The organism is Gimesia sp. (assembly GCF_040219335.1).
Taxonomy (GTDB): Bacteria; Planctomycetota; Planctomycetia; order Planctomycetales; family Planctomycetaceae; genus Gimesia.
The window spans coordinates 575,075-632,745 of the sequence record NZ_JAVJSQ010000031.1; the positions used below are offsets into that span (position 1 = coordinate 575,075).

Here is a 57,671-nt window from a genome sequence, read left to right on the forward strand (position 1 = left end):
GGATCGAAATCCTCAAGGAAATTCCGATTATCAAGCATCGCGCGGTGGAAAAAGCCTGGCTGGCGAACTTGCGGGCTCAGCAGATTCTGTATGTACTCCAGCGTCAGGAACAGACCACAGAGCACGCCCCGGCCAAACCTGCTACCCCCCTGACCTTCTGAGGGCATTCCCCGGTCAGCGGATCTCCAGACGGGGAACAGACTTCCCGTTTCAGGCTCTGTTTCGGGGCAGGAATTCCTGTTTCCCTGAATCCGAAAACGCGATATACTGCCCCACCTTCTGGCCTGAGCAGAGAACAGGCCACAGGGAGCCGGTATAAACCATGTCTCCCTAACGTGATGTAATATCACCACTTGAGACAAATTCAGCGACTCGTTTTTTAAAGAGAAAGAGGGAAGGGACTCCCGATGCGTATCATAGCCATCATGAATCAAAAAGGGGGCGTCGGCAAAACCACATCCAGTGTGAACATGGCTGCCGGCCTGGCAATGCAGGGAAAAAAGGTCTGCCTGGTTGACCTCGATCCGCAGGGTCACGCCTCGTTACACCTGGGTATTGAGCCATACGGAAATGTGCCGACCGCCTATGATGTATTTTCCGGGTTCAAAACGCTGGCTGAAACACGACAGCTGGTCGCGAAAAACTTATGGGTCGTGCCTGCGACACTCGATCTGGCTGCCACGGAACTGGAACTGGTCGATGCCGAAGACCGGGAAATCGTCTTGCGTCGGGCCATTCAGAAAATGGCAGACACCGAGCCGTTCGATTACCTCATCATGGACTGTCCGCCTTCACTGGGCGTACTGACGATCAACGCTTTGACGGCCGCTAATGAAGTGATCATTCCGCTGCAGCCGCACTTCTTCGCGTTGCAGGGTCTTTCCAAGCTGTTCGAGACAACAGCTTTGGTACGACGTCGCCTGAACCGGGACCTGAAGGTCTCGGGTGTGGTCCTGTGTCTGTATGAAACCGGAACCAGACTGGCGGCTGACGTGACCGATGACCTGTGTGCCTTCCTCAACGAAAGCGATCCGGAAGCGCCCTGGGCCAAAGCCAAAGTTTTCCAGAGCCGGATTCGTCGCAACATCAAGCTGGCCGAAGCACCCAGTTATGGACAGTCTGTATTTGACTACTCCAGTTCCTGTCCGGGTGCCAAGGATTACGCCGGCCTGGTCGAAGAGATCATCGCCGACGAACAGGCCGAACAGACGCCGATTCAGCAGGCTGCCTGATTACTCTTCAGCGGCTTTCTGCTTCGCTTCCAGTTTCGCTTTGGCTTCTTTCCAGAGCGGATCGTAAACCTCTTTGTCGAACGGAGGACATCCTGTGGGATACTGTCCCAGTGGATGATCCTTCGTACGCATGAGGTTGGTGCAATAAGAGAAGGTCCGGCAGACCGTTTTGCGTTTGAGCTTGCCTTCTTCCTGCAGCAGCTTCGCAAACTCCGGTTGTGACAGCGTGGCTCGTCCCATGCCGACAATCGAGATCTTGCCCTGCTCCACATTCGCCGCAGCAGCATGCATGGCAAAGTCCTGCAACCAGCTGTAACCACTGCCCACCACCGGAATATCGGGAACGGCCGCCTGAATCTGTGAGGCAATCCGGAAGTGCCGGGCCACACCGATCAGGGGATGTTCGGGAGCGTAATAGCCATCGGTCGGAGGAAATTCTGCGGGCCGTACAATATGTGGATTGGCGTAGGGATTCCCGTTGGAAATATTGATCATGCTGATGCCCCACTCTTTGAGCAGGCGAGCCACTTCGAGTGGTTCAGTCAGATCTTCCTGAAGGTGATCGTCGGGATTGGTGCCGAAGGCAGTCTGCAGTGGTAGTTCATGCGGGCAGGGTTCACCGATGAAATCATCTCCCGCGCCCTGATAGGGAATGCCGTCGTAACCGTTCATGCGGGTGGCGATTACGAGACCGGGGCATTCTTCGCGAATCCGTTGTATCACGTTACGAACCAGGCGGGTCCGGTTTTCGAGCGATCCCCCGTACTCGCCGGGACGGTTCTTCGCAGCCAGCAGCTCTGAGAGCAGGTAGCGATGGCACTGTTTGATATCGACGAAATCGACGCCGATTGATTGTGCCAGCTTCGCGGCGGTCACGTACTGGTCTTCGATGCGTTTCAGATCGTCGTCCGACAACAGCGGATAGCTGTCGTCTACGATCTTACCGGTCGCTTTATCGACGGTGCGTGGATCCAGCACCTGATCGTGGGTGGCCAGCAGAGGTTTTTCGAAGCTGAAGCGACCGGAGTGCGTCAGTTGCAGACCGATGACCTGCCCGGTGTCCGAACCAAAGACTTCTGAATGTGCTTCACGACATCCGGCCAGCATTTTCTCCAGGGCGGGTGCGGTCTGATCGTTGATCATCAACTGGCGGGGATTCATGCGGGCTTCCGGACCGATGGCGGTCGCTTCACCCCAGATGAGCGATGCCCCGCCGGCACCGAAGCGTCGATAGCGACGGTAAGTCAGTTCATCGGGAAAGCCATCGGTGGTGCCGTCACAGCCTTCCATCGGTTGAATTCCGAGTCGGCTTTTCGCCTGCAGATGGCCGATCTGAATCGGTTCATAGAGAACCTTAAAATTGTCTGAAACTTCGATCGGGCAGCCCAGGCGTTCCGAATCAGCAACAACATCTTCCGGTGTCTTATATTTAAAATATTTGGCCATAGCAGGTGACTTGGTACGTATCAGGAGGGTGATCAACGGCTGTTCAAAATAGACGCTCCCCGAGTGTACTCAAAGCGGGGGCGAATTACCATTCAGCCGGGTTGCTGCGGACAGCAGTTAAACGGGCACGGTCAAAGACTGACCATTATCGCGGGCTGAGAGCCCCAACAGATAGGGAACGGCCACGGCGGCCCATTCTTCCGCGGTGGGATAGTGGTCGGCATGCGAGCCGAAACAACTTTGCAGCAGACGCGTGTTGATGATTCCCGGATTCAGCGGGACGGCTGCCATCCCCGGAGGCAGTTCCTGAGCCAGCGACTGGGTCAAACCTTCCACGGCCCACTTGGTGGCACAGTACGAGGCCACTTCACCCGAAGCCGAACGTCCCCAGCCCGAACTGAAATTCACGATCACACCGGATTCTGACTGCAGCATCGCGGGGACGAAGTGACGAATGGTATTAATAGTCCCTTTGATGTTCACATCGATGATACTGTCGATGTCGGCCGCGGGGATTTCCCAAAGCGCCGCATTCTCATTAATGACCGCCGCGTTGTTGAGCAGCAGATCGGGGGGACCCAGTTCCGCGATCACCGAATCGGCCCAGGCCTGCACGGCCTGATCGTCGGCGATATCCAGCGCGGTAAAATGATGGGGCTTGCCGAACTGATCGGACAACTCGGCGAGCGGTTCCGGGGAGCGGCCACAGCCGGCCACTGTGTGACCAGCTGCGATGAACTCCGACACCATTGCCCGTCCCAGTCCCTGGGTGACGCCGGTGATGACGATTACTTTTGACATGACGGTTTCCTGTCCCTGGCCGATGGCACTTATTTCTTTTCAGCAGCCTTCACGGCGGCAGCGGCTTTGGCGTCTTCCTGTTTTGACAGTTCCGGATTGACGGGAACCGCAGCCGGTGCATCGCCGCGAATCCATTTAATCGCGCCGATGACGGAATCCAGAAATGCGGGATTGGTCCAGGTCGAAGGGTTGTGTCCCATGTTGTTCACGAAGACTTTGCCCTGCCCCCAGTCCTTGGCCCAGGCGACCGGGACCTGGTAGGGACGCTTGGGGTTACACTTCTCCATATTCAGGCTCATCAGCACATGCACTTTTTCCGGCTGCCAGTTTTTATACTGATAGATTTCATCTTTGACCTGGAATTCTTTCCCGAAAGGCTTCATGGCAGGGAAATCTGTGTTGTGCACGGTGATTGTCACCGTATTTCCAGCGGTCCAGGGATGGCCGTTGAAGGATCCGCCGATCATATCCCAATAAGGTTCGTAGGACTTGTAGGTATCGGTGGCTGAGTGAAAGCCGATAAAGCCGTGGCCTTTCTGCTTCAGCCAGTCATTCAGAAAATACTGCATGTCTGCTTCTTTAATGGGCAGCATGCCCGTGGTGTAGAACATGACGATGTCGTAGTTCTGTAGATTTTCTTTTGTGAAGTCGGCTGCGGCATCCTGCGTACAATCGACGGTGAACAGGCCCGACTGCTTCCCGAGTTGGATCATCGCGATTTCGGAAGGAGACAGCTGTTCTTTCTCCCGTTTGACGGAGCCGTGGGTATAACCTTTGCTCTGGGTGAGCATCAGGATACGGGTCTTGGCGTCGGCTGCATCGGCAACACCAGTCACGGTCAGCAGGGGGAATATCAGCAGACAGCAGACTGTCAGAAATCGAAAACTCATGGTGGTCGCTCCCAGTTGAGAATGAAGGATACGCGGAAGTCAGATCTCACTATATTAAAAGAGATCAATTCCCGATTGCAAAGCAGCGGGACTAATCGGTCAGTTCCTGGATACGGATATTGCGGAACTCAACCGGGTTTCCCTCGGACTGCAGCCCGAAAAAGCCGTCTTTCAGCTCACTTGGTTTGGAAGTGGCGATCTCCGTTCCGTTCAGAACCGAAGTTAAAGCGCCGTCTTTGCAGACGACTTCAATTGCATTCCACTCGCCTATCGGCCGACGCACTTTTTGCCGGGCTTCCGGATTATCGGTGACTTCGAGGGTGATGTCTTTGCTGTTTGATTTGATGTGTGCCATCTCAGAATACTTACCCTGTACTTCGAGGCACTTGGGCCAGACGCGATTTTCGCCTGTGATATAGAACAGGAATCCTGTGTTCGGATCGGCATTTGTTTCAGCTGATTCGGGGAAGCGATACTCCAAACGAACGGTACAGTTTCCGAGTGCAACGCGTGTATAGATATAACCGCGAGGCTGTCCCTGGCAGGAAATGATTCCGTCCTTCTCAGTCCAGTTTTTACCGGAGACCGGTTCTTTCGATTTTCCGGCGAACTCTTCAAAGTCCTTCAGATGCAACAGGGTAAATCCGTCTTCGACTTCGAATAACGATTCGATTGTTTTTTCAGGTTCATCGATGGCGGGTACTTCATTCAGCGCTTCTTTTTTCTGTTCTTCCGTGGGGCTTCCACAGGCAGACAGCAGACAGGTCAACAACATCAATAGAACAAAGGAAAGCTGAGTTTTCATAGATCAGATTCTTTCATGAAGGTCAGGCATACTTTCTCTGCTCCCGGCCCAGAGCGTAACACTGTGAAGATTTATCGTACCCAATCTGCTTAATGCACTGAAGTCTGGCGTCCCCTGTTCCAGTCAGGATACATATAATCGATACATTTTTCTCGGGCCTGGCAGATTTACTGAATTCGGTAATCAAGAGATGCAGGAGATCCCGCAGATTTTGCCGATAGAGATTATGTACTCTCCCTTAACTGATTCGCCTCACAGGATGACTTAGGCACCATTGGCTGAAGTCGAAATGCTGTGCAGGATCAGGCAGCAATAATTTCAGTATCCTACTGAGATAGAAATGGGCTATCATGCAACAAGTAATGATCTCTCCCCCCGAGGATCAAGCGAGGACGACCAGTCACACCTGTGCCTCGCTGATCAAATCGCAACCGGCCGGCCAGGCTGATAAACAACAGGACCTGAGTATTTCAGTACTGGAATGGCTTAACGCAGAGTTGAGAAAAGAGGTAGAAAAGCAGGAAATCGTATCGTTTCAGCCAAACGAGAAGATGATCGATCGTTTGCAGAACATGCTGACTTCCAAAGCGACCGGCATCACCATTATGGTGGTCGGTTTATTCATCATGTAAGACGCAGCAATCTGAAGGGTAATCCGGATTCGTGTAACAGCTACTGATTCTGCTATGTATGCAGCGCTCAGCCGCATAGCAGGATCAGCAACAGGTGGAATCAGACGATTCCTGAACCGAAAGAGTCTCCCTGCGCACCCGGCTCACGATTCTGCGAAGTAACCCTGTCGGCAGCTGGCTGATCGGCTGGATTATGATGAGGTGGTTTCCCGTCTGAACGGTCCTCAGCAGCATCAATTCGAAATACCTGACCGTTCTTGCGGTGAATGGTCGATTCCGTGCGGGAGGGCTGGACCTGTGGTGTCTCGTCATAGTCCTCTTCGTAGGGTCCAAGCCGCGCGTAATCTTCTTCGCCGAAATCGTCATAGCGGCAGATGTAGCCATCCTGCTGCGCGGAGACGCGCTCTTCCTCATATGCCTTGAGGACCTCTTCCTGAATCAATTCACGGCATTCGGAATTGATGGGATGCGCGATGTCGGCATAGAGACGGGCACGACCGGCGTCATCTTTATCCGCCCGGTTTTCATCCAGACGCACGCCACACTGGTTACAGAAGGAGGCGCGCAGATGGTTCTTGGTATGACACTTGGGACAACGATCCATCAGCTTGCGGCTGGGCATCGCCACGAAGGCACCTTTGGCCCCCTGAATGATTTTCAGATCCCGGATGACGAATGAGACGTCGAAAGTAATTGAGCAGAATGCCAGCAATCTTTCGTGTGGGTCATTCATCAATTTGATGCGTACTTCACTGATCTCCATGGCCTCACTCCATTTGTGCCAAATTTAAAATTGCTCATCTATAGTCGGTTCTGGACAACAAATACATGCCCTTTCACTGTGGATCGCAATCGCGCAGCGACCTGGGAAGCCTGTGCCCGATTCTGGCAGACACCAAAATAGGCCGTTCCGCTTCCACTCATCATATGCCCCAAAACAGATTGTTTTGAGAAGTAATCTTTTAAAATTAATATATCCGAATTCAGCTGTTCCGCAGGCACCTGCAGATCATTCAACATGAAGTGGGAAATTGAATGAAACTGCCCAGAAGCCAGATCACGCGTCAGACGCTCAACCTGATTATTTGAGTGAGTTCCTACTCGACACTGCCGATAAACGTCCGCCGTGGATAAACCCGACTGGGGTCGAGCAATCACAAAGTGGAGACATTGGGGAATGGATACGGGTTCGATCAGTTCACCTCTTCCCCGACAGATGGCTGCATTGCTCTCTGTGAGAAAGAACGGAATGTCACTCCCCAGCTCGGCCGCCAGACCTCGTAATTCTTCAGGCGACAATCCCAAATGCCAGAGTTGATTGGCAGCGAATAAGGCCGCCGCTGCATCGCTTGATCCCCCGCCGAGTCCAGCCTCTGCAGGAATGCGTTTAATCAACTGGATCCGCAATCCCTGCTGTGTTCCCGTTTTTGCCTGAAGTAACCGGACAGCACGCACTACCAGGTTATCTTCACCAGTCGGGATCTGCTGGTCTGTGTCTCGTTGGGGCTGAAGTGAATTCGCTTCGGCAACACTCAACGCAACTTCTGTTGAAGGATCCTCCGTGAAAACCAAAGTGTCGTATATACCAACCGACAGCATCAACGAAGTAATGTCGTGAAAACCGTCGGGGCGCTTATTATCGATGCTTAAGAACAAATTTAATTTGGCAGGAGCATGAACTGTAACGGAACGTGAATGGGGATAAGAAAAGAGCATCCGTCACATTTCCAAAATTCCTGCGGAACGAATTTCTCGTTATATAAAACAGGTCCTCACATCATGAATTGTGAGAGATAAGAGCGGCTTGACCTGATTTCAATTCGATTGCGATACGACGTTATAGTTTAAAGATGACTACAACGCTGATTATCGTATCTGTTTATTGAAATTTCGTCAACATCTTTTCCCCAGCGAGGGGATTTACTGCTGGTATAACAGAGTCCGTTGATGGTTTCTCTCAACCGCTGACTGACTTCAACAGTTGCTGAAATGCCTTCGATTCGACCTGCGCCGACTTCGTAAAGCGAATGCGGGCCTGCTCGTTACCGCGAGAATCGGTTTTGATTTCGCGTTCACTTCCCAGATCAGCAATTTTACCCAGAGTAATTTCTCCGTCGGCGGCCCGAAAAGTGACATCCACCCCTTCCCGCCGCTTCGTATGGATTGTCAGAAACGGTTTGCGTTTGCCGGCCTGAACAAAATTGACCAGTGATTTGCTGTCCCATTGAATCGACGAATCAGCATACGTTTTTTCCAGCACCTCGAAGAGGCTTTCCAGCAGTTCCGGATCCCAGGCAACCCGCTTGTTATTGGGGAAGCCTTTACGGGAGAGATGCCATTTCTTTTTAAGCACCTTCCAAGGCATGATTTCGTCCGGTTTGATCTCCTCGCGATGAATCAGCCCCAGGAACGATTCTGCCGCCGTTTCCAGAAATTCCTGGAAGGCCGGTGTTTCGATTTCTTCCAGCCAGTGGATGGTCAGTGTGACTTCCTGCCAGGGTCCCTTGAGATTTTTGACCCGCACCCGATTAGACCGCCCGTAAATGGGAAGTTCATCCAGATCGTCCAGCGATTTCAACGCGAGTTGCTCCCGCAGCGGTTCCTGCTGGAACGTATTACGTTTGACGCGGAAGCTGAGCCTTAACAGCCATTCATCGCCGGTGTTCGCGTGCAGGAACCAGCCCTGTTTTTTCACTGGACCGTTGACTTCGACAATACTGCGATGGTTCCAGTTGATCTCGCCGAAGCCGTCCTTGTTCTCGATGAAATCAATGATCGATTCGAGTGCGGCACCTTCCCACTGACAGGCGGCCCCGGAAAGCGAAACGTGATCCTGGGTATGCCAGCGACGACCATCCTGCTGCCAGGGCATCTGGGCGTCGCGCCCGATCTGTTTGAGATCGAGGTCCCCTTCCTGTTTTTCGCCGAGGCTCTGTGCATCGAAGACTTCGCGCTCAGTTCGTTGACCGGAAGCGAGAATCGGCTGCAGAATCTCGCCGGTATACGATCGGAGCAGGACCGGCTGTTTTGATTTGCGGGTACTCCGGGACTTCGTCTGCTTCTGATAAGCCTTCGCGTGTTCGACCAGCTTTTCGGGTGTGCCGGCGGCGATGATCTGACCGCCGCCGCTGCCGGCTTCCGGACCGACGTCTACCAGCCAGTCTGCGGTTTTAATCACATCGAGATTGTGTTCGATGACAATCACCGTGTTGCCGAGTTCCACCAGGCTGTTTAAGACTTTGAGCAGCTTGGCGATATCGTCAAAGTGGAGACCGGTCGTCGGTTCATCCAGCAGGTAAAGTGTCTTACCCGTATTGGGACGTGCGAGTTCTGCTGCCAGCTTCACCCGCTGCGATTCACCGCCAGAGAGAGTGGGGGCAGACTGTCCCAAGGTGAGATAATCCAGGCCGATGGCGCACAGGGTTTCCATCGTGCGTCGGATGGCGGGAATGTTGCTGAACAGTTCCGCGACTTCACCGATCGACATCTCCAGCACATCCGCGATGGACTTGCCTTTGTATTTGACCGAGAGTGTTTCCTGATTGTAACGTTTGCCGTTACAGGTCTCACAGGTGACCCAGACATCGGGCAGGAAGTGCATCTCAATGCACCGCTGACCGTTGCCCTCACAGTCTTCACAACGGCCCCCGGATCGGTTAAAGCTGAAGCGGCCAGGCTGATAGCCGCGCACTTTCGCTTCCGGCAGTCGTGAGAAGAGTTCGCGGATCTGATCGAACACGCCGGTATAAGTCGCGGGGTTCGAAGCGGGGGTGTTCCCCAGCGGACGCTGATCGACAATGATCGCTTTATTGATCTGATCCAGTCCCAGCAGATCCTGGTAGGGACCGGGGGCTTCCTTGGCGCGATGCAGTTTTTTCGTCACGGCCCGGGCCAGTGTTTCTTCGATGAGCGAGCTCTTACCCGATCCGGAAACGCCTGTAATACAGGTGAATGAGCCGAGTGGAATCTGAAGATCGACGGACTGCAGATTGTGGTGACGGGCGCCGGTCAGCTCCAGCCAGTGTCCGGTGGGCGAAAGCGGAACATCTGCTTTCCCCTGCTTTTCATAGATCACACGCCGCTCACTGGGGATGGCAATCGTCCTCTGATCGGCCAGATACTGACCGGTCATGGACTTTTTACTCCGCTTCAGCTGCTTCGGGGAACCTTTTCCGACAATCGTGCCGCCAAAGCGGCCGGCACCGGGTCCGAAATCATAGAGACAGTCAGACGCTTCAAGCACTTCGCGGTCATGCTCGACCATCACAATTGTATTGCCGATGTCTCGCAGTTTTTTCAGCGTGTTAATCAGGCGGGTGTTATCACGGGGATGCAGACCGATAGTCGGTTCGTCCAGCACATACAGAACCCCGGTCAGTGAACGTCCGACCTGCCCGGCCAGGCGAATGCGCTGACTCTCTCCGCCGGAGAGGGTCGGCAGCGGACGGCTCAAGGTGAGGTAATCGAGCCCCACATCGACGAGGAACTGCAGACGACTGGTGGCTTCCTTGATCAGGTCGCCGGCGATCTGTTTTTCACGTTTGTTGAGTTTCGCCTGCTTGATGAACTCGAGAGCGGCCTGCAGCGGCAAATCGCAAAACTGGCCAATCGTCTTTCCCTGGAAGCGGACGGCGGCGGCATCCGTGCGGAGTCGGCTGCCATTACAGACCGAACAGGGTACTTCGCCGGTCATCTCGTGCAGACGACTGCGGAACGCGAACGACAATCGCGAGGCTTCCTCAATCGCCGGGTAGAGCCCCTTAAACTGGAACTGGATTTTGCCACCCTCGTCCAGGGGGATCCAGCGTTCTTCATCGCCGTAGAGAATCACGCGTTGCTGTTTGACCGTCAACTGATTGAAGGGCACGTCCAGGGGAATCCGGAACTGCCGGGCGATGGCCTCCAGTGTCTGCGCGAACGCAGCGTTGGTACGTGGATCGGGCCAGGCGGCAACCGCGGCTTCGCCCAGACTCCGGTTCGGATCGGGAATCAGTTCCGAGAGATTCGTCCCCAGTTCGGTTCCGAGGCCTTCGCAGTACTCACACCAGCCGAGCGGACTGTTGAACGAGTAATTGTGGGGCGTCAGCTCTTCGAAGCTCTGACCACACTGTTCGCAGAAGTAATACAGGCTGAACGTTTCGAAATCCCATTCCGGTTCCGGCACATCGTCTTCGCAGTAGCAGGCATACATCAGCCCTTCCCCGAGAGCCAGCGCTGATTCGACAGAGTCTGCGATGCGGGAGCGGTTTTTGGCAGCCACGGTGATGCGGTCGATCACAACTTCGACTTCATGGCGACGCCGACGGTCGATATCGGGAACGTCTTCCAGGCGATACGTGGTGCCGTCAATGCGGACGCGACGGAAACCCTGTATGTTGAGTTTCTCCCAGAGCGTGTCGTATGCCTGCCCGACATTGATATCGACGGGAGCGAGAATCAGCAGTTTCGTCCCCTCTTCCATATCCAGAATTCGCTGGATGACTTCGTCGGTGGTTTGAGTTTCGACGGGAACGTCACAATCGGGGCAGTACATCTTCCCGAGCCGGGCGTAAAGCACGCGAAGATAATCATAAATCTCCGTGACCGTACCAACCGTGGAACGGGGAGAATGGCCGGTGGTTTTCTGCTCGATGGCGATCGCCGGAGAGAGGCCGTGAATGTGTTCGAATTTGGGCTTGGGCATCTGTCCCAGGAACTGCCGGGCATAGGCAGACAGCGATTCCACGTACCGCCGCTGGCCTTCCGCGTAGAGCGTATCCATCGCCAGTGAACTCTTACCGCTTCCGCTGGGACCACAGAAGACGTTCATCTGGTCGCGGGTGATCTGCACATCCAGATTCTGCAGGTTGTGCTGGCCGGCACCACGAATCGTGATCTCCCGGCTGTCTTTGGGAGAGGCGCCGTTGGATTTCGGAACGGCGGACTGCCAGCGATGGTGGGGATTATTGAGCGTGAGTGTCTGTCTGCCTCTGGCTTTCGCAGGTGGTTTGGCAGGGACCAGGTCGGTCTGTTCTTTCAGCGCGAGCCCTGTATAAGACCAGGGACAGGCGGCGACTTCTTCTGGTGTGCCCTCGATCAGGATCCGGCCTCCCCCTTCGCCCCCCTCGGGCCCCAGGTCGATGACCCAGTCTGCGGTTTTAATCACGTCCAGGTGATGTTCGACGACGAGCACCGTATTCCCGGCATCGGCCAGGTGGTGCAGGACCTTGAGCAGCAGTTTGACGTCGGCGAAATGCAGACCGGTGGTCGGCTCGTCCAGTAGATAAAAGGTGTTTCCAGTAGAACGTTTCCCCAGTTCGCGGGCCAGCTTGACCCGTTGGGCTTCACCGCCGGAGAGCGTAGGCGAGGGTTGTCCGAGCTTCAGATAATCGAGGCCGACATCGTGCAGGGATTCGAGCAGCTTCAGAATCTTGGGGACGTTCTGGAAATGTTCGATTGCCTGCTGGATGTCCATGTCCAGGACTTCCGCGATACTCGCGCCTTTGTAGCGGATCTCCAGGGTTTCGTGATGGAAACGACGGCCTTCACAAACCGGACAGGGGACCCAGACATCCGCCAGGAAGTCCATCTCCAGCTTGTTGGCACCGTGGCCTTCGCAGGCTTCACATCGTCCGCCGGGCACGTTGAAACTGAAGCGTCCTGCTTTGTAGCCCCGCATGCGGGAATCGGGCAGTTTGGCATACAGGTCACGAATCAGGTCGAAGACTTTGACATAAGTCGCGGGATTCGAACGCGGGGTTCGTCCGATGGGAGACTGATCGATGTCGATGGCTTTGTCGATCAGTTCCAGGCCGGTGACTTTCTGATGTTCGCCGGGGTTGCCCTTCCCTTTATTGACGTTCTTATTTAAGACTGGCCAGAGAATATCGTTGATCAGAGAGCTCTTGCCCGATCCACTGACGCCGGTCACGCAGATCACCCCTTTCGTGGGAATCCGCACATCGATGTCTTTCAGGTTATGATGTTTGGCGCCCTTGATGTGGAGCGACTCTTTTTTGACCAGCTTGCGACGGGTTTCCGGGATCTCAATTTTCTCTTTGCCCGACAGGAAGGCGGCTGTCACACTCTCTTTGGCTTTGAGGACATTCTGATACGTGCCTTCCGCGACGATGTAACCTCCCCGCACACCGGGGCCGGGACCGAAGTCCACAATATGGTCTGCAGCCCGCATCGTCTCTTCATCATGCTCGACCACGATGACGGTATTGCCCTGATCGCGAAGATCACAGAGACTTTCCAGCAGCATGGTATTGTCGCGGGGATGCAGGCCGATAGAGGGTTCATCGAGAATGTAGACCACGCCGACCAGTCCACAGCCGATCTGACCGGCGAGTCGGATCCGCTGGCTTTCTCCGCCTGAAAGAGTCGGGGCTGTGCGATCGAGGGTCAGATAATTCAGTCCGCAGCGTAATAGAAAGCCGAGTCGCCCGCGGATTTCTTTGAGAACTTCTTCTGCGATCAGCAGGCCGGTCTGATCGAGGTCCAGCGATTCGAAGAAATGGGCGGCCTCTTCGATGCTGAAGGCACAGACTTCCGGCAGCGTTCTGGTGACCGGGTCCTTATCTTCCTGTTCGGCATAACTGAGCGAGGCAATCCGGACGTGTCGTGCCTGCGAGTTGAGCCGGGTCCCCTGACAACTGGAGCACTGCACGAAATCCATATATTTTTCGAGCTGTTTCCGACGCATCGGGTTACTGGTTTTGCGATAACTTTCCAGCAGCTCTTCGACATAACCGTCCCAGGTGCCGCCGTGCTTCCAGACCCCGCCGGAATGACGCCAGCTGAATGTGATGTTCCGCTCCCCCGTTCCAAACAGGAACTGCTGCTGAGCCGCCTCGGGAAGTTCATTCCAGGGGGTTTTGAGGAAGCTGTCTTCCGGCATTTTCAGGTCGCGTTCGATGGAGCGGGCAACGCCCTGGTAGATATGCCGTCGCCACTTGCCGACTTTGCTCAAGGGCCCCAGCAGTTCGAAGGCCCCCTTTTGAATTGACTTAGTTTCGCTGGAAAGAATCGCATCCAGCGGGAAGTCGTACCGCATTCCGAGCCCGTTACATTCGCCACACATCCCGAGCGGACTGTTGAAACTGAAGAGCTGCGGTGTGGGGGGTTCGTAGCTGATGCCACAATCGGCACAGGCGTAGCGCGAGCTGTAGAGTTTTTCGGGTGCGGGCTGGTCTGTCTCCTGCTGTCCCGGCTGCGATTTTGACGAGACTTCCTCAACGACGATCAGCGTCCCGTTCGACATTTTGAGTGCCAGCTCGACCGATTCGGCCAGTCGGGAGCGACTGACTTTGCCTGCGACCAGGCGATCGATGACCACTTCGATGGTGTGCCGCATCTGGCGATCGAGTTGCAGCTGATCGGAGAGCTGGACCATGCGTCCGTCGACACGAGCCCTTAGAAAGCCCTGTTTGAGCAGGTCTTCGAAGAGGTCTTTGTATTCCCCTTTCTGCTGCTGGATGAGCGGCGCCAGAATAGAATAGCGGGTCTTATCCGGCATCAGGCCGATGGAATCGATAATCCGCTCGCTGCTCTGCGACGTGATCGGCTTGCCGCACTTTTCACAGTAGCCCTGCCCGACCCGGGCGAAGAGGACACGGAGATAGTCATAGATTTCGGTAATGGTGCCGACGGTACTGCGCGGGTTGCGACCGCTCATCTTCTGTTGAATTGAAATGGAAGGGGCCAGTCCCGAAATGGAATCGACCTCGGGCTTGGGCATCTGTCCGAGGAACTGCCGGGCATAGCTGGAGAGCGATTCGACGTACCGCCGCTGCCCTTCCGCGTAGAGGGTATCGAAGGCGAGTGAGCTTTTACCCGAACCACTGACGCCCGTCATGACAATCAGGCGATTGCGGGGCAGCTGCACACTGACATTCCGCAGGTTGTGCTCACGGGCACCGGTAATGATGATATCTTTTTGTGACATGGACCGCGTTATACCAAACGGCTGACGCCGGGTTTGAAAACAGCTGACAATGAGGGGATCAAATCGAGCACGGGATTGCAGGGTGGAATCAGATCAGACCATCTCCGAATGATTCGTCTGATTCTTCCGCGGGCTGATCCGGTTCTGCGGAGGCGGACGACTCTGTCTGCTCAGAACTTTCCTGTGGTGAGGCTGCTTCCTGCGCCGTGATCGATTCGGGCTCGACGACGGGTTCGGCTTCCAGGGAACGGGCCAAGGCTGCAGCACGCTCTGAGGAAGACTGATCGCTCTCTGCCGTTTCAGCAAAATCGAAGTGATAGGGATCTTCGTGCAGTTTTCGCTGTTCCTCGATCAGCTGCATGAAGACGGTTTCCCCGTTGACCTGAGTCGATTTGGCAACCACGTCGCCGCTCAAACGGATCGTCTGACCGGTTTTCGGGCATTTCCAGAGTCGCCTGACATCGAGGTCCAGCTTTAATCCGGGGCCTTTCATACTGTCTGTCTCTTTGCTGATGGAGGTTCGAAAATCAACACTTTTCAGATGTGTCTGACTAGATTACACTCTGCAACACTATGAAACATACCTGATGCCATATCTCCGGTTCAATTGCTGGCGGCAAAATAATTGGATTGGAAGTTCTTTTGTTCATTAGATCAAGGTTTATCGATGTCTGATTCCGAGCAGTCTGAACCAGGTTCCCCTTCCCGTTTTCCCGCACGTGCGGACCTGATTCAGGTGGGACGGGGGCTGCTGATGGGGGGCGCCGATATTATCCCCGGCGTTTCCGGGGGAACGGTGGCGTTGATTCTGGGCATTTATCAGCGACTGATTACCGCGATCAGCCATTGTGACGCGCGGCTGTTTCAAATGCTGCTCCGGCGTGAATGGTCGGCTGCAGCCCGGCACCTGGATCTGCGGTTCATCATTCCCCTGGGGTTTGGCATTCTGACCGGGGTCGTCAGCCTGGCGAGCCTGATGCATTACCTGCTCGACTACCATCTGCAGCTGACGCTTTCCCTGTTTTTTGGTCTGATCCTGGCTTCGAGTTTCCTGGTCGCCCAGATGGTGCAGCGCTGGACCGTCTTGAACGTGCTGGCCTTCATTGTCTCCACGATTGGTGTATATATTCTTGTGGGAGAACATTCGATTAAGCCGCCTGAAGGGAATTGGTATGTTTTCTTCTGTGGCATGATCGCAATCTGTGCGATGATTCTCCCCGGCATCAGCGGCGCGCTGATCCTGATTCTGCTGGGCAAATATCACGATGTGACCGGACTGCTGAAGACGATTCCCAGGGAACTGCTCAAGGGAAACATTGACTGGAATGGCCTGCTGACGGTGCTGGTGTTCGTGCTGGGCTGCCTGCTGGGACTGATTCTGTTCAGCAAGGTGCTCCGCTGGCTGCTGCACAACTATCACACACTGACGATGGCCGTGCTGTGCGGGCTGATGGTTGGTTCGCTGAGACGGATCTGGCCGTTCAAGGTGGATGTCACGCCTTACACCAGCGATCAGACTCCGGAAATGGTTCCGTTCAAGCACCGGATTTACGAAAATATCTGGCCGGAATCATTTGGCGGGATGTTCTGGTCATCGATTGCACTCATCATCGTGGCGGCCCTGCTTGTCTGGGGGCTGGACCGCCTGTCGCAGAAATACGCGATGCACGATTCTTCAGAAATGTAAGCCGACGGGGATTTTACTTCCCATCATCCTGCGGGTAGAGCAGTACGCGGTCGTGACAGAGTAGAATCAGATCTTTGCGATTGTCGCCCGTCACATCGGCGATGACTGCTTCACGGGGATCGACGCCGGTTCGGTTGGAGCGGGAAAAGGTTTTCTCTTCGAAGATCTTGAAATTCAGTGCGTGGCGTAAGCCTGGTTTGTCTTTGAAATTCAGAATTTCAACCTGGTGCGTCCGCAGATCGAGAATGACCACGTCGGGAGCACCGTCGCCGTTCAGGTCTCCTGCAACGGAATCGGTAAAGTAGGCCTGGGGCAGTTTCGATTCATACGAGGCGACCTCTTTGAGAGTGGGCGGAGTCTGACCGGAGTACAGAATTCCGAACTGACCGCGACCGAAGAGGACGAGGTCAGGCCGCTGGTCTCCATTCAGGTCAGCCACGTGCGCTGAGAGCAGCGGAAACTCACCGATTTCGACTTCCTTCCAGGGACGATAGACGTTGGCTTCTTTACGGAGGATCCGCAGTTTCTGGACACCCAGATCGATGAGCACGATTTCGTCACCGGGCTCTCCGTCGAGATCCATATTCACGGCGCCTTCCACGCGGGCCTTGCTTTCGGGGGCATTGAACTGATCGACGACCTGCCATTGATTGTCGGAATTCAGAATCAGTCTGCGGGCGAAGTTGTTCTGGGCAGTGAGGATCCAGTCCCGTTTGGGACCGCCGATAAAAATGGACTCAGGCTTGATTTCATCGAGGTTGATTCCGCCAGACGGTGTGATCAACTGGGGAGTCTGTTTCGGCGTTAACGTAATCATTTTGGGTGAGCGGGAGAGCCCGTAGAAGGCCATCAGCTCGTAGATGCCGTCGCCGTTGGCATCCAGTTTGACCAGCGACTTGGGTGAATCCAGATTCGGCGGGTCGCTGGGGAACTGATATTCGCTCCAGCTGCCATCTTTGTTCAGTCGCAGGGCCTGCAGTTGGTAGCTGTAGCCGCGTTTATCGCCGACCTTCGCGACATAGATCAGTTCGGGTGACTGATTCCCGTCGAGATCCGCCAGTTCGAATGCCAGCGGTTCGCCTTTAATGGGGAGCACTTTGGGGAATGAGAGCCGCTGTGTGTCCAGCGCACTCACGCCGATGATCTTTTCACGTTCGCTGAGCACAAAGACTTCGCCTTTGCCGTCGCCGTTAACGTCTTCAACGCGGAGCTGTTCAACTCCGAGCAGGCCGGGATAGGTCTGCCCCAGATCCAGGCCACGGTCTTTGGTCTGCAGGTAAACGAGCATCTGTGCTGTTTCGGGATCGGAAACGACGACATCTGTCAATCCGTCGCCATTGATATCACCGAGGTCAAACCCCCGGTTGCGTCCGGAACCTTCTTCGCCAAACCCGTAGAGGGTGAGCCGTTTGGAGATTTCACCATTTTTTGCCTGGGCCTTCTCTAGCTGCTGTACTTTGAGGCGACCGGTCTGGGAATCGATGGTGAGGATTTCCGAACCCGGCTTGCCGTCAATTTCTGAAAGTGTGACCGAGCGGGGGCTGGAGAGTTCGAAGCGGATTTCCGGTCCCAGGTGGCCATCCTGTTTCTGTAGACGGGCACAGAGGACCTGATCTTTGCCATCGCGCGTGGCGTAGGTGAAGTCATTGCGGCCATCGCCGTTGAGGTCAGCGATGGAAGCCAGGCCGAGCTTGGGTGACGTATTCAGGATGGAACGGGGGGTTGCGAAGTCGCCCTTTTCGTCCTGCAAAATGACGTAGGTGTGATTGGTGCCGAGCACGATGAGGTCGGTCCGCTGATCGAAGTTCAGATCTCCGGCAGCAATCGTCCATTGCGTAGGCTGCAGGTCCGCCAGGCGAATTCGTTTCCGATCAGACCAGCCGCCATTCTCTGTCTGGTAGCGGATAATCAGTCGGTCAGGGAGTGCGAGGTATGCCAGATCGTTGCGGCCGTCGCCGTTAAAATCGCCAACCGTGAGTGCGGAGATGGAGACATCTACTGGTACTTTGACATGTTTGAAGCGGGCATCATCGGGAATGAAGTTCACGCCATCGCTGATCTCGTCAGTCGTCGATTCATCCTTACCGGTACGCTGCTGCAGGATATCGATGCGGCTGTTGCTGTTATCGATCAGAACCAGATCATTCAGCTTGTCTCCGTTCATGTCGGCGGCAAGCATATTGGAAGAACGATCAGAGAGCTTGAAAAGTTCCAGCGGCTTGAAACCGTAGTAGTCGGCGAGCCGGGGCTTCTCGTCTGCAGAGACGTATGCGGTCATGCCTCCCAGCAGAACCAGCGAGAATACCACCAGGAATGATTTTCCACCTGCGATCTTGAAGCCCTTAAACATCCTGTCTCCCTGCCTGCTGAATTCTGATTCTATATGTAAGTCGATCTCGATTCGATCAACGGCTAAGTCTCTGTTGCTTAATTTACGCGAAGATCGAACGGCATGATAGTCAATGTCTTCTCGCGTGACAGCAGATTGATCAAATCAAACTTTTTCAACTGCTGTGCCAGCTCCGGAGAGAGCAGATTCAGCATGCTTGAGAGCTGACTTGATTGACGGCTCTGGGTATCGGCGGTTCCGAACAGCTGTTCGAAGGGGCTGGTCGGGCGTGGGAGAATCAGTTTCTCGAATTTGTCGCCTTCGGGAATCTTACCGAGCTTGCGGGCGTATTCGATCGCTTCTTCCAGGGTTCCCAGTTCATCGACCAGACCGATTTTCAGAGCCATCTCGCCGGTATAGACGCGACCGCGGGCAAGCTTCTCAAGCTGGTCATATTTCATTTTGCGGCCCTCAGCGGCTTTCTCGGTGAACTGCTTGTAAACCGCATGGAGCAGTTTGGTGACCGCGGCCTTTTCCGATTCTGTGAAGCCGGTCATCGGGCTGAAGGTACCGCTGTTCTTACCACGGGAGATCACACTGGTGGTGATGCCGATCTTGTTATACAGGCCTTCGACGGCCAGTTTGCCTCCAACGACGCCGATAGAACCTGTAAGTGTTCCCGGTTCCGCGAAGATCCGTTCCGCTCCCATGGAGATGTAATATCCGCCACTGGCGGCGACATCGCCCATGCTGACGACCAGTGGTTTTCCGGATTCTTCCAGGGCCCGCCACATCAGGTCGCTGGCCAGGGCACTGCCGCCCGGACTGTCGACGCGAACGACGATCGCTTTGACCTGGTCATCATCGGCTGCTTTCTCGACGGCTTTGATGAATGTGTCTGAGCCGAGCACGTTGACTCCGAAGAGTCCCCCCTGTGAGCTGGAACCGGACATGATGGCACCGGTTGCATAGATCACGGCGACGCGCGGTCCGGAACCGATCCGCTGTGAGGAGTCGATGCCGGCCAGCAGGTCCATGAGCTTGATCAGCCCTGCAATCCCGGAGAAGTCGGTATCGAGGCGTTTCTTCGCATACTTTTTGATGATTTTGACGTCTTTATTTTCGTCTCCCCCGGTAATCAGCTTTGGCAGCTGATCTTCATAGGCCAGGTGGTCGATTAAACCACGCTCCTTTGCGTCCGCTGCCATATAGGGGCCGGCATCGATGGCGGCTTCGACTTTAGTATCGGCCAGACCGCGGTCCTTGGAAATCGTATCGACAATCTGCCCATAGTAGTTGTCCAGGATCGCTTCCATTTCTTCGCGGAAGGCGGGGCTCATATCGGTGCGGGTATAGGGTTCGGCGGCCGACTTGTATTCACCGACTCGTAATATATCTGGTTTGACATTCAGCCAGTCGAACAGGTTTTTATAAAAGCTGACTTCCGCCCGCAGGCCGAGCAGAATCAGCGAAGCCGATTCGGGCATGACGATTTCATCGCAGGCGGTGGCGAGCAGGTAATCCTTGGTCATTCCTGATTCAATCCAGGCGTAGACCTTCTTGTCATTCTTGCGGACTTTCTGGATGGCCTGGCGGATTTCATTCAGTTTGGCCCAGCCGACAGAAGTCCCTTTGATGTGCAGAATCACCCCGGACAGAGATTTGTCTTCGGAGGCTTTTTCCAGCCGCTGCGTCAGCTTGGAGAGTGACTCGGTGACATCACCAAACAGCCCGGGCATCTGGGGGCCTTCGGGATAGTCTCCCTTGATAATGATGTGCGCCCAGTTTTCGCGGATGGGCTTGGATTCCTCTTCCGCGGCGGTGGCCACATTCTGGAACAGACAGAAGCAACATCCCCAGATCAGCAGGAGGGCAAACCAGCGTTTGTTTGGAAAAGTGGATGACATCAGAAATCTCCAATAGAGGGACGCATGTATTGTCTGTTGAACAGGCATGAGCAGCCGGGAGGCCGGATACGCCTCACAAACATTAAAATCGTATTCATGACTATAAGCAGTCTAAGTCGAACAACGTACCACGGTCAAGAAAGAGTTGACTGATGCTCCCGTTATATGAGCTGAATCCGGTCTGGTTGTGAATTTTCGGGCAGGAAAAACTAAAAAGTGTTGTCAGCGGATGGCGCTTTTGTCACACTAAGATCTGTGAATGGCATGGTTCTCTGCCAGACCCGCTCCGATTCCTTAACAACTCTGGTTTACCCGCAATGATGTCTGTCCGAACATTTCTGCTCTCTGTCATCTGTGTTCTTGCTTTTTCCAGTGCGCTGCCTGCACAGGGACTTATCTGGGAACTGCCTCCCGATGGCTCCTGGGTTCGCTTTGAAGGCACTTATGAAAAAGAGATGCCGGGTCCTGAATCGAACGACCTGAATGTCAAGCTGCAGTGGACGCGGCACCTGGTAATCAGTTCCGTGGGTTCGGAGATGGCCGAATTCGATGGCGAACAGACAGCCTGCCGCTGGCTGGAATTCAAAACCACCACCGGCAAAGCAACCGAGTCCGGCATCGCTCCCGGAGTATCCGGTCCGCGGATCTACAAAGTGCTGGTTCCGGAAAAAGCGATCAACGGCGAGCTTGTCGATCAGAGCAAAATTCCGGTCACGTTCCTGCCGATCGTCAAGGGATACCGCAAAGTCGGCGACCGGGCTGTTGAACCATTGAAAACCAACGTGCTGCGGTTCTACCCCATGATCACCATGCTGGAACATTACACCCAGTGGGATTCGGTCAGCGAACCGGCGATGGTTGACATTCCCACCGGCGCTGTCACCGCCCAGGCTTACAAAGGGACCTTCAGCAGCGAAAGCACGACGACGCGTTCCAAAAACGAAGGCACGATCTGGCGGACGAAACAGATTCCCTTCGGCGTGGCCAAGTGGACTGTGGATGTCACCCGCGACACCAAGGGGGGCACGCAGCCCCGCTCTGAATTCAAGATGACGTCCCGCATCCATGTCGAGATGTCGGCCCACGAAGTCGGACAGAACGCCGAAACCGAGCTGCCCGCCTCGCGCTAAGGGTGATCCAGACCTGTTTATCGGAAAAACGACACTACCGGTATCTTTGTTCCCGCCTGCAGGCAGTCAGTTCCATCCAAGGCTCGAAATCGCTTTTCCTGCGGCTCTGCGGCCTGAGATTCCCGTTCGTTTTGCAAACAGGGGCACCCGAGACTTGACGCTTTCCCCGTGGGTGAAAAGAATCAGGTGTTTACGAACTTTTTCATTTCCCCGGTGTCGTGTGTGGGGAAAATTGAGATCTGACAGTGTATTCAGATCCACCAACTTTGATGTATTCAGATAAGAAGATCGCTATTATGCCGATGGAGCTCTCCTCAACCGTTCAGAAACTGAAACCATCCGCCACGATTGCCGCTGCTGCGAAGGCCAAGGAACTGAAAAGCACCGGGGTCAAGGTTTATGAATTCACCCTGGGAGAGCCGGACTTCAACACCCCGGCCCACATTTGTGATGCTGCCAAAGCAGCCATGGACGCAGGCCAGACTCACTACACCCCGGCCGCGGGAACTCCGGAAGTCAAACAGGCGATCTGTGATGCCTACCAGCGGGATTACGGTTTGAGCTTTCAGCCGAGCCAGGTTGTGGTCTCCAACGGTGCCAAGCACTCAATTCACAACGTACTGACCGCCTTGTGTGGTCCCGGCGATGAAGTGATCATCCCCACGCCTTACTGGGTCAGTTACAGCGCCCTGGTGGAACTGACGGGTGCGACTCCCGTGATGGTGGAAACCAGCGAAGAAAGTGGCTTCTGCATGAATGCAGAACAGTTCGCTGCGGCGATCACTCCCAAAACCAAGCTGATGATGCTCAATAACCCCTGCAACCCGACCGGTGCTGCTTACCCGGTCGAGACACTGGAAGCACTGGCCAAAGTGGCTGTCGAAAAAGATGTCGCGGTGATGTCTGACGAGATCTACGAAAAACTGATCTACGAAGGATCGGAATTCCGCAGCTTTGCGTCCTTCGGTCCCGAAGTCGCAGCACGGACGATTATCGTCAGTGGTGTGAGTAAAGCCTACGCGATGACCGGCTGGCGTATTGGCTGGGCGATCGCTCCGGTGGAAGTCTCCGCTGCGATGACCAAGTTGCAGAGCCAGGAAACATCCAACCCGTGCAGTATCAGCCAGGCGGCCACAATTGCTGCTCTGACCGGAACCCAGGACAGCGTGGAAGAGATGCTGGCCGCGTTCAAAGAACGTCGCGCTTACGTACTGGAACGGCTGCACAAGTTCCCGGACATCAGCTTTGCTGAACCTGGTGGTGCATTCTATGCGTTCTTCAACGTAAGTGCCCACTTCAATAAGCCGCTGGGGGGTGGCAAGGTTGTGAAAGACTCGACTGAGTTCTGCACGGCCCTACTGGAAGAAGCCCACGTGGCACTGGTCACCGGCGATGCCTTCGGTGCTCCCGGTTACGTGCGTCTCTCTTTCGCGACCGACATGCAGACCATTGAAGAAGGCTTGAACCGGATCGAGCAGTTCCTCTCTCCGGCTTAAGCGTTTTCAATTGACACATAAAAAAACACCATCCCGAATTGCTTCAGGATGGTGTTTTTGTTTTTAACAAGTGCTGTTGTCAGCACATGCTGGTGATCTTAGTACTCTCCCCAACCGAAGGGCAGTTCGCCGACAATCGAACCAGGCAGGAAGACACCATTAGCATCTGCTGTCGTGTTGTAGGGATCGCCGTCCAGGATGAAGATCGCGAGGTCTGCTGGGGCTCCTGAGACCCGGAAGGTACTTGCTCCGGTACCGGAATAGAGGAAGGTCCCTGCCCCAGGATCGATCAGGTTCGGAATACGGGCAGCCTGACGTTGAGCATTACGACGACGTGAGGTCGAGGTGAACGGCCCTTCGAATGGTGGGCTGGTTGTATTCAGACGAGACTTGAAGGTATCGGCATTGTCATAGAAGGCACCAGTGTTATTAACATCAGCAGCAATGACCGTGTTGGAAGACCATTCCAGGTCCAAACGAGCCAGTGGGTCGCTCTGGAAGGTGGTGATGGCCGTCGGGTCGGTCGTCGCCCCCCAGGTACCTGCGGTCGCAGCTGGATCGGCAGTTGAAGTGAACGACTGGAAGAAGACGTCGGAACCAAAGTTACCAGTGAGAGTCGAGTTGGTGACAGACATGATCACACCAGAGTTAGTGAAGTTACCCAGACCGTCGCTGGCAAAGCCACCAGGGTTGGTCGTGCTGGTACTGGCGTTGGTTGTACCGACACGGACCACCAGACCAGTTGAGCTAAAGCCACTATTGAAGCCGTTAGCCAGGATCTGGTTATTATCCATATCGAATCTCAAGAAGACATCGTGGAAGATATTTCCATCAGCCAGGAGAGCAGTTGTCGAAGCGACATTCTGTGTCTGGTTGTTGGAGGCAGTGTAGACCACATAGACCCCTTCTTCGAGGTTGGCATTCACAACGTTATTGTTGAAGGTAATGTTATACGCAGAGGCTCCAAGCGAACCCGGACGAGCCAGGACATCGAAACCACGTCCGTTGTTGAAGTCGATCGTGTTCCCGGTCACGGTCAGGTTGTAGGTTCCTGAGGCACCGGAGTTGGTAAATTCAATACCATCTCCACCGTTGAGGGTAATATCGTTGTTGACGATGCTGGTCGTGTTGACCGGTCGCACATCCATATCGATACCACTTCCGACGTTCTGTCGAATGGAGTTATATCCGATCGTCAGACCAGCCCCACCCGCGGTGCCTGTCAGTGACAACCCGTCATCCCCGTTGCTCGCGATCAGGTTAGCCTGGGCAGAATCAGCGGCACTACCGATCACAAGACCATCAGAGTTGGCATCGAGGTTAATACCACTCAGTGTATTGCCCGTGATTTCATTCTGGGTCCAGTTACCAGAGACAGCCCGCTGGTCGGTCGGATCGTTAACCTGTTCGGTCGTCCGGATACCATTGGCACCGTTCCCGGTAATTGTGTTCTGGGAAATGTTTGCCTCTAACAGGGCATCTGCCTGCACGCTGATATCGATACCGTTCAGTGTGTTGCCGGTAATCGTATTATTATTGATGGTATAGTCATCAGTAATATTCGCATTGGCGGCGGTCAGGCTGATCCCGTCCAGAGTATTTCCGGTCATGGTATTGCTCAGAATCTGGAAGTTATCAACGACACCGTTGGCGGTTCGAATTACTTCGAGACCACTGCCACCGTTACCGGTGAAGGTGTTGCCGAAGCCTGTTGCCCCACCGACGACAACGTTAGTGAGCGATGCGAAGTCGGCACCATTGTTACCCGTGACACTGTAAAACAGACCGGAGGCAGCATTGTTCTGGAATGTAGAACGCTGGATAGTACCGGTATAGGTGGCCGTATCCCGCAAGACGAAGCCAACCCCCTGACCATTGAAGTCAGTACTCAGAGCCGTATCGGTTGTTGTGTTAAAGTCGTGCTGATCAATGTCGACCTGGTTTGTCGTGTTGCCTTCCATGACGAAGCCGATATGGGCATCACCGTTATCCTGGAAGGTATTGATTTCCGAGTTGTCGACTGAAGCCAGGTTACCAAAGGTCAGCGTTACACCACCGGGTGCAGGAACCGTGGTTGTGCCTGCGACAGTACCGCCGACACCGAATCCAGCCCCGGCACGACCGATGAAGGTGTTACGGGTGATGGTAGCTGTGGTACGGACATCGCTGGTATCAAACAGGATCCCTGAGGTCCCAGAAGTCGTACGGTTGAAATTGTTGGAGTCGATGCTGCCCAGGGTATTGGTGGCAGTGGTCGCTGCCCCCAGGTCACTACCCCCGAAGAACAGCCCCGCTTCAGTATTGTCACTGAAGTCGTTCTCGGAAATCAGGGCCGTGGTGAAGGCACCACCGTCATTATTCGTAATACTCATCCCGTTCGCGGTGTTACCGGTGAAGGTGTTATTACCGATCGACGGTGATCCGTAGCCGGTCAGGTCAATCGAACCACTGTTGAGTGTGATTGCCAGACCGTCTGCGGTGTTGCCGGTCGCGGTATTGTTGATAATACTACCGGTAATGGCACCACCGTTGGCGGTATTCAGACTGAAACCATGCTGACCGTTGCTGTTAAAGAGGTTCGGTGACACATTGATGTTACCGATATTCAGGTTAATGGTGGAACCCGGACCGTCAGCTGTCGCCACAAAACCGTCGGTGGTGTTGTTGCTGGCGTTGATGTTGGTCATCCCCAGGTTCAGTACCCCGTCCCCGTTCACATCTTCACCCGGATCGAGTGTTCCGTTCTGGTTCAAATCTTCTGACAGAGCGGAAATTACACCGCCGGCAGTAGCATCGAACGCGATACCGATCCCCGTGTTATTGGTTGCCGTGATGGTATCGAAGCTGCGGAAGGTGATTGTACCGCCGTTCGAGTTGACATGCAGACCAGTATTGGGATTGATGTTATTGTTGAAGGTGTTGTTCGAGAAATCGGTATCGATAGTACCACCGTTCTCAGTGATGATCATCCCGGTACCATTGCTGTTGGATGTATTCCCGGTAATACCCAGGGTCGTCACACCGTCAGCTGCCGTTCCTACACCATCGATCGTACTGCCGGCATTGGCAATGATTTCGAAACCGGTTCCCGTGCCTGGAGGTACGACACCCAGGTTGTTGGTTGTCGTGTTATCCTTGAAGGAGAGTTCCAGAGTTCCTGCATTCTGGTTGATGAGAGCTCCATGGAAGGAGTTAGCCCCATCACCCGAGAAGGTGTTGGTAGAAACAATACCGATGCCATCAGCCGTGTTGGTGACATTCACACCACGGTTGTAAAGGACAAACGAGTTGTTGTTGATATTGAACCCGCGTGTGCCTGCGGAGTAAATGCCATCGTTGTAAGGCAGTGCACCACCGGCACGAGTACCGCTGATGTTGAAGCCGGACACTTCCCAGGCTCCGCCCTGTCCGACGACCACAGCACCAGCTGCACCACCGGCTCCGGCAGTGTTGGTCAGAGTCGGACGACTGGCAGCCGGGTTGTAACCAGGCAGGTTCAGTGTGCTGATGCTACCATCGTTGAAGACGTTAATGGTGTGCTGGACTGCTTCACTCAACAATCGCTGACCGGTCACACCCACGCCTTTATCCAGCAGGGTGATCTGTCCATCGAGGTTGAGTTCGTTACCATCCTGCACGAAGATGATGTCTGTATCAGCCGTTGGCGGAGACGCGTTGTAGGCAGAAACAGAACCGAAGGGAGTTTCGTAAGTACCATTTCCTGCGGCACCGTAGTCCGGATCGATGTGCTGTACGATGTACGGCATATTGTCATCCGGATTGATCGCCATTTCGCTGTTGATGGTCTCTTTAACGTTAGCCACAACGCGGTAGTTACGATTCATAGGCTGGTACATACGCTGCTGGAGTGTCTTGGGACGCATCCACTTGTTCGAACGACCATCGGGAATGGTCAGAATGACATTCATCCAGGCATTCGAACCAAAGACAGAGTCCTTGGCATAACTGACACTCATCTGCCACCAGTCATTGATATTGGCTTCCGCCCGGAACTTGGCACCAGCGGCACTCTTGTCGTGGTCTGAGTTGTAGTAGTAACCACCGACAAAACCGTCGATGCCGTACTTACCGAGAACCGGCAGTGGACCACCGATTTCAGCATCAACACCACCGTAAGATGATTCAGACCGACGTGTACGGTTCAGGAAGATATAGTTCGACTGGAAGTAGCCGCCACCGTTCAGGTTGTTCGAAATGACAACTTCATTATTATTGATGGGGAAGTATCCGTTAATCCGTCCGGTCAGGTATTGACCGATGACTTCACCACTGACACCAATCTGATGGTAATCCTGGTAGTGGCCGTCGTCGTAGTCGTACCAACCTGCGAGGGTGAAGATCTTATCGAGATTTTCACTATAGGCACGCCATCCGGCACCGAGGTTCACACCACCGGCTCCCTGGTCGGTAACCATGGCCCGGACATCCAGGAACAGCATGCTCTGTTCAGGGCGGATGGTGAAGGGAATCAACATGCCGAGGTTGGAGTACCCGTCGTCGTATCCAATCCCTCCGCCGATGCCTTTGTCGAGGCGGAAGATCGGATGAAATTCATCGACGGGCATCGGCTGGTAGCCGGCGCCGTTGTCAACGAATTCATTGACTTCCATCGTGCGGGGATCAGGATAGCGATAAGGAATGTATCCTTGAGGCACATCCTTGTAGCTGACATCCTTCATGGATGAAAAGCCGGGGACATCATTTCGTTGAACCTGGTTTGCAGGAGTGAAATCATGCCGGAACCCTCCGGACGAGACACTCCCCACAATGGCGGAACCTGCTGGCTCTCCAATCGTGGTCCGTCCCTCAGTTTGATCACTACCATTCTCATCAGGTGCTGCTGCTGATACCAAAGCCAGTAAATACTGAGAGGCTAAAAAGAAGCAGGCCAGGCTGACACGTAATTTGTTCATCGAATGCTCCAACGTCGATGTGTAACTCGTCTCTTACAATTTCAGACGATCAACTTCGTTCCTCTAAGATCTCCCCGATTCTGGAATCAGGAGCTTCATGCCCCCCTTTCAGAACCCGGTCAATCCGAACGATCAGGTAAAAACCTGATACTGTTCTCCCCCCTGGCCCCGGTCGGATGTCAAACTGTTCCGATTATCCCGGTACAAGCGGTTATTCTGATCTTTCGGAATAATCACGTTGTTAAGTTGAGACGAAATATGCTAATCGTAGGGGTGGTCCGAAATGCGGTGAGATCAACGACCTCGCGGGGAAGTGCCAATTAAGACGTAAGTGACTAAATATATAAAACTTACTGCACGTGATGCGTGTTAATAACAACAGGCATTTCTGGAGACGGGGATTCCAAAATTAATAGAAATAATTTTGGTGATTTACAGGGAAATCCGGCGCGAGAATGTAAACATACGCTCACACCCCGTGAAGAACGCGTCTGAAAGAGAGACAGATGTGCCAGATTGGGTAAGCACAGCGGTTTGCGTCAAATCACTTGAACCAGATGGTATCCGCTACCCATTTTCTGTTGACGGGAACCAGCGTGGTGAGTGTGCGGCCGTTTTTCATTTTGATTTTGGCCTGAATCCCGTCCCCGACCTCTTCGATCGTGACAGAATGGACTAATTCCTCAGGAGTTGCGCTCGCGGCCTGCTCCTGTGCCTCGGCCAGGGACTCTTTGGTAATCCGATCGTGGAGTCGTTCGGTGAAGAAGGGGCGCATTGATTCCACATCGCCTGCCTGAATGTACTTGAGTTGCAGGGCGATGATCTCCCGGGATTTGGTGGTTAACTGCTTAACCAGTTCGGCTTTCTGTTCGGGAGTCAGTGGTTGTTTTCCCGGATCCGCGAGAACGACGCGGGCTGATTTTAATTCATCGATCCATTTTTTCCGATCTGCCTCGCTGAGCGGGAGTTTCCGCGTGACGTAAGCGAGCCGATGGATGTCCCGTTTGCCTCGGATAATTCGATTGATCTCGTGTTGTGCGGGAGTCTTATCGCTGGCCGCCACTTTCCACTCGAAGATGACATCATACTGGCCATCGTCGATCACGGTCCAGGTTTCGACCTTATAAGACTGTTCAATCAGGGACTTCATGCGCTTCATCATGTCCTCTGCCGAGTTTTCTTTCCCCAGTTTAAACAGACGCTGGGTGGAAAAGAGTTGCTGATACTTCTGAACGGTCTCCTCGGTGGTGACGTACTCGGTCAGGGCACTGGTGCCATTCATCAGCCGATACCCGACCCGCCAGTCCGGTCCCAGTTCGAATTCCATCGTCTGTAATGCTTTGGTGTATTCCGCTTCGAGTCCGCGCGTATCAATGACCGCAAACAGGCTGGCCTTTCTCAATGTCAGCCACATGAATCCATAAGTCAGACGTGTATCTGCTCCCTGCTCCTGCTTTCTGTCCGGAGGGCCCAGCAGTTTCAGCACTTCGACCTCAGGTGTTCCGACATTGAGAACTCCCTGCTTATCGAAAAAGCTCCAGAACTTCAGGAATTGCTGCATGGCGTTCTGGTTTTTCAGATCCAGCAACACCGCTTTACGCACTTCAATCCAGGCGAGACTGCCTTGTGAATCTTCGAGGTAGCTGACGCTCAGCAGATAATGCAGCATGCTGTTTTCGGGCTGCAGTTTTACGGCTGCCTGGAATTCAGAGATCGCCTTTTTCCAGTGTTTCTGCTTCAGAAAAGTCTGCCCCTGCTGGGCGTGTTTGAGCGCTTCGGCTTTCTGTGCCTGCTCCGTCTCTGCTGAGGACTGATTCTCCTGGTCTTGCGCCGGAAGCCGGGAGTGATTCATCAAGCAGACAGAGAGCAAGGCTGTCCACAGACAAACGATTGAGAGCGGCGAATGCAGATTCATGATGAGCTTTTTCCCTCAGTCTAAGACGCTTTCGGCTGAAAGTGAGCCTGCCAGAACAGGCAGAGAGCTATTTTTGTTTCTCGGGAATCGAAATTAATTGTAACTCCAGTCGTCCCGTGTGCCACATGTAATTGGGTCCGAAGCCGGCCCGGGGGCCCCACTGATTGTCGACCGCCTGCTGCAGGTAGGTACGTGCTTTCACTTTACGGCCGTGCAACGATTCATTCAGGCCGATATAGAGATTCGCATAAAACAGGCGTTTTTCCCGTTCCTGATCGCTGATCTCCGCCGCGTTGATGGCTTTCAGTATCGCCTCCGGAGTCGTTTTGCCTTCAAACAGGCGATACAGATCGGGAAAGGGTTCGCGATCATCCTTTTCGTACTTCAACAGTCCTTTTTGAGCCGCCTCGGGGCCCTTCGCCTGGAACTGGGAGAAAAACCGCCAGATCCCGTTCTCGCGATCGACATTATCAAACGAATGATAGATTTCGAACTGCCGGGCAGCATCGGCGTACTGTTTAGCGTAATAACAGGCAATCCCCCGTCGCCAGTGAGAGGTTTTGATCGAGGGATCGAGCTCGACCATCTTATCGTAATCCGCGACGGCCTGTTTGAACTGTCCCAGGAAAAAGTAAGCGTCTCCCCGCCGGGAATAGAGGGACGTCTCCCGGGGCGCTGCTTTGATGCGCGTTGAGATCTCCTCAATCTGTTGCTCGAGTTCCTGCTGCAACGCTTTCTTCTGTGCTGTTTTATCTGCGGACGCCGGTTGGGGATCTGCATCGACCGGCTGGGTGAGTCCCGGGAGGCAGAGCATCAGGCTGCAGAGGATCCAAAATCGCATGGAGAATGCTTTCTGTGTCGAACTGGTGACTGTTACTTTATTCAGTGAACCTGCTGATCTCCTATAGTGTCATAGTCTGAGCGCAGGTAAAAGAGCTAAGCAGACTGAAAAGAATAGAAAATTCTCGCCCGGATCGACTTGGCGTACCGAGAAATTTTCGTATAATGCCTCTTAGTGCTACAAGTGACGACGCCTGCACAGCTTAGCGAACTCACTCACAACTTATTGCCTGATAGTGTAACGGTAGCACGAATGACTCTGACTCATTTAGTCTAGGTTCGAATCCTAGTCGGGCAACTTGAAAAGTCCTGAACCAGCAATGGTTTAGGGCTTTTTTTATTGGAATGAGGCAACGAGGCTCAAGCTGGACCTGCAAGCCTCGCCATTGTGCTTTCAACAGCATTCATTTCATACACAGAGCAGAGCCTCAGCTTCTGGTCAAGAGTCTCCCCTTCACCGCTGCTGTGAAATGATGATCAGCTTCCATTGAATCGGTCCCAGGTTTTCTGCGTGCTGGTGGTGGTTCTGGGGTGGAAAGGGATTGTCTTTGTTGGAGGCGATCTCGTCGCCGCAGGCTTCGCAGCGATAGATACCGGAGTGGGGGCAGATTTCGCCGGGGTTGTGCAGCGTGTCGAATTCCGGCTGGTCCGCGTGTTCGAGATACTCTTTGTACTTGTAGAGCGCCATCTAATCTCTCCTTATTTAATAAGTAAGACTGAGATAAAAGTCAGCGGGCAACGTTGGTGGTGGCTCTATTTAAAGCTTAACCGCAGAAATCAGACCTGCAAGATCGATTTGACAGCGAAGCGTGCCTCAGATGGTTTCGGGGAAACAGTCCTTGATTGACATTGCTCGATGCATTGTTGAAGATGAACTGTCCCGCTCAGGTTCATTACTCAATTCGAATTCTTTTGGTGAAGAGTTTCTATCATGCTCCGCTCTCTGCTTGCGCTTTGTCTGATACTCACGGCTGGTGTATTACTTTCTCAACAGGTTTCAGCCGCTGACCAGCAGCCGAACATTCTCTGGATTATCGCTGAAGATATGGGCCCGGAACTCGGCTGCTACGGTACGCCCGAAGTCAAAACGCCGACACTGGACCGTCTGGCGCAACAGGGGATGCAGTTTCAGAATGCGTTTACTGTCACGCCCGTCTGTTCGACAAGCCGTTCGTCTTTCATGACGGGCATGTATGCGATGTCGATTGACGCTCACAATCATCGATCCCATCGCGACGGCACCAACCCGCTGCCCGAGGGCGTTCGCGTCATCACCGACTGGTTGCGTCCAGCAGGTTACACGACTGCGAATATTCGGAACCTGACGAAAGACCGCAAGCTGGCCAAGTTCTACAAAGGGACCGGTAAGACCGACTGGAACTTCACCTACCCCAAAGGAAAGCAGCCCTTCGATCTCAAAGACTGGGATGAACTCAAACAGCATCAACCCTTTTATGCCCAGATCAACTTTTCGGAAACACATCGAGGCGGTGCCTGGAACTCGGCTCATGAGTATCTCGACTACCAGGTCGATCCGGAGAAAGTGCAGATCCCACCGTACTATCCCGATCACCCCGTGACACGGGCGGTCTGGGCGCAGTATCTGAATACCGTGATGGCCGTCGATAAAAAGGTGGCGTTTATTCTGGATCTGCTCAAGCGGGATCAGCTGGACAAGAATACGATCGTCGTCTTCATGGCCGATCATGGTCGCGCTATGCCCCGCGGCAAACAGTGGCCTTACGACAGCGGTCTGCATATCCCGCTGATCATTTACTGGCCCGAAGGAAATTCGGATCTGCCAGCCCCCGCACAGTATCATCGTGGCGCGAAGAGCGATCAGCTGATTTCGTCCATCGACCTGAGTGCGACCACGCTGGCCCTGGCGGGCATCGAGAAACCATCCCGTATGCAGGGACAGGTTTTTCTGGGTAGTCAGACTGAGAAGCCGCGCAGCTACCTGTTCGGCGGACGGGACCGCGGCGACGAGACCGTGTTTCACATCCGCACGGTTCGCGACAAGCAGTTTCGCTACCTGAGAAACAAGTATCCCGAACGGCCGTTCCTGCAGATCAATCGTTACAAGGAAACTCAGTACCCAATCATCGGACTGCTGCGGGATCTGCATGCGAAAGGGGAATTAAGCGGTCCGCCGGCTGTGCTGATGGCGGAGACACGTCCCCGTGAGGAACTGTATGACACCCGCAACGATCCCTGGGAGATCAACAACCTGGCTGATAATCCCGCTTACGCCGAGACAAAACAGCGACTGTCTGCCGCTTTGGATCACTGGATGGAAGAAATCGACGACAAAGGTCGCACTCCTGAAGATCCAGCGATCCCTGAGTTCTGGGACGAACGGGCGATTCGCGTCTATTCCAAGAACCTCAAGGAGCGACCGAAAGACTGGTTCAAGTCGGCTCCCGGACTGGGTCCTTACAAACTCAAAGAGAAAGACAAGTAAAACAGCCGGAGTTGTCTGGCACAGCGCAATAAAAAACTCAGGCAGCGAGCTGCAAGCCTGAGTTTTTTTCATTCACACGTTTGTGTTATGAGCGATCACAACACAAATTGTGTGCTGATCGCTTACGGATAGGTCAGGTATCCGTTGGATTCGAGGTAGGCGACGACTTCATCAGCCAGCTCGTCGATGCCTTTTCCGTCGGAATCGAGAACCAGTTCTGCTTTTTCCGGTTCTTCGTAAGGAGCGTCGATACCGGTGAAGCCTTTGATTTCGCCAGCCCGTGCCTTCTTGTAGAGGCCTTTGGGATCGCGTTCTTCGCAGGTTTCCAGAGAAGCTTTGACGAAGATCTCGATGAACTCGCCATCACCCAGAATTTCGCGGACCTGATCACGGTCTTCACGGTAGGGAGAAATGAAGGCGGTCATGACGAGGATACCGGCGTCGGTGTACAGTTTGGAAACTTCGCCGATACGACGGATGTTTTCGGTACGGTCTTCAGGAGAAAAGCCCAGGTTCTTGTTCAGACCCATGCGGACGTTGTCGCCATCCAGAACGAAGGTGTGTTTGCCTTGTTCGAACAGCTTGTGATCAACGGTGTTGGCGATCGTGCTTTTGCCGGATCCGCTCAAACCGGTGAACCAGAGAACGGCACCCTTGTGTCCGTTCTGCTGACAGCGTTTTTCTTTAGATACGTGGTGTTCGTGCCAAGTCACGTTGGTGGCTTTTTGCTCGGCCATCGAGGAATTTCTCCTTACTCGTTCAAAAATATCTTTGGAAACAGGGTTTATCTGCAGATCTCTGCGGTGAAAACAGTGCAGAAATCGACTATTGTGAGTTGATGATTGCACGATCCTAGAGAATGTCCCCTGCCGATGGAAGCCCACAGATTGGGAATTTCTGGGAACATTCTCGTTCTGGACTACTGGAACTGCTGTTTTTGAGCTGTTAGAGTACGCGCAGGGAATGATTGCCGGCGAGCTCTGCAGTGGCAGGGTGCATCAGTACCTTGCGGGTGCCGCCTGCATTCCAGTGACGGACCATACCTATAAATTGTTATTTGCCTATACCTTACGCTTCAACCATCGAACTCAGAAACACAGGAATCATGTCCGACAAGGTCTTAAAACTCGGTATTCCCGCGGGAAGTTTACAGGAATCGACGGCGGAATTATTCAAACGCGCCGGATACGTCATCAAATTTTCTTCCCGGTCCTACTACCCGACGATCGACGATGATGAAATCGAGTGTCTGCTGATCCGGGCCCAGGAAATGGCCCGTTACGTCGACCAGGGAATTCTGGACGCCGGCATCACCGGCCACGACTGGATCCTCGAGACAGGAGCAGACGTTCAGGAAATCTGCGAACTGCAGTTCTCCAAAGTCAGCCGTCGCCCCGTTCGCTGGGTGCTCTGCGTTCCTGAAGATTCCCCCGTGCAGTCCGTCAAAGACCTGGAAGGCAAGCGAATCGCCACCGAAGTCGTCGGCATGACCGAGCGCTACCTCGAACAGCACGGCGTAACTGCGAAAGTTGAGTTCTCCTGGGGTGCGACTGAGGTCAAGCCTCCCAAACTGGCCGATGCGATTGTGGAAGTCACCGAAACCGGTTCTTCCCTGCGGGCCAATAACCTGCGGATCGTGGAAGAGCTGATGCAGAGCACGACCCGCTTCATCGCCAACAAGCAGGCCTACGAAGATCCCTGGAAGCGCGAGAAGCTCGAAAACATCGCGATGATGCTCGAGTCCTGTCTGGCTGCGGAAGGCAAAGTCTGCCTGATGATGAACGTGGTCCGTACCGATCTGGAGAAGGTACTCAACCTGCTGCCTGCGCTGCAGAAGCCGACCGTTTCTTCACTGTCCGACCCCGACTGGGTGGCCATCAACACCATCATGGAAGAATCGGTCGTACGCTCGATTGTACCGAAACTGAAATCCGCCGGTGCCTGTGGCATCGTGGAATACCAGATTTCCAAAATCATCGACTGATTCCAGCTCGGAGATCAGTCCCGGCTCAAACAGGAACACAGCATGCCTGTCACCGTCATCAAAGTCGGAGGGAGCCTGTTCGATCTGCCGGACCTGAAAGATCGACTGGTGAACCTGCTGTCAGAATTGAAGGATTCCCAACCGCTGCTGCTGGCCGGGGGCGGTCAAGAAGCGAACCTGGTGCGGGACAGGGATCGGATCTATGATTTACCTCAAGGCAACTGGCATTCCCTGGCGATTCAGGCAATGCTGCTCAATAACTCCCTGCTCTGTTATCTGCTACCTGATGCGCGACTCGTGCTCAATATCAGAGAAGCAGAGCATCTCTGGCGGGTGGGTCTGACGCCAGTCTTATCCATCAACGACTACTTAGTTGACACGCAGTCAGAAGAGTATGCTGACCTCCCCACTTCCTGGGATGTAACCAGCGACTCGATCGCCGCCTGGATCACACTCACCTGGCCGGCAGATGAACTGGTTTTACTGAAGTCTGTCGACTTGCCGAATACAGTAACGACGGATGACCTGTCTGCTCAGGAATTGGTCGACCCATATTTCCCGAAGCTGGCGGATAGTCTGCCGTGCCTGCGCTGGTGTAACCTGAGATCCTCGGAGGAGACGCTTCAACTGGCGACAGTCACCAGGGGCAGCAGCTTCCAGAGCAGGAACGCCACCGGCCCTGCATAAAGGGGACTGTCGAGCAGATCGAGCAGGCCGCCGAAGCCGGGCAGCAGTTCCGCAGAATCTTTTTTGCCCACATCCCGCTTGATCAGCGATTCACACAGGTCCCCCACGAGACCGACAACGCCGATGATCGCACCGAACAGGATCGACCAGTACCACGCGGGGGCACTCCAGTTGTCGTTAAACAGGGAGGGAGTGAACTGCAGCCAGAGCCAGGCGCCGAGTGAAGCCCCGAAGATCGCACCGAAGCCGCCTATCCAGGTTTTCCCCGGACTCAGACGGGGCACAAGTTTTTTCTTACCCCAGAGACGACCAAACGTATAACCGCCGACATCACCCAGCTTGGCACTGATGATCAAGGCGCCCAGAGCGAGGTATCCGGTCTGGGGACCCGCGACCCAGCGGAGTTCGGCCAGCATCGCAAGCAGAAAGCCGACGTACGAAACGCCCAGCAGTTCGGCTCCCAGAATTTCCATTGTCTGGCCCGGTTCCTGAAAACGAATCGCATTCTTCAGGAACAGTAGCAGAACCGAAATCGCATAGGTTACCGACAGCAGGGCCAGTGAAAGCGTCTGCGGATCATTCGCGCCGGTCTGCAGTGAAGGAACCAGCCAGGGCAGCCAGGCCGCGTTACAGATCAGCAGCGAGAGCAGACAGACCAGCGGATATCCCGGTTTCAGATTGCGGACCGTCAGCAGTTGCGTGATCTCCCAGGTTCCCCGGAGAATCAGGAGCCAGCAGAGTCCCAGTAACCAGGGGGCGCTGCTCCCCGCACGTTGGTCGAGGTAAAACAGACCGAACAGCAGGGGAATCAGAGTTGCGGAAACCAGAAGCCGCCAGCCCAGCATGCTGCGTTATCCTTTCAAACCGCCGAAGCGACGGTCGCGGGCGGCGAAGTCACGGAGTGCCTGCCAGAAATCGTTGACGGAAAAATCAGGCCAGTAGGTTTCAGTCACCCAGAGTTCGGCATAACTGATCTGCCAGAGCAGAAAATTACTGACGCGCATTTCGCCGGCAGTCCGAATTACCAGATCCGGGTCGGGCATGCCTGCGGTGTAAAGATGGGAAGAGATCACGTCTTCATCGATGTCTTCGGCTTTGAGTCCGCCCTGCTCGACTTCACTCACAATCGACTTCACGGCGTCCACAATTTCAGAACGGCTACCGTAATTGAGGGCGAGACAGAGTTGCATGCCGGTATTATTTCGACTCTCGTCGATGGTTTTGTCGACTTCCGCCAGCACATCTTTCGGCAGGTCTGAGCGACGGCCGATGGTGGAGAAGCGAATGTTCTGCCGCATGATTTCTTCACGTTCGCCGATCACGAACTTTTTCAACAGCTGCATCAGCAGGTTGAGTTCGAGGGCGGGACGCTTCCAGTTCTCACTACTGAGACAATAGAGTGTGAGCTGTTCGATGCCCAGTCGCGTCGATTCTTCCACGACAGTGCGCACGCTGTTGACGCCCTGGCGATGACCTTCGATGCGGGGAAAACCACGACGTGAGGCCCAGCGACCGTTACCATCCATGATGATCGCGATATGCCGGGGCAGTTGGCGGGATTCCAGCCCCAGCGATTCCCCATCCTGTTCCGATATGGCGGGCACAATTTGCCTCACAATGTCTGATGATTGATTGAGTTTGACTTCTGGCCTGCTCTGGCAGACGGCTTGACAAGCGTGGGCAGAATCAGATCTGCCCTGTCTGTTTATTTTGAGCAATTTCGGCAAAAACGCCAAGGCTGCGCGGGGAGAAAGCACAGCATCTTTAAAGAATGAACCGTAGTTCCGGTTTCGTACAGATGTTCCGGGGTCAATTCCCTCCTGAAATCATCTCTGCGAAAAGAATCAGCCGCTGATCTGGACCGATTCGAGTTCTTCAGCTTCGAGGACGGGATCCAGGTAAACGGTTTCTTCCCAGTAAGCGGGTTCGGCCCCCGGAGATTCAATCGACAATTTGACGCGATCCTCAAACACTTCTAAAACTTTAACTACTGTATGTTCCCCAATGAGGATACTCTCATTCGCTTCACGAGAGATAATATGCATTCGCTCGCCTCAAAGAAATTTCAGAATTGAATCTGTGAATTGTGAAAAGTTATTGTGTCGCTCATTTTGACGAAGTGCAATCAGAAGGACAAGCTGAAAGCATTCAAAAAATAAAACGATTTTTAAGGAGGTTTCTTTTGTTAGAATATCACTTGACAAAATTGATTTCAGAATCTCTCCGCTTAATTTCATTAGCACATCATCGACATGTCAACGATGTAGCATCTTCACTGTGACAAGCAGTCGTACCCAAAAAGAATTCATCAAATCGACATGCGTGTGACGAGCGCGTTTTTAAAAATAGTATCGGATCGAAAACTATTTTTTTCCCTGCGCGCGTTTGTTGCGAAAGAACTCCTGCAGGATCGTACGACACTCATCCTGCATCACGCCACTGATGACAACGCTCTGATGATTCAACCGTGGATCATTGGTGATCTCAAACAATGAATGACACGCACCTGCTTTTTCATCGCGTGTCCCATAGATCACCAGGGGAATGCGTGACTGAATAATCGCCCCTGCACACATGGGACAGGGTTCCAGCGTCACGTATAACACGCAGTCACTCAGACGCCAGGTCCCCAGCGACTCCGCGGCTTGGGTAATCGCGATCATCTCGGCATGCGCTGTGGGGTCGCTCAATGTTTCCCGCTGATTGTGTGCGGCTGCAATAATCCGATCCTGATGAACAATCACTGCACCGACGGGAACTTCATCTTCTTCGAACGCTGCCCGGGCTTCGTCATACGCAAAACGCATCCAGCGGGTATGCAGTTGCAGCAGTTCGCGGTCGCCGGGGGTAAATTCGGATTCGTCGGGTCGATCAATCATCACAGTCACGCTTTTGAATAAGAAGGAGTTACCGTCTGCTGCTCAACATAATCCAGTCCCCGCGGAAAAGGAAGGGGGGCCCTGAGTGAATCTTGCCGGAAAGGAGTATCCTTGTCGACTCTGTTTGAGATTCAGGCGGGAATCCGCTTACAATATTACCGTCACTCTTACTATTGAAACCTCTCCCGTGAATCATCAAGGTGAACTCCCATGCGCAGCATCGTGATCTGTGTTTCAACGCTGCTGGTCCTCAGCTGTCTGTTGATTATGGCTCCCAAGACTCAGTCTCAGAATCAGACCAGCGAGAAACCGCCGGCACTCGACACCACCGTCAAAGCCTTTGGCGCAATTGGGGACGGCGCAGCCGATGACAGTGATGCCATCCAGCGGGCCGTCGATTCAAAGCAGGGGCAGATCGTCTTTCCGAAAGGGGTCTACCGTCTGACGAAGACCATCACTGTTGACCTCGACAAACTGGGGCCGACGTCGATCAGTTCTGACGGCACCGCGACGATCATCATGGCTGGCCCCGGTCCCGCGTTTCGTTTCATTGGCACGCATGAAGGAACCGCCAGCCCGCATACAGTGAAAGAAAACGTCTGGCAGAATCAGCGGTCCCCCATGGTCGACGGACTGGAGATTGTGGGGGATCATGCGGAAGCCTGCGGCATCGAAGCGACGGGCACCATGCAGATCACGCTCACGCGATTGACGATCCGCCGCGCGCTGCATGCGATTCACTTTACCAAACGCAACCGGAACGTGATCGTTTCCAACTGCCACCTGTATGAGAATCGGGGCGCGGGCGTGTATTACGATCACGTGAGCATCCATCAATCGAATATCATCGGCTGTCATATTTCTTATAACGCCGGTGGAGGCGTGGTTGTCGACAAAGGTGACATCCGCAACATTCAGATCGGCACCTGTGACATTGAAGGCAATATGGGTGATGAAAACTCGAAACCGACGGCGAATGTGCTGATTGATTCCGAAGGTGCCATGGTCGGAGAGATCGCGATTGTGGGCTGCACGATTCAACACGATCATAATGCTCCCGGTTCTGCCAACATTCGGATTAATGAAAATGCCCGCATTCGCCCACACTCCAAAGAACATCGGGACGGAAATATCACCATCGCTGACAATGTGCTTTCAGATGTGCAGACCAATATCGAAATCACCAGTGCCCGGGGTGTCACGGTGACCGGCAACACGATGTGGAAGGGTTACACGCACAATATCCGCGTCGAAGACTGTAACAACATTCTGATCTCGAATAATGTGCTCGACCGGAATCCCCGCTATCACTATGGCGACGGGAGCACGGCCCAGGTCGGTATGCTGTTTACGAACTGTGACGGCTGCACGATCAGCGGCAACCATATCAACGGGACCGGCGATGAGCGGGTTGCCTTTGAAGTGCGCGATTCGCGTCGAATGAATATCGTGGGTTGTTCGATTCTCGATTATTCCACCACCGGACTGCTGCTGAAGAACGTCTCCGACAGTCGCGTGTCAGACTGCCTGATTTCTACCGATCTACCCGACAGCGAGAACGCCCAGGCGCTCGAGATCATCGGCGGTAAGGACAATCAAATCGTGAACAACCTTTATAAAAAGGGATCACAAAAGTAGAGTCCCTGGTTCACTAGCCACGCATCCCTCGTCGCATCAAAATGAGAGTATTACTCCGATCTGAATCTGATTGACTCAGGTCCGGGTGCTGCTATGATAAGCGGTCCCGCTGGATAACGATCAGGGCGAATTTCTGCAGGAAATCGCCGGTCATTCATATTATTTATTCCGTCGCTCGAGGAGTCTGTTCATGTCGCAAATGTCACGTCGTCACTTTCTGAAAAAATCGGTTTACAGCGGTCTCTTCATGGGCCTGACTGCCAAGAGCTATCGCTCTACTTTCGCGGCAGTTCCCCCCAGCGAACGTGTGCGGATCGGGATGATCGGCGTTGGTAACCAGGGTGGCCCGCGGAACAACATGAAGTACTTCCTCAACAACATCGAAGCACTGTGTGACCTGGATCAGAATTACCTCGCCGAAGCAGACGCCTTCCTGAAGAAGAACGCCAACAAGTCGGCCGTGAAGACAGACGATTATCGGCGACTGCTCGATTCCAAAGACATTGACGCGGTTGTTGTGACCGTGCCTGACCAGTGGCACGCCAAGATGACGGTTGAAGCCTGCCGTGCGGGCAAAGACGTCTACTGTGAAAAACCGCTGACACTCGTGGTTGATGAAGGCCCCGTGATGATTGACGCGGCACGGAAACACAACCGTGTCGTCCAGACCGGAACCATGCAGCGCAGCGGCAAGGAATTCAAACTGGCCGTCGATCTGGTGCAGTCGGGTCTCCTGGGTAAGATTCACACCGTGAACGTCACCCTGCCCGGTCCCAACTGGATCGCACGGGCCGGCAAGCCGGTTCCCGACAGTGCACCGCCACAGGGATTTGACTTTGACCGCTGGCTGGGGCCGGCACCGGAGCGTCCCTACAACAAAAACCGGGTGCACTACCTGTTCCGTTTCTTCTGGGATTACAGTGGCGGCCAGCAGACCAACTTTGGTGCCCACCATCTGGATATCGCACAGTGGGGACTGGGGATGGATGAAAGCGGCCCCGTGAGTGCAGAAGGATCGGCGACTTTCAATCCCGATGGCTGGTACGAAACTCCCGATACCACCAACATCAAATACACGTATGACAATGGTGTCGTCATGAACTGTCGCCAGGTTCCCGGCACCCCGAGTAAAAAACAGGGAACCGAGTTCGTGGGTGAAAAGGGAAGCCTGTTCGTCTACCGCGGCGGTATCATTGCGAATCCACCTGAGCTGTTGAAAGAAGTCGATGTGCCTAAGATTGTAAACCGTGATGCGAACATCGCGCACGTCAACAATTTTATTGAGTGCATCAAGACCCGCGAAAAGCCGGCCGCTGACATCAGCATCGGACATCGTTCCGCCACAGTGTGTCACCTCGGCAATATCGCCGTGCGGACCGGTAAGAAGATCCAGTGGGATCCAAAACAGGAAACTATCGTAGGCGATGCTGACGCCGCCAAATGGCTTTCGAAGGAATACCGTAAACCTTACGAACTGGTGTAAGGTTTCTATAAACGCGGTAGAAATACGCGACGGGAAATCATCCCATAGTAATTTCATCCGGTAGGGGCGACCCTGTGTGGTCGCCCGCCGTGATTGACTTTCGATGGGGCCAGTTATTCGCATTGTTACCCTGCTTCCTATGCACGGGTGAATTAAGCTCGACTCTCGCAAGGCGGGTTGGCACACAGGCCAACCCCTACATTGATTTACCCTACATTGATTTATTTGAGGCAATCGGGTGGCACCGTTGGCTTGTCCAACGGTGTTCGCTCTCTCACTTCATTTCATTTCGTTTGAGAAATTTCTCTGCCTCGCGAATTTCTTAACTTTCTTCAGTAGCGGCCCGATTTTGATTCTGCTTACAATGAGGAAAACATTCCTCCTGTTTTCCCACCTGATCAAGATCGAGTTTTCTCATGAAAATGCGCTTCCTGTTTTGCACTGCAGTCACCCTCACTGTCCTGATGCTTACCGCTGCCGACACCAGCGCGGCTGAAACGCCACAGGTGAAAGTCGGTTTCGCCGAGCGTGACATCACGCCGGAGATCGGCATGGAACAGCCGGGCGGTTACGGGAAATCGTTTCATCGTTCGTTTCACGATCCCTGTAAAACGCGGGCGGCTGTGTTTGACAACGGAACCAACGTGGTTGCGGTCGTCAGCCTGGATGCGCTGTTTATCCGCAGAGTCACCGTGGATGAAATTCGTGAACGGGTTGAAGCCAAATGCAAGATTCCGGCGAACTCGATTCTGCTGCACGCGACACACTCACACTCTTCCGGTCCGATGGGCATGATTCTGCCCGGCGAATACGATCATGCTTCAAAATTCGTACAGGAACTGGCGTATGAGAAATCATCGACGGCTGAGACTGCCTACCTGGAAACGGTCGTCGATCAGAGTGTGGAGGCGATCTGCGAAGCGTACAACAAACGGAGTGCGTCTGAATGTGGAGCGGGAGTGGGGATTGAAGAGCAGGTGGCCTTCAACCGCCGGTTCTTCATGCGGAACGGATTGACCTTTACGCATCCGCGGCCCGGCAACCCGGATATTGTGAAACCCGCGGGTCCCGTCGATCCGGAAGTTGGCGTGATCGGCGTCTGGGATGAACAGGGACAGCTCAAAGGGTGTATCGTGAACTTCGTGTGTCACGCGACGACCAACCCGGGGGGGATCTCAGCCAATTACATCTATTATATGGAACAGGTGATTCGCGGCGTGTTCGGGAAAGACGTGACGCTCGTCTTTCTGGCGGGAGCCTCGGGCGATGTGACGCAGGTGGATAACCTTTCGAAATATCAGCGGCGGCCCAGTGAAGAGTCGGCCCGGTTTGTGGGTGGCCGGATTGGAGCCGAGGCAGTGAAAGTGCTGCTCACAATGCCGCGAGGTAACTTCAAAACGATTGCCAGCAAAGTCAAAATGCTGGAGATTCCCCGCCGCAAGCCGACGCCCGAACATGTGGCTGAAGCGGTCGAAATTGTCAAAGCAGGCCCCGCAAAATCGAACGCGACCGACTGGGTGTTCGCGAAAGAGACCGTCCTGCTGGATGCCCGATTGCAACAGGAGCCGGTAGCGAAAGTGGAAGTACAGGCGATCCAGATCGGCCCGGTGGTCCTGCTGACCGACCCCGCGGAATTCTTCTGCCAGCTGGGTCTGGATATCAAAGCGGGCAGTCCGTTTCCGATCACGTTCCCGGTCTCACTGGCGAACGGCTGCGTCGGTTATGTGCCCACGAAAGAGGCGTTCGACAAGAACGGCGGCGGCTACGAAACCCGGCTGACCAGTTACAGTAACCTGGTCACCACGGCGGGTCCCCAGATGGTCGACGCAGCGGTGGAATTGTCGAAACAGTTGACGCCGGACGAACAGCCCGAGCGGCCTGCGGCACCGGCGTTTAATAATAATCCGTGGGCTTACGGCAGCCTGGCACCGCAGGTGGATTAGACCGCGAAATCCTTGAAGTTTTTTTGCTACCACGAAAAGCACGAAAGACACGAAAAAACACAGAATCAAGGACTGTTAAAACAGACTCTCGTTACCTGATCAACTCATTTTCTTTTTGAGTTCTTTAATTCATTAAATTCTTGATCGAGTTTTTTCATATAAACTCGATTACTTTGAATCACTGTTGAAAATATTTGGTCCCGAAACTCCTGTTGCTCCTTTGTAAGAAGTGATTCATCAGCTCGGATTGAGAACAAGTAGTTTTGCCATTTTAAGGTATTAATAGCCGCCTTATAGTAGAGTGTTTGATCCTGATATGATTCGTGGGGAACGATTTCTACTTCCTCATTATTCAGACACCTTATAATCTTTGTCCCGACCCTTCTAAAAATCGCACCTACGCCTTTTTCAAAATCCAAGCTATTTTGTCGCACATATTCGCAGTCGTATTCCTTTGCGATTCGATCAAATAAACCACCTTTAAACATTGGTTGATAGAATTCGAGACAATTAAGCCCTACGGGAAATTGTAGAAATGGGCGAGCGACCTTATTTTTTCCTGGCCCAATATTAATATTCGTGGTTGATTCATACACTTCATAAGGCTGAACCCAAGATTTTCTTGGATAGGGAAATCCTATCTCTTTCGAAAACAAGAAATTGTAAGAAATATTTGTAAAGTAAAAACCATTTACAGCCAAAGTAAACGCACTTGGATTGAATTCAAATACAAAGGGACTAATGCCCATTGTTAATAATTTGTTTTTTGCAGGATCAGCTTTCGCGACAAATAGTGCTCTGTCATATTGGCCAAGACGAGTTGTAATATGAAACTTGGGTTTTATATTTGCGACATTTTGATTGAGTTGATTAAACCCTAGCCATAACCCGGTTCGAACTTTATCAAACCAATCCAGCAGTAAACTCAAATCATGTGGAGAAACCTTTTCATGATTGAACATCTTTTCAAAAGTCTGCTTTGTGTTTTTTTCCAAGTCTGAATAATCGTGATTGCATTTGCTGCATGCAGGAAATGTGAAAGCATCGAATGAAAATTCTCTCTGCGTAGAAGAATTTCCATTAGACATGCTGATTCCGAAGAATGCTTTTCTTTTAGGATCACCGGTTAAAGCAATCAGCCAATGAGGAAGCACATGCTCTTTCGTTTTTTCTTCTGGTTGCTCACCACAAAAAATACAATACTTTGCCAATGCTTCCACTCCTTATCAATCCCAACTCCCACACTACCCTGATACGAATACAGACAGCCGTTTTCAGGAAATAGTTCACTCATCAAGTTAGAACCATCTCTCGCAATTGAGTCCACTCGATAGAGTTCTCATTATGCTACTAGTCACTGGTGTGATATATTCTCCGAGATAGAGAAACGGGGAGGCACCTGCATTCAGCAACAATCCCGGGCGTATGGCAGACTGGCAGCTCAAGTGGATTGACTGTTTTTGTTGTTAAGGGGGCCTCGTAACAGTCCTCGTGCCAGTACTATCACGGCACCCGCCAGGATCAGGTATCCAAGAGGTTTACCAAACTGAAGAACAAAGATCATGCTTTGGGTATCTTCGAGTTGATTTGCCAGTTCGATCGTTTGCTTTGAATTGGTCCGTATTTTGGGAACGAGAGGGATCAGGACACGAGAGCCACGTGGCACATTTCGATATTGAACCGGGATTTCGTGAGACGGTTTGGCAAGTTCCCCCATCCTGATGTTGCTTAACTTGCCCTCAAATTCTTTTTCTTCCGCCTGCAACGAATTGATTGTGGCCATCGATCCGAGGATGCAGCCCCCACCCGCGATACATAAAATAATGACCCACTTCCAATTGATCGAATTCAAGACCGTATTGGTAACCGCTGGTTTTGCGGTGTTCATATCACTTTCGACATCACTCATTCAGGCCCCCCCTCTCTTTGTTGCATTTTCGGACTCACTCAAACGCCAACGCAAGCCACTCACAAACATACACGTTTTAGAACGCAGTCGCAATGATGAATTGAGCGTCGGTGTCTTTGCCAGAGATTATGTCTGTATTGAAGCGAAAGGTGCTCAGAGCGCCGATCAATCTAAGGGTGGTATTGGAAACAATCAGAGATTGCCGCAGGCAACAGTAGGTGGATGTGTGAGCGGATGATGGAGCAGGCCCTTGCGTCATTCAATTTAATGCGCTGCGGAAGCTCTGTTTCAGAATGGTTGAGTGAGCTGTGACCTCCTGCTCGCTGCGCTCGGCTCGAATTACATTCGAGCCCACCCCGGATGTGTTCTCTGGGACCATCGGAAGCGGAAGCAGCTTGTATGTCCCCAGGCGGGCGGCCACACAGGGCCGCGCCCTATGTCTGTTTTTAGAACTCGCGGATTCCACCGCATTGCCTTCGTCCGACTCGGTGAATATCATGAAAGACGCGAAACGATTATTCGCCGACATAGATGAACTGAACTGCGTCGGCGATGACGTATTTGCCGTCGGTGCCTGCGTTGGAGATTTTCACCCAGCCTGATTTGCCTTTGACGAAGTGGTAAGTGCCCAGGGTGCGGAACAGTTTGTTGTGCGGGGGGATCTGCTGCTGGTTGATGCGGATTGTTTTTTCACCGGCGGCGTGGTGGATTGTGACCGGGGTGTTGGTTGATCTGCGGATGTTGTAGCAGTGTGACATCCGGACTTCGTAGCGGCCGGACTTTGGCAGATCGGGAGTGAAGATGACCGCTTTCTCCCCCTTCCCTTTTTTCTGATCGTGCAGATAGCCGAGTCCGACGTAGGGAGGCGTGTGCGTGGAATACTGCCAGGTGCCGACGAGCCTGGCCTGGGTTTCATCGACGACGATGCCTTTCAGTTTTGTGGGATCGGGTACGATGAAGGGGACGAGTTCGGGTTTATCGACCTCGCCGGGAGCGTGGGTGTTGGCGACCGCGTCGGGGTGGGGTTTGAGTTGGGGAGTGGGTTCGCTGGAATGGAGGGGGGGTTGTGAAATCGAGAGGCAGGCCAGCAGGATGGTGAAAATGAGTGTGGGTTTCATGAGCGCTGTTTTCTGTGAGCGGAATGACGCTAGCCACCGGTAAGTGGGTTCATCGCTGGAGAGTTTACCGACGGCAGTTCGTGTTTCTTTTTTTGAAGGGGCCATACCCAAGTCGTTTCAACCGGGGCTAACGCCCTGCGGCTAATGGTGGAACCCCTGTTCTGTGTGAGAGCCTGGGGGTGGTTGATCAGTTCAACGTTTTTCTTTTTACGGCGGCTAGCGCCTTGCCGCTCAGGGTCTGGTGAGTTTAAAAATGGTATTGTAACATCAGAATCTGGCTCTGTGTGGATTAATTCTGGCGAGGATTGATGACGAGCCTGATTCGGTGGGGCTTTTCTGAATCTGCTAGACTCTGGATCTTTGACGGATAGTACTCACGTCCGGAGAGACTACCTCCGCGGAGGACGGAAATTTTCACAGATACCCGCAGCAACCAGTTAAAAAACCCAAAACTGGAGGGAAGCTCTGCTTTCTTTTCCCGCTCCAGTTGATCCCTGCTCCATTTGGCTTTACGGGGACCTGTTGGATCTTTGAAGTCATTCTCGCGCTGGAAGTAATCGTAAGCATAAAAATCGGAGCAATATTCCCAGTGATTGCCTACCATGTGATGAACTTTCAGCTTGTTAGCTGACGCGAGTCGCGCAGCAATTTCCCATTGTGCTTCCGTGGGCAGATCGACTCCTTTCCACTCAGCATAAGTGACTGCATTGTCGTCTGAAGCATGATCATAGGGAGCCTGCCCTCGTTGCGGATCCTTCAACTGCGCGGAAACAGTTTCCTGCACCCTGGTGATGGTCTGTTTCTGCAGAGGTGTAAGCCTGATACTCCGGACCCCTTCCTCCAGCGTTAGCTCTTTTTCTGATTCGGGGTTCTCACCGTTGATCACGCTTTTCATAAACTCTGTATAGGCTGCATCATAATCGCTTGCCAAATCTGGATTCAATTCCAGCATTCCTCCCCAAATGCCGCGTTCATCCTCGTAAGTCATCATAAATTCCAGTAACCGAAATTTGACCTGTAGTTCTTCGGGAAACTGGCGGACCTGACTATCTATCTTTTCATCATGCCAATCTGCCTGCTGCATGTGTTTCCACAATTCCGGCCCCAGTTGAGAGCGGGTCACGCACGTTTCAGAGATATAATAAGGGCTCATTTGCACCTGGATTTCTTTGGAATCCCAAACCTGATCTGAGCCGATCGTGTAGGTGCCTGCGGGAACCAGTGCATACCACATTCCGGATGCGGGATTCTGTACTCGATTTGGTAAGCCCTCTGTTTTGCCTGCTTTCACGTCGACTTTGATCGGAAACGGAAAGCGGTCGGATTTTCCGGGAGCCTTCGATTCCTCTGCCAGGAGAACTGGAGCCCGTGCGGGGAAGATGCCAAGCAACAGCAGGAGAAACCAGAGTTTGAAGAGCGAAGCGGCTTGCATGAGAACTGGTTTCCTGTGCTTGGGAAGGCGTTGGAGACCGAACGAACAAATCAACGTTTTCACTGATTACCGGCGGCAGTTCGTGTTTCTAAATTTGAACGGGCCATACCGAAGTCGTTTCAACCGGGGCTAACGCCCTGCGGCTAATGGCGTAAACCCTGCCTTGCTTGAGAGCCTGGGGTTGGTTGATCAGTTCAATGTTTTTCTTTTTACCGGGGGCTCGCGTCTTGCCGCTCAGGGTGAGGCACGGTTTACCATCTCTTTTCTGGTTTCTCTGTGATTTCCTGCTCGCTGCGCTCGGTCCGAATTCTTTTCGGGCCCACCCGTGGTTTATAATTGCAAACTCAACACACGGTGATGCAACTAGGCGATTGGTTGTGGCATCAGAACCGGGAGATCGGGTTTGACCTCGGGGGTTTCTTCGGCCAGTACGGTTTCGCAGAAGAATTTCAACAGCTGTTTCAGGTCTTCGTTCTGGACGCTCTCGGCCAGTTCTTCGGCCCGGTCGCGTGACTTGTCGACCAGGACTTCGGCTTTCGTGAAGACATCGCAGGCTTCGTAGATTTTCCGCAGCCGGTTGATGCGTGCGTATTCCGAAGGACCGCCGCCGTTGAGAATCTCTTTGAGTTCGGCTTTCTGCTGATCGTCGCCGGCCTGCAGGGCCAGGGCGAGTAACAGGGTGGGCCGCATCGCCAGGGCATCCTGACCGGAGATGAGCTTGTTATTGTCATCGCCGCGCCAGTCTTTGAGGTCGTTCAGAATCTGGAAGCCGACGCCGATCTGACGCGAGAAGGAGGAGATCAGTTCTTCGTACTCGCCAGAGGAGCCGGTCATCCGCACGCCGGCATAGAGGGCGGCTTCGAATGCGGGTGACGTTTTGAGAGCGTAGATCTGTAAGGCATCCAGCGGTGAGAGTTCGAAGGTCTCGCTTTCCTGCCAGGCCATTTCAGCCCCCTGCCCTTCACAGAGCTTGAGATGTGCGGCGGCCATTTTTTCGACCAGGTCCGCGGCAGCTTCAGCACCGATGTCAGCCCGGGCTTCGTTGAGCAGCCGGTAACCAATGCCGATCAGGTAGTCGCCGATGTTGATGGCCATGCCGGTGCCGTGCTGACGGTGCAGGGTTTCCTGACCGTAACGGTACTGGTCATCGTCTTCGATGTCGTCGTGAATCAGTGACGCTTTGTGGAAGACCTCGATGGCCATCGCGGCTTTCTGCACGCCCAGCGGATAAGTCTGACTGCTGTCTGCTGCTTCGCCCTGTTGTGCCTTGATCAGAGCATCGTAGGCCGCCAGGGTGATGAAGGGACGGAACCTTTTGCCGCCATGCTTGAGCCATTCGTAGGCGATGGCTTCGGTCTTGCCCAGCGGGGTGCGGGCGGCGGCTTCGGTTTTCGTACGGAGCGGCGGCAGAATTTCGTCGAAGTGTTCTTCGAACAGCGAGTTGGCGGCCCGCATGGTGGGCAGATAGCTGCGGGTCAGCGGCTGTTCGAGTGGTTCGTATTTCTCAAGGACTTCCCAGATCCAGGGCTCGTCCATCTTGGTGTTTTTACAGTCACCGGAATGCAGGGGGACGGCGTAAGAAGGTACGCCGGCGATGAGGACTTTGTCGATCGACTTTTCCAATACGTTGAGACAGGCCACCCCGAGGATGCCGTCCACGTAACCGCCGACGATGATCTTGAGGACCACGGGGGAACCTTCGGCGACGAGCACCTTGTAGCCCAGCTTTTCGGCTTTGACTTTGTAGTCGGCGATGGAGCAGGCACCACATTTTTCGCAATCGAGGCCGAACTCATCGTATTCCGCGGGACAGCCTTCGGCATGTTTCAGGCAGTGTGGCAGGAGGAGCAGACGGCGTTCAAAGGGAATCGCGAGGAACTGGCGTTTCCAGAAGAAGTTGCCGATCAGCACCATCATGAAGCCGAGGAATTTTTCGGGCTGTTCCATTTCCGCCAGCAGTTCGCGCGACCAGTCTTCCAGCATCGCTTTGGTGAAGGGATTGGAGCAGTCGAGACGTTGCACGTACTTCTCGGCTTCTGCTTTCATCTCTTCGCGCAGCGCAAGGGTTTCCGGCACCGCCTTGAGATGGCTGGTACTGCGGCGTTTTCTTTTGACCGGTTTGGGATCTTCGGAAGCACGGCCCTCAGCTTGATCGTGAGCAGGGACGCGTTTGTCTTCGGAACTTTCCTGGTCTAAAGGCGCAATGGACACGGAAGACTCCTCTATGGTTAGTATCTCATTCGAGTGGTAACACAATGAATGTAGAAAATCAGGCTTGAGAACGCAGGTGGGACCTATTTTTCCTTTACGGACATTATAGGGGAATCTGCTCCTTCAAGCGACAATCTAAATTTCTCATCCGGACATTTTTTAAAAACCGTTTCCGCCCTTTGTAAGGCAGAAACAGAGAAGATAACTGGATAAAGTTGTTCGAAATACCAGAGTTTGGCGAAGTAAAACCCGATGGGTGTGGTTTCTGTATAGGTGCCTGCTTCGACGCGATCGAGCAGCCAGCCCAGCCCCTGTTGCAGGCAGGGATTCTCCAGCGAAAGCCCCACGGACAGCAGGGCATCGACGGCGAGCGCTGTCTCTTCTACGCTGGACGGTGCGCCTTCCGCGCCGCCCCAACCGCCATCGGGATTCTGTACGCTTTGCATAAACTGGATGGCCTGTTCCGCCTGGGGCGTTGTGCGACGCTCTTCGTCCGCATAGGCAGCCAGCACGCGTGCCGTCCCGTAGACCGGGTTCTCGTCATCGTCGACATGCTGATTACCAAACCAGAGTGGCAGCCAGGAACCGTCGAGCCTCTGTTGGGCGGCGAGGTATTTATAGCCGCGTTCGATGGCCTGGGTCGCCCGAGTGCGTAGAGTGCTCTCATCGGCTGTGGCTTCTGTTTTCAGCCAGGCTTTCAGCGCCCGCAGGACGTGTGCCGAGATGTCTGCGGCGCTTTGGTCGAAGGGGAGCGTTCCCCAGCCGCGACAGAAAGTAGGCCAGCCGCCGTTGGAGTTCTGCAGATCGAGCAGCCAGTTGACGCCGTTCCGCAGAGAGGTCCGCAATTCGGGTAACACTTCATCGGCTTCCTCTGTCTGCAGGTTCAACAGAGCGAGGATAGCGCCGGGGGTATCGTCGGCATCGGGTACGCCGCCGGGGAGATCGGTCCAGGCCCAGCCTCCGGGTTCGGCTGCGGTATAGGGATGAAGTTCGGTGTATTGCTGTTGAATCAGCCAGTCGCGAATCGGGGCTTTTTCGAATTCCGACAACGTGCCTTCCAGGGCGTTGACGGACAGCGTGGTTGTCCAGGTGGCGAGGTTGGTGTCGATGGGCCAGCTGCCGTCGGGTCGGACGGAGTCGAGCAGAAACGCGAGTCCTTTCTGCACGACCGGATGATCGACGAGTCCCATGCCGGCCAGACTCATGGTGACGAAACTGGTCAGCGGGGCTGCTTCGAGAAAGCCGCCGTTCTCGGGTTGAATTTCAATCAGCTTTTTCAGACTGCGTTTGACAGACAGCTTACGGATCAGCCGCAGAATCGGATTGCGGGGCTTACAGAAGTGGTGCCTGACCTGACCAATGGCGATCAGTGCGGGCAGAGCGTAGCTGACCACGGGAAGCTTGACGGTTTTATAAAAGCGATGCGGCAGACAGGAGAGCTCAAACGGGAGCGCGGGAATGGTTTTCCATTTGACGAGTCCCGCCAGGGCGCAGTGTGTGAGAATCGGCACGGAAAACGTTTTGTCTTTGCCGTAGCGTTCCACGACGGCTTTAACGCCTCCTACCCGGTCGATGTACTGACGGGCGTTGACAACATGGGAGACATAGTGCTCTGTATTTTTCGTGGCATGAAAGGCGGCGTGACAGAGCATCGTGGTGGAGATATTGCTGAAGCTCTTGACGGTGTCACCCCAGCCGCCATCGGGGTTCTGGTGCCGGGCCAGCCAGCGGATGCCCTGTGCGATGTAAACGTCGAGCGAATCATCGTCAGCGGGTCGCTGCCGACGGATCATCTCAAGGGCCATGATGGCGGTGGCTGTCGAGAGGGCTGAGGTCGAGAGTTCTCCTTCCCAGTGGCCGGCGGCATTACGGGCACTCAGCAGATAGTCGCGAACCCGCTGCGAGGCTGCCTGCACGCGTTGGTAGGAGATGGTCTCACTCATTCAGGTCTGTTCCTGCCGGGAGTTTCGTATGGGAAAGGCGAACGTTTAAATATCGAGTGCATCCAGGTTGTCCATCAGGTCCTCCAGCTCTTCATCGGTGGCCTTAGAGACTTTGGAAGACTTGCGGAGGCCGACTCCCATGCCCACGGCATCGCGTCCGTCCGCCACCAGTTCTGCATCGCGTTCCCGGGCCGCCATCTCGAGTGCATCAGGGGCCCCAAACAGTTTGGAAAGATCAATTTTCAGACCGGCGACTTCACCATCCGCGCCGGCGATGCCCGGAGTTTTATGACCGGGAAAGATAATCGCATTCTCGGGACAGACACGACTGCAGGCCGGACAACCTTTTTTGCAGCTGTCCTGTTCTTCAACCAGGATCTGTCCTCCCTGGTCGACGCCGTAAACGCCAAACAGGCAGAAGTCGATGCACTCCATACAGTTTGTACAGAGACCGTAATCGATGACCGGATACCAGCGGCGTTTGGTCGGTTCCAGTTTGACGTCTTCTGTTGTTTCCGCGCCGTTGTTTTTGTCGGCGTTGATGATGTCCAGCGGTTTGAGATACTTTTCCAGTTGTGCCGGCTGAGGGGCGGACTGCAGCATGTCCATCAAGGGGACGGTCTGCACCTGGGATTCGCCGGCGATACGTTTGATTTCCTGGACGTAGTCTTCGGGTTTGGAACTCACGCGGAGGTCGATCGAGTAGATGTGTCGATCGGGGATTGTTTTCTTGCGTTCAGGATTTTCGAAAGGTGCGTTCTGCTTCTGTTCCTCTTCTTCGTCTTCGTCCACTTCTTCTCTGAGCAGGACGTTCCCTTCCTTGCCGCGGACTCCCTGGCGATCCAGGATCCAGTGACAGGCACGGGGATACAGCCAGGAGAGGATCACCAGATCCCCCCGCAGTGCCTGCAGGAACAGGGTGCCGGTATGGTCGGCGGAAAGATCGTAGAGATGGGGGACCAGCGAGACTTCGATCTCGGGTTCCATCAACAGTGTGGCGGCGAGAGTCTCTTCGAGCTCACGTTTGGCGGGATTTTTCCCCTGAGCCTGAGAGATCACCACTGTTAATTTTTTGTCAGCCATACTGAAAACCTTTTCAACGCGAAACGATACTCAATCCACCTCAAATCGTTTCTCAGTTGAGTTGTCCTTTGATGATCCGCTGTGTCTGTTCCCACACACTGTCTAATAGTTGCAGATACTCGGGTGGGGTCAACCACTGGGCATCCGACTCCATCTCAAACAGCCAGCCTTTGTCGTAATTGTCCGACTGATTGATGGCCGAGGGATCGTTCAACAGTGCTTCGTTAAATTCCAGGATCTTGCCTTCCGAGGGGGAAAACAGGTCAGACAGTGCCTTGGAACTTTCGATCTCCCCGATTTTCTGCTTTTCCCGAACCACGGTAAACGGATCGATAAACCAGTCCAGGAAATAGACATCCTGCAACAACCGAACCGAGTAAGCCGTAAATCCGACGCGGTAATGGTCCTCCTGCGGCAGTAACCACAGGTGTGACTTACTATAAACACGGTCCTGAGGAATTCGGGCCTCGAAATTCCCCATCATAAAGACAAGATCGTCAGGCATGGTTGGATTGTGCTGTGAGCTTCGTTGGAACAAGGCTCAGGGGAACAGGGGATTATCCCAAAACGGATACGGGCAGGATTTTTCGCAATATACACTACCTAAATAGTAGAAACAGTTTGTGTGCGGGATGCAAGCAGGATTCCCTCGCGAATGACGGGAACCAAAAATTTTATCGCCGCCGGTCCGTAAAACTTTCACGCGGGGCTGGTTGTATCGACGGGCCGTCAGCCGAGGATGCAGATCACAGGCATCCACTTCAAGTTGTGCTGAACCAGCTGAAACCCGGGATTTCGAGTGCCGGAAGCACTCCACAAGCATATCGTATGCCTGTTGTACCTACCTATCTCCTGAAAGACACTGATTTTCCGCTGTTCCTCTGACAAGTGGTAGCCTGCCTTACTCCCGCTCTTGGCAAAACATTCGTTGGTTTTTCAAAATATTTTGTTTGACAGCTGATTTTTCGAGGGTAATATCGAAACCAGTCAACAGGTATGGCATTGTACGTACCTTTAATCTTATGACTGATACTGAACTTGAGGAAATCCGATCTTGTTTTCCGCGCATGACGTCTTAGACACGACCACTCCCGCCGGGCTCTCAGAAGCAGATGCCACGCGGACCAAGTACGAGCGGATCGGGGAACATCTCAAGCGACAAATACGGGAAGGGCAGATTCTGCCCGGAACGGCCCTGCCTTCTGAACAACAGTTAGCCAGCCTGTTCGACAGCGCGCGAAGCACGGTGCGACAGGCAATGGGGCTGCTGGAACGCGAGGGCCTGGTGAGCCGGGTCCAGGGTAAAGGAACCTTTGTCAGTGACCAGGCCCGTCAACGACTCTCCTGCGGACTGGACATTCTGGCGCTGGTGATTCCCGAAGTCCTGTCCGGCTTCTACCCCTCGCTACAGCACAGCTTCGAAGAGTCGGCGAGCCAGACTCAGAATCAGATGCTGGTCTGCTGCACGCGGAACAACGTCGATAAACAGGGCAACGTCATCCTACAACTTATCGATAACCAGGTCGGGGGCGTGGCGATCGTGCCCGCCAGTACGCCCCCGACTCCTGGTTATCAAATCCGTCAACTGCAGAAAGCGGGAATTCCCGTGGTACTCTGCCATCGTCCGGTGGAAGGTATTACTGCGCCGCTGCTGGGACTCCCCTTTCGCGAAATTGGCCGACTGGCGGGAGACGCGCTGGTGGAACAGGGACACCGCCGTTGCGGGTTCTTCGCCCCGCACCGTACACGGACAACCGATTTATATCTGGAGGGATTCCAGCAGGCCCTGGCCGACGTCGGCTGCACACTGGCAGAGGAGCACAGTTATTTTGGTGCCCCCGGTGTGATCGACATGCAGGAACTGGATGCGGAAATCGCGTCCACACTGCAGCAGATGCTGGAACAGCCCGATCGTCCGACGGCCATCTTCACATCCTTCGATTCGATGGCCGAACGGATTTATCTGCACCTGACCAAAATGGGACTGCGGATGCCGGAAGACATCTCGCTGATTGGCGTGGGCGACCAGGTCCGTCACAGCGTGCTGCAACAGCAGATCGCTTCTGTCACCGTGGATGAAACCCGTCTGGGACATCGGGCGGCAGAGCTTTTAAACCAGATGCGAACCGGAGGCATGGCCATCGAAACCACACTGACAGAAGTCATGCCTGTCGAAGTTTACCAGGGGACGACCCTGGGACCTGTAAATACGAACGTTTGAAACTCCAGAGATTCCGAAAGGGATTCAGCGCCTATCGAAGTGAGTTTGACCTGTCCAAGGTAGATCGTCGCCGGACATAAACACGTCCAGAATCAGCGCCCCGCTCTGTCGGGCCGGCGTCGCATTTTCCATCTGTCTGTGAGGGCTAAAAAATGCAAAGCAACGTCTTGAAACGTCGTGGATTCACTCTGATTGAACTGCTTGTGGTCATCGCGATTATCGCGATCCTGATCGCCCTGCTACTGCCGGCGGTCCAGCAGGCACGCGAAGCGGCCCGCCGCAGTCAGTGTAAAAACAATCTCAAACAGATGGGACTGGCGACTCACAATTATCACGATGCCCATGGTGTCTTCCCCATCAGTCACGGGGATACCGGCAATTCGTTCGGCTGGCGGACGATGATTCTGCCCTATATCGATCAGGCGCCGCTCTACAACCAGATTAATTTCAGCGGGAACATTGTCGATGCGGGTAACCTGACCGTGGCCCAGACTCCCCTGGCCGTCTACCGTTGTCCCAGCGATCCGACGCCAGATCGCGTGAGTGGAGGCAACCTGGTCTGGTCAAACTGGTGCTTTCCCGCAAGTTGTCCTTCCAGTTCCCGGAATAACATTGCCGTCACCACTTATAAAGGGGTTGACGGACGAGGCTATGACCAGACGGCGAGCGCGTCACCCATTCCCCAGGGGATGTTCGACCGCCGCATGGGACTGCGGGCCAGTGGTGGCGGGGGTTCGATTGTGACTCCCAACCGGACGATGAAAATGCGTGACGTGCTGGACGGCACTTCGAACGTGCTGTTTGTGGGCGAAAACTCTCCTGGCTTTCATGCCTGGTCTTCCTGGGCGGCCTGGCATTCTCCGATGACCACCGCCTATCCGATCAATCATCCGTTTCGCGTCTGGCCGAGTGCTCAGACCCGCATCAGTTCGGGAGCTCATGGCTGGATCGACGGCTTTGCCTCTTCCAGTTATCACGTCGGCGGTGCGCACTTCATGATGGTGGATGGAAGCGTGCATTTCTTCAGTGAAAACATGGACTTCCAGACGTATCAGCAGCTGGGGAATCCGCAAGACGGTTTGCCTACAGGCGGGTTCACTTACTGATCGACACTCTCATCTCTGATTTATTCGCTGTTCGGAACGAGCCAGGAGTACGCCATGATTCCGTTTTGCCGCCTGACCATGACAGGCTCTTTGTTGCTGACTTTGCTGATCGCGGTCGGCTGTGGTGGGAAACAGGAAGACCTGCCGGATACCGTCGCGGTTTCCGGGATGGTGACCTACAAGGGAGCACCGGTTCCCGAAGCTACGATTATGCTCTACCCGGTTGAGGGACGTAAGCCGGCTTCGGGTCGAACGGATGCGGATGGAAAGTTCACGCTGACCACGTTCAATAAAGACGATGGTGCCCTGCCTGGCGAACATCAGGTGACGGTGAATGCTTTTCAGTCGACGCCTGAGGGGGTTTCCATGAAAAGTTCCATCCCGATCAAGTATTCGAACCCGAGCAGTTCGCCTTTGAAGGTGACTGTTGCTGAAGGGGATGCGGATCTGAAGCTGGAACTATCGGATTGAGGGTTTGAGGATCCGAGTAAAAGTGGTGTAACCAGTTCCCTGCACTTTGTGGAAATCGTGATTCTTAATTGGACGCGGCAGCTGTGACCTCCTGCTCGCTGCGCTCGGCCCGAATTTTATTCGGGC

At 53.9% G+C, this 57,671-nt stretch carries 42 protein-coding genes and 1 tRNA gene (1 of these 43 cut by a window edge); 16 read left to right on the forward strand and 27 right to left on the reverse strand.

Annotated elements, in window-relative coordinates; translation table 11 throughout:
• Together metW and RID21_RS27090 are read left to right on the forward strand one after the other, a co-directional pair.
• On the forward strand, positions 1–161 hold the end of the coding sequence (gene metW / locus RID21_RS27085) for a methionine biosynthesis protein MetW (protein WP_350194403.1). 493 nt of this gene lie to the left of the window's left edge; the window shows 161 of its 654 coding nt (coding positions 494–654); the start codon falls outside the window, past its left edge; it ends in the stop codon at positions 159–161.
• 246 nt (positions 162–407) lie between these two features.
• Positions 408–1,232, forward strand: a complete 825-nt coding sequence (locus RID21_RS27090) for a ParA family protein (RefSeq protein WP_350194405.1) — start codon at positions 408–410, stop codon at positions 1,230–1,232.
• Here the strand turns inward: RID21_RS27090 and RID21_RS27095 are convergent, their stop codons facing one another.
• From RID21_RS27095 to RID21_RS27110, 4 genes are all read right to left on the reverse strand, one after another.
• Positions 1,233–2,678 carry an oxidoreductase gene (locus tag RID21_RS27095; RefSeq protein ID WP_350194407.1) on the reverse strand — a complete coding sequence of 482 codons (1,446 nt, stop codon included), beginning with the start codon at positions 2,676–2,678 and terminating at the stop codon, positions 1,233–1,235. It lies immediately after the preceding gene.
• Positions 2,679–2,795: 117 nt separating this feature from the next.
• Complete coding sequence (locus RID21_RS27100) at positions 2,796–3,479, reverse strand: SDR family oxidoreductase (RefSeq protein ID WP_350194409.1); 684 nt, start codon at positions 3,477–3,479, stop codon at positions 2,796–2,798.
• Between the two features lie 29 nt (positions 3,480–3,508).
• Entirely contained in the window at positions 3,509–4,369 is an 861-nt protein-coding gene (locus RID21_RS27105; protein WP_350194411.1) for a ThuA domain-containing protein, read from the reverse strand.
• Positions 4,370–4,460: 91 nt separating this feature from the next.
• The gene (locus RID21_RS27110) at positions 4,461–5,174 is read right to left on the reverse strand and encodes a 3-keto-disaccharide hydrolase (RefSeq protein ID WP_350194413.1); all 714 of its coding nucleotides are present in this window, start codon (positions 5,172–5,174) and stop codon (positions 4,461–4,463) included.
• Positions 5,175–5,524: 350 nt separating this feature from the next.
• Between RID21_RS27110 and RID21_RS27115 the strand changes: the two genes are divergently transcribed.
• Positions 5,525–5,806 (forward strand): hypothetical protein, encoded by a 282-nt coding sequence (locus tag RID21_RS27115; RefSeq protein ID WP_145042887.1) that lies wholly within the window; start codon positions 5,525–5,527, stop codon positions 5,804–5,806.
• 100 nt (positions 5,807–5,906) lie between these two features.
• Here RID21_RS27115 and RID21_RS27120 read toward each other — a convergent pair whose 3' ends face one another.
• The 4 genes from RID21_RS27120 to RID21_RS27135 all read right to left on the reverse strand — a co-directional run bounded on the left by RID21_RS27120 (position 5,907) and on the right by RID21_RS27135 (position 15,228).
• Entirely contained in the window at positions 5,907–6,569 is a 663-nt protein-coding gene (locus RID21_RS27120; RefSeq protein WP_350194415.1) for a septation protein SpoVG family protein, read from the reverse strand.
• Between the two features lie 38 nt (positions 6,570–6,607).
• A complete protein-coding gene (gene ispE / locus RID21_RS27125; protein ID WP_350194417.1) occupies positions 6,608–7,522 on the reverse strand; it encodes a 4-(cytidine 5'-diphospho)-2-C-methyl-D-erythritol kinase in 915 nt (304 codons plus the stop codon).
• A 241-nt stretch (positions 7,523–7,763) separates the two neighbouring features.
• Positions 7,764–14,735, reverse strand: a complete 6,972-nt coding sequence (gene uvrA / locus RID21_RS27130) for an excinuclease ABC subunit UvrA (protein WP_350194419.1) — start codon at positions 14,733–14,735, stop codon at positions 7,764–7,766.
• Positions 14,736–14,823: 88 nt separating this feature from the next.
• A complete protein-coding gene (locus tag RID21_RS27135) occupies positions 14,824–15,228 on the reverse strand; it encodes a hypothetical protein (protein ID WP_350194421.1) in 405 nt (134 codons plus the stop codon).
• A gap of 174 nt (positions 15,229–15,402) precedes the next feature.
• On the opposite strand from RID21_RS27135, the gene RID21_RS27140 reads away from it, so the two are divergent.
• Positions 15,403–16,422 (forward strand): DUF368 domain-containing protein, encoded by a 1,020-nt coding sequence (locus RID21_RS27140; RefSeq protein ID WP_350194423.1) that lies wholly within the window; start codon positions 15,403–15,405, stop codon positions 16,420–16,422.
• Between the two features lie 13 nt (positions 16,423–16,435).
• Here RID21_RS27140 and RID21_RS27145 read toward each other — a convergent pair whose 3' ends face one another.
• Positions 16,436–18,772, reverse strand: coding sequence for an FG-GAP repeat domain-containing protein (locus tag RID21_RS27145; protein ID WP_350194425.1), 2,337 nt, complete (start codon positions 18,770–18,772; stop codon positions 16,436–16,438).
• Positions 18,773–18,849: 77 nt separating this feature from the next.
• Positions 18,850–20,658, reverse strand: coding sequence for a signal peptide peptidase SppA (gene sppA, locus RID21_RS27150; protein WP_350194427.1), 1,809 nt, complete (start codon positions 20,656–20,658; stop codon positions 18,850–18,852).
• Between the two features lie 320 nt (positions 20,659–20,978).
• On the opposite strand from sppA, the gene RID21_RS27155 reads away from it, so the two are divergent.
• Entirely contained in the window at positions 20,979–21,788 is an 810-nt protein-coding gene (locus RID21_RS27155) for a hypothetical protein (protein WP_350194429.1), read from the forward strand.
• A 296-nt stretch (positions 21,789–22,084) separates the two neighbouring features.
• Positions 22,085–23,284: a pyridoxal phosphate-dependent aminotransferase gene (locus RID21_RS27160; protein WP_350194431.1), complete on the forward strand. Its 1,200-nt coding sequence runs from the start codon at positions 22,085–22,087 to the stop codon at positions 23,282–23,284.
• Positions 23,285–23,382: 98 nt separating this feature from the next.
• On the opposite strand, the gene RID21_RS27165 is transcribed toward RID21_RS27160, so the two are convergent.
• The 3 genes from RID21_RS27165 to RID21_RS27175 form a co-directional block, all read right to left on the reverse strand.
• The gene (locus tag RID21_RS27165) at positions 23,383–28,218 is read right to left on the reverse strand and encodes a beta strand repeat-containing protein (RefSeq protein ID WP_350194433.1); all 4,836 of its coding nucleotides are present in this window, start codon (positions 28,216–28,218) and stop codon (positions 23,383–23,385) included.
• Positions 28,219–28,762: 544 nt separating this feature from the next.
• Entirely contained in the window at positions 28,763–30,133 is a 1,371-nt protein-coding gene (locus tag RID21_RS27170; protein ID WP_350194435.1) for a tetratricopeptide repeat protein, read from the reverse strand.
• Positions 30,134–30,200: 67 nt separating this feature from the next.
• Positions 30,201–30,974 (reverse strand): tetratricopeptide repeat protein, encoded by a 774-nt coding sequence (locus RID21_RS27175; protein WP_350194437.1) that lies wholly within the window; start codon positions 30,972–30,974, stop codon positions 30,201–30,203.
• Between the two features lie 226 nt (positions 30,975–31,200).
• On the opposite strand from RID21_RS27175, the gene RID21_RS27180 reads away from it, so the two are divergent.
• Positions 31,201–31,271 (forward strand) — tRNA-Gln (locus tag RID21_RS27180).
• A 156-nt stretch (positions 31,272–31,427) separates the two neighbouring features.
• Here RID21_RS27180 and RID21_RS27185 read toward each other — a convergent pair.
• Positions 31,428–31,661: a hypothetical protein gene (locus RID21_RS27185; protein WP_149339643.1), complete on the reverse strand. Its 234-nt coding sequence runs from the start codon at positions 31,659–31,661 to the stop codon at positions 31,428–31,430.
• A 243-nt stretch (positions 31,662–31,904) separates the two neighbouring features.
• Here RID21_RS27185 and RID21_RS27190 point away from each other — a divergent pair, with 243 nt between their 5' ends.
• On the forward strand, positions 31,905–33,437 hold the full coding sequence (locus RID21_RS27190; RefSeq protein ID WP_350194439.1) for a sulfatase family protein: 1,533 nt from the start codon (positions 31,905–31,907) through the stop codon (positions 33,435–33,437).
• Between the two features lie 122 nt (positions 33,438–33,559).
• Here RID21_RS27190 and cysC read toward each other — a convergent pair whose 3' ends face one another.
• Positions 33,560–34,174, reverse strand: a complete 615-nt coding sequence (gene cysC / locus RID21_RS27195; protein ID WP_145442383.1) for an adenylyl-sulfate kinase — start codon at positions 34,172–34,174, stop codon at positions 33,560–33,562.
• 368 nt (positions 34,175–34,542) lie between these two features.
• Between cysC and hisG the strand changes: the two genes are divergently transcribed.
• On the forward strand, positions 34,543–35,421 hold the full coding sequence (hisG, locus tag RID21_RS27200) for an ATP phosphoribosyltransferase (RefSeq protein ID WP_145042916.1): 879 nt from the start codon (positions 34,543–34,545) through the stop codon (positions 35,419–35,421).
• A 42-nt stretch (positions 35,422–35,463) separates the two neighbouring features.
• Positions 35,464–36,108, forward strand: coding sequence for an amino acid kinase family protein (locus RID21_RS27205; protein WP_350194441.1), 645 nt, complete (start codon positions 35,464–35,466; stop codon positions 36,106–36,108).
• Here RID21_RS27205 and RID21_RS27210 read toward each other — a convergent pair.
• From RID21_RS27210 to tadA, 4 genes are all read right to left on the reverse strand, one after another.
• A complete protein-coding gene (locus tag RID21_RS27210; RefSeq protein ID WP_350194443.1) occupies positions 36,045–36,953 on the reverse strand; it encodes a phosphatidate cytidylyltransferase in 909 nt (302 codons plus the stop codon). The two genes, RID21_RS27205 and RID21_RS27210, sit on opposite strands and share 64 nt — an antisense overlap.
• Before the next feature lie 6 nt (positions 36,954–36,959).
• A complete protein-coding gene (gene uppS / locus RID21_RS27215) occupies positions 36,960–37,712 on the reverse strand; it encodes an undecaprenyl pyrophosphate synthase (RefSeq protein WP_145042922.1) in 753 nt (250 codons plus the stop codon).
• 240 nt (positions 37,713–37,952) lie between these two features.
• The gene (locus tag RID21_RS27220) at positions 37,953–38,153 is read right to left on the reverse strand and encodes a carbon storage regulator (RefSeq protein WP_145042924.1); all 201 of its coding nucleotides are present in this window, start codon (positions 38,151–38,153) and stop codon (positions 37,953–37,955) included.
• A 318-nt stretch (positions 38,154–38,471) separates the two neighbouring features.
• The gene (tadA, locus tag RID21_RS27225) at positions 38,472–38,987 is read right to left on the reverse strand and encodes a tRNA adenosine(34) deaminase TadA (RefSeq protein ID WP_350194445.1); all 516 of its coding nucleotides are present in this window, start codon (positions 38,985–38,987) and stop codon (positions 38,472–38,474) included.
• Positions 38,988–39,197: 210 nt separating this feature from the next.
• On the opposite strand from tadA, the gene RID21_RS27230 reads away from it, so the two are divergent.
• The 3 genes from RID21_RS27230 to RID21_RS27240 all read left to right on the forward strand — a co-directional run bounded on the left by RID21_RS27230 (position 39,198) and on the right by RID21_RS27240 (position 44,051).
• Positions 39,198–40,625, forward strand: a complete 1,428-nt coding sequence (locus RID21_RS27230; RefSeq protein WP_350194447.1) for a right-handed parallel beta-helix repeat-containing protein — start codon at positions 39,198–39,200, stop codon at positions 40,623–40,625.
• 190 nt (positions 40,626–40,815) lie between these two features.
• Complete coding sequence (locus RID21_RS27235) at positions 40,816–42,108, forward strand: Gfo/Idh/MocA family protein (RefSeq protein ID WP_350194449.1); 1,293 nt, start codon at positions 40,816–40,818, stop codon at positions 42,106–42,108.
• Positions 42,109–42,524: 416 nt separating this feature from the next.
• Entirely contained in the window at positions 42,525–44,051 is a 1,527-nt protein-coding gene (locus RID21_RS27240) for a hypothetical protein (RefSeq protein WP_350194451.1), read from the forward strand.
• A 104-nt stretch (positions 44,052–44,155) separates the two neighbouring features.
• Here the strand turns inward: RID21_RS27240 and RID21_RS27245 are convergent, their stop codons facing one another.
• The 8 genes from RID21_RS27245 to RID21_RS27280 form a co-directional block, all read right to left on the reverse strand.
• Positions 44,156–45,271 carry a hypothetical protein gene (locus RID21_RS27245; RefSeq protein ID WP_350194453.1) on the reverse strand — a complete coding sequence of 372 codons (1,116 nt, stop codon included), beginning with the start codon at positions 45,269–45,271 and terminating at the stop codon, positions 44,156–44,158.
• Positions 45,272–45,492: 221 nt separating this feature from the next.
• A complete protein-coding gene (locus tag RID21_RS27250) occupies positions 45,493–45,960 on the reverse strand; it encodes a hypothetical protein (RefSeq protein WP_350194455.1) in 468 nt (155 codons plus the stop codon).
• A gap of 515 nt (positions 45,961–46,475) precedes the next feature.
• Positions 46,476–47,078, reverse strand: coding sequence for a golvesin C-terminal-like domain-containing protein (locus RID21_RS27255; RefSeq protein WP_350194457.1), 603 nt, complete (start codon positions 47,076–47,078; stop codon positions 46,476–46,478).
• A gap of 289 nt (positions 47,079–47,367) precedes the next feature.
• Complete coding sequence (locus tag RID21_RS27260; RefSeq protein ID WP_350194459.1) at positions 47,368–48,510, reverse strand: SUMF1/EgtB/PvdO family nonheme iron enzyme; 1,143 nt, start codon at positions 48,508–48,510, stop codon at positions 47,368–47,370.
• A gap of 363 nt (positions 48,511–48,873) precedes the next feature.
• On the reverse strand, positions 48,874–50,721 hold the full coding sequence (locus RID21_RS27265; protein ID WP_350194461.1) for a polyprenyl synthetase family protein: 1,848 nt from the start codon (positions 50,719–50,721) through the stop codon (positions 48,874–48,876).
• 83 nt (positions 50,722–50,804) lie between these two features.
• The gene (locus RID21_RS27270; protein WP_350194463.1) at positions 50,805–52,664 is read right to left on the reverse strand and encodes a prenyltransferase/squalene oxidase repeat-containing protein; all 1,860 of its coding nucleotides are present in this window, start codon (positions 52,662–52,664) and stop codon (positions 50,805–50,807) included.
• A gap of 45 nt (positions 52,665–52,709) precedes the next feature.
• On the reverse strand, positions 52,710–53,747 hold the full coding sequence (locus RID21_RS27275) for an ATP-binding protein (protein ID WP_350194465.1): 1,038 nt from the start codon (positions 53,745–53,747) through the stop codon (positions 52,710–52,712).
• 52 nt (positions 53,748–53,799) lie between these two features.
• On the reverse strand, positions 53,800–54,252 hold the full coding sequence (locus RID21_RS27280) for a glycine cleavage system protein H (RefSeq protein ID WP_145042946.1): 453 nt from the start codon (positions 54,250–54,252) through the stop codon (positions 53,800–53,802).
• A 549-nt stretch (positions 54,253–54,801) separates the two neighbouring features.
• Here RID21_RS27280 and RID21_RS27285 point away from each other — a divergent pair.
• The 3 genes from RID21_RS27285 to RID21_RS27295 all read left to right on the forward strand — a co-directional run bounded on the left by RID21_RS27285 (position 54,802) and on the right by RID21_RS27295 (position 57,545).
• The gene (locus RID21_RS27285; RefSeq protein ID WP_350194467.1) at positions 54,802–55,968 is read left to right on the forward strand and encodes a GntR family transcriptional regulator; all 1,167 of its coding nucleotides are present in this window, start codon (positions 54,802–54,804) and stop codon (positions 55,966–55,968) included.
• 152 nt (positions 55,969–56,120) lie between these two features.
• The gene (locus tag RID21_RS27290; protein ID WP_350194469.1) at positions 56,121–57,074 is read left to right on the forward strand and encodes a DUF1559 domain-containing protein; all 954 of its coding nucleotides are present in this window, start codon (positions 56,121–56,123) and stop codon (positions 57,072–57,074) included.
• 54 nt (positions 57,075–57,128) lie between these two features.
• Complete coding sequence (locus RID21_RS27295; RefSeq protein WP_350194471.1) at positions 57,129–57,545, forward strand: carboxypeptidase-like regulatory domain-containing protein; 417 nt, start codon at positions 57,129–57,131, stop codon at positions 57,543–57,545.
• Positions 57,546–57,671: the final 126 nt, after the last annotated feature.

What these genes read in the sequence shown, in the direction of transcription:
- RID21_RS27090 (WP_350194405.1), top strand. Translation starts at nt 408, where the DNA reads ATGCGTATCATAGCCATCATGAATCAAAAAGGGGGCGTCGGCAAAACC.
- RID21_RS27095 (WP_350194407.1), bottom strand. Translation starts at nt 2,678, where the DNA reads ATGGCCAAATATTTTAAATATAAGACACCGGAAGATGTTGTTGCTGAT.
- RID21_RS27100 (WP_350194409.1), bottom strand. Translation starts at nt 3,479, where the DNA reads ATGTCAAAAGTAATCGTCATCACCGGCGTCACCCAGGGACTGGGACGG.
- RID21_RS27105 (WP_350194411.1), bottom strand. Translation starts at nt 4,369, where the DNA reads ATGAGTTTTCGATTTCTGACAGTCTGCTGTCTGCTGATATTCCCCCTG.
- RID21_RS27110 (WP_350194413.1), bottom strand. Translation starts at nt 5,174, where the DNA reads ATGAAAACTCAGCTTTCCTTTGTTCTATTGATGTTGTTGACCTGTCTG.
- RID21_RS27115 (WP_145042887.1), top strand. Translation starts at nt 5,525, where the DNA reads ATGCAACAAGTAATGATCTCTCCCCCCGAGGATCAAGCGAGGACGACC.
- RID21_RS27120 (WP_350194415.1), bottom strand. Translation starts at nt 6,569, where the DNA reads ATGGAGATCAGTGAAGTACGCATCAAATTGATGAATGACCCACACGAA.
- ispE (WP_350194417.1), bottom strand. Translation starts at nt 7,522, where the DNA reads ATGCTCTTTTCTTATCCCCATTCACGTTCCGTTACAGTTCATGCTCCT.
- uvrA (WP_350194419.1), bottom strand. Translation starts at nt 14,735, where the DNA reads ATGTCACAAAAAGATATCATCATTACCGGTGCCCGTGAGCACAACCTG.
- RID21_RS27135 (WP_350194421.1), bottom strand. Translation starts at nt 15,228, where the DNA reads ATGAAAGGCCCCGGATTAAAGCTGGACCTCGATGTCAGGCGACTCTGG.
- RID21_RS27140 (WP_350194423.1), top strand. Translation starts at nt 15,403, where the DNA reads ATGTCTGATTCCGAGCAGTCTGAACCAGGTTCCCCTTCCCGTTTTCCC.
- RID21_RS27145 (WP_350194425.1), bottom strand. Translation starts at nt 18,772, where the DNA reads ATGTTTAAGGGCTTCAAGATCGCAGGTGGAAAATCATTCCTGGTGGTA.
- sppA (WP_350194427.1), bottom strand. Translation starts at nt 20,658, where the DNA reads ATGTCATCCACTTTTCCAAACAAACGCTGGTTTGCCCTCCTGCTGATC.
- RID21_RS27155 (WP_350194429.1), top strand. Translation starts at nt 20,979, where the DNA reads ATGTCTGTCCGAACATTTCTGCTCTCTGTCATCTGTGTTCTTGCTTTT.
- RID21_RS27160 (WP_350194431.1), top strand. Translation starts at nt 22,085, where the DNA reads ATGCCGATGGAGCTCTCCTCAACCGTTCAGAAACTGAAACCATCCGCC.
- RID21_RS27165 (WP_350194433.1), bottom strand. Translation starts at nt 28,218, where the DNA reads ATGAACAAATTACGTGTCAGCCTGGCCTGCTTCTTTTTAGCCTCTCAG.
- RID21_RS27170 (WP_350194435.1), bottom strand. Translation starts at nt 30,133, where the DNA reads ATGAATCTGCATTCGCCGCTCTCAATCGTTTGTCTGTGGACAGCCTTG.
- RID21_RS27175 (WP_350194437.1), bottom strand. Translation starts at nt 30,974, where the DNA reads ATGCGATTTTGGATCCTCTGCAGCCTGATGCTCTGCCTCCCGGGACTC.
- RID21_RS27185 (WP_149339643.1), bottom strand. Translation starts at nt 31,661, where the DNA reads ATGGCGCTCTACAAGTACAAAGAGTATCTCGAACACGCGGACCAGCCG.
- RID21_RS27190 (WP_350194439.1), top strand. Translation starts at nt 31,905, where the DNA reads ATGCTCCGCTCTCTGCTTGCGCTTTGTCTGATACTCACGGCTGGTGTA.
- cysC (WP_145442383.1), bottom strand. Translation starts at nt 34,174, where the DNA reads ATGGCCGAGCAAAAAGCCACCAACGTGACTTGGCACGAACACCACGTA.
- hisG (WP_145042916.1), top strand. Translation starts at nt 34,543, where the DNA reads ATGTCCGACAAGGTCTTAAAACTCGGTATTCCCGCGGGAAGTTTACAG.
- RID21_RS27205 (WP_350194441.1), top strand. Translation starts at nt 35,464, where the DNA reads ATGCCTGTCACCGTCATCAAAGTCGGAGGGAGCCTGTTCGATCTGCCG.
- RID21_RS27210 (WP_350194443.1), bottom strand. Translation starts at nt 36,953, where the DNA reads ATGCTGGGCTGGCGGCTTCTGGTTTCCGCAACTCTGATTCCCCTGCTG.
- RID21_RS27220 (WP_145042924.1), bottom strand. Translation starts at nt 38,153, where the DNA reads ATGCATATTATCTCTCGTGAAGCGAATGAGAGTATCCTCATTGGGGAA.
- tadA (WP_350194445.1), bottom strand. Translation starts at nt 38,987, where the DNA reads ATGATTGATCGACCCGACGAATCCGAATTTACCCCCGGCGACCGCGAA.
- RID21_RS27230 (WP_350194447.1), top strand. Translation starts at nt 39,198, where the DNA reads ATGCGCAGCATCGTGATCTGTGTTTCAACGCTGCTGGTCCTCAGCTGT.
- RID21_RS27235 (WP_350194449.1), top strand. Translation starts at nt 40,816, where the DNA reads ATGTCGCAAATGTCACGTCGTCACTTTCTGAAAAAATCGGTTTACAGC.
- RID21_RS27240 (WP_350194451.1), top strand. Translation starts at nt 42,525, where the DNA reads ATGAAAATGCGCTTCCTGTTTTGCACTGCAGTCACCCTCACTGTCCTG.
- RID21_RS27250 (WP_350194455.1), bottom strand. Translation starts at nt 45,960, where the DNA reads ATGAGTGATGTCGAAAGTGATATGAACACCGCAAAACCAGCGGTTACC.
- RID21_RS27255 (WP_350194457.1), bottom strand. Translation starts at nt 47,078, where the DNA reads ATGAAACCCACACTCATTTTCACCATCCTGCTGGCCTGCCTCTCGATT.
- RID21_RS27260 (WP_350194459.1), bottom strand. Translation starts at nt 48,510, where the DNA reads ATGCAAGCCGCTTCGCTCTTCAAACTCTGGTTTCTCCTGCTGTTGCTT.
- RID21_RS27270 (WP_350194463.1), bottom strand. Translation starts at nt 52,664, where the DNA reads ATGAGTGAGACCATCTCCTACCAACGCGTGCAGGCAGCCTCGCAGCGG.
- RID21_RS27275 (WP_350194465.1), bottom strand. Translation starts at nt 53,747, where the DNA reads ATGGCTGACAAAAAATTAACAGTGGTGATCTCTCAGGCTCAGGGGAAA.
- RID21_RS27280 (WP_145042946.1), bottom strand. Translation starts at nt 54,252, where the DNA reads ATGCCTGACGATCTTGTCTTTATGATGGGGAATTTCGAGGCCCGAATT.
- RID21_RS27290 (WP_350194469.1), top strand. Translation starts at nt 56,121, where the DNA reads ATGCAAAGCAACGTCTTGAAACGTCGTGGATTCACTCTGATTGAACTG.
- RID21_RS27295 (WP_350194471.1), top strand. Translation starts at nt 57,129, where the DNA reads ATGATTCCGTTTTGCCGCCTGACCATGACAGGCTCTTTGTTGCTGACT.